Source organism: Paenibacillus oryzisoli (genome assembly GCF_001653565.1).
In the GTDB taxonomy this organism is placed as follows: Bacteria; Bacillota; Bacilli; order Paenibacillales; family NBRC-103111; genus Paenibacillus_E; species Paenibacillus_E oryzisoli.
In genome coordinates, this window is record NZ_LYPB01000044.1 from 57,672 (window position 1) to 105,033 (window position 47,362).

Sequence of the window (47,362 nt, forward strand, 5' to 3'; positions counted from 1 at the left end):
TTGCCGCAGGAAAGCAGCACTGCCCAGCGCCCGCGATCCATGGCTACCGTGCAACCCCAAGGATAACCTCCTGCTGCCTGTTCGCAGAGATCTGTCACAGACCGCAGATAACGGATCAACTCTTGTTCTTTGAGACGTGCTGTAAGCACATCATAGTGGGCAAGTTGTACGAGCATAAGGACCCATCGCGGTTTATCTATGCTCCATTTATGATCTGAGAAATACTGCACCAGTAGCCGCCTGTCGATTTCTACACCCATAAGATGGTCACGTAAGATAGATCGTGACAAAGCGATGTCCGCCTGCTCTTTGACTCTCAACTCTGCCTCTTGCTCCTGAAGTTGACTGCGTACCTTACCGACCACTGCACTTAACGTCTCAGAGGTAAGCCGATGCTTTAATAAATAATCTACCGCTCCATAGCTGAGGGATCCCCGAACATACTCAAAAGAGTCATAGCTGCTTAGCACGATAACCTTCAGACGAGGGTTTGCTGTAAGCAAATATCGAGTTAGCTCCAGTCCATTCATTCCCGGCATGCTCATATCCACAATCACCACATCTGGTTGCTGCATCTTGACTAACTCCACCGCTTGCAAGCCGTCTCCCGCTTCTCCGCAAATCATAAAGCCTTCTTTTTCCCATTCCACAAGAGATCGAAGGTGATTGCGCACAAGCGGTTCATCATCAATGAATGCGATCTTCCATTCCATCGTTCCGTCCACCTTTCTCTTTCCGTTGCGGAAGCCGCAGCTCCACCGTGGTCAATATCCCTGGTACACTGACAATCGATAAACCGTATTCTTCACCAAAGGACAATCTGATGCGGTCTTTTACATTGCTAATGCCAATACCCGTTCCACCCTGTACATTTCCCTCAGATTCGTGCTGATGTATGGCTTCCATTTGTTCTTTCGAAATCCCCACACCGTTATCTGTTACGTCAATGATGACATCATAATCTCCGCGACAATAGCTCTTAATCGTAATTCTTCCCTCTCGCTCTGGTGAGATGCCAAAACCATGCAGAAGCGCATTCTCCACGATAGGCTGAAGAACAAGCTTAGGGATTAAGCAATCCAGCGTGCTTTCCTCCGCATCAATACTTACGGTTACTCGATCCAGAAAGCGGTACTTCTGAATGCTCAAATACCGCTTCAACAGTTCCAACTCTTCACGAATTGGGATAAGGTCTCGCTTCTGATCTACTGCGAACCGCATAAGTTCGACCAAGGCAGCTGAAATTTCGCCAATATTAGGGACTTGTTGAATTTTGGACAAATAATTAATCGTGTTCAGTGTATTATAGAGAAAATGAGGATTAATTTGGGATTGCAGCGCCCGGTATTCAGCTTCCCTCTTCTGTCTTCCCCTCTCCTCAGTCTCCTCCATTAACTCCTGCACATGTGTCATCATGGAGGAGAACATATCGCTAAGCTGTCCGACCTCATCCTCTGTATGGATGTGCGGTCTAGCCTTCAGTTGACCTCCCCGAACACGTTTCATCGTATTATGCAACCGCTTAAGATTCTTGGTGATCTGTTTAGAAAGTACGATCGATACGATATGCACAGCAAGCAACACTAGAACTGTAACAAGGATCATATCTCTTCGAATCTGATGAACCTCTCGCAGCAATTCACTTGTCGGAACTATACCAATCGTTGTCCAGCCTATAAGGTCGGATACAATCTGAACAGTTAGGTACTTATCTCCATCTACGGTTTCTAGTCTCCCGCCTGATTCTGTTCTTGGCTCTCTGTAGATTTCCTCAATCACTGAAGTAAGATCCGATATACCGCCCCAATTCGAACCGCTATGATAAATGACCGTGCCTTGGTCATCAACAACTCCGATAAGATTTCCTCTCAATGGTTGAATTTCAAAGACATTTTTCATAAAATCAGTATTGAATTCGATCACGCAAAGCCCGATGCTTTTACCTCCTGCTAGCAATGGCCGGACAAGAAGAATAGAATTCTCCATTGAAGCATCTAAGCGCACATGCCTTCTATTTTCCTGCAAGTCCTCCTGCCCAAGCAGTCCTTGCAGCTTCGTCTGACTTATTCTCGCAAACCCGTTTTGGAATATCTTACCATTATAGCCAACGACAGAAATTCGTTGAATATAGGTTTTATAAGTTGCCATAGAAGCGATGTAATCCTCAACCAATTTCTTCTCCTGAAACCATTCATACGATGGGGCGGCTACAGCACTAAGTAAACTTTGCGCCACCATATCCCGTGTAACGATTAACTTGGCGATTTGGTCCGCTTCCTCCAACGTGGAACGGAGCTTCTCATCCGCCCTTCGGATACTGTCGGAAATGAAAGTCGTTGCATTATCTTCAATGACATGGGAGGCATTTCGATAGGTGCTGTAAGAAATCGGGATAATAGCCATGCAAATCATGATGCTGAAGGCCAGGAACATTTTCCCTTGAATTGTGCGCATTCATCCTTCCCCTCCACTTTCTTATTGGCATGAAAAGCCACCTAACCGATACATTATTCGGAAAGGTGGCTTTATGTATGATTTTACAAACACTCCAACTACATATAACTCACATTCTATTGTCATATTATCGTGCACATTGACGAATGTAAACGTAAGTACTTTGCCCTTATCAATCTGTAACGCGTTACGCCTAGTTCCAAATCGCAATTATGCTACAATAAAATAGTAGCATAATAGATTAGTAGACAACCGATTAAGAATTAGGCATTTTCGATTATCCTGACATAGATTATAGAGGAGGCTGGCGAGTGGCCATATTAAGTAGAATTAAATTTATCGAGGACCTCTTTATACGCATGGCCTGGGTAATCGAAAATATGGTGGACGTCGAAACGGAATTCGCTCGGACGAGTTACCCAAAAACGATTATATGGGTTGTAGTCGGGGGAAAAAGGACAATCGAGGTAAACGGCTCTCTTCATAACGTGCAGGCAGGGGAAATCGTCATCATTCCTCCTCAAACGCCTAGAGCCCTTATGCCAAGTGACCCGGCCTCTGGTCCGTTTCACTACTATTCCATCGGATGCGATATCAAAATCGGTTCCTTAAGCTTTGCTGAACGGTACAACCTTCCTCTCATAACGCAGATTGCCGATATAACAGCATTTAGGGAGATTTCACAGCTGACTGCAAAGCTTCTGGCGCAATCCCTCAAAGTCATCGAAGGACTACACGCATTGAATCAGCCACATCTGATTATCAGTAGTGTCAATACCGACGAAACGCTCGCATTGCTTGCGGTTAATGCTTCTTTCAACGACTGGCTTGTTCGTTTACTGGACATGATACGATGCTATTTACCAGCCGAACCGCAGGAAATTGACCCCCGCATCAGCAAGCTTTGCATGTATATGCAGATGAACCTAGAGAGACGGCTTAAGCTGCCCGATTTGGCCCACTATTTATATGTAAGCGAAAGTCACCTGCGTCTTCTGTTTCGCAAGGCAATGGGCATCTCGCCTTCCGCCTATTTGCGACAGCTCCGCCTGCAGTACGCGAAGGACTTGCTCGTTAATACCTCTTACTCGCTAAAGGAAATAGCTGAGCTGTCTGGCTTCGAAACGCTGAACCACTTCAGTCGGGTGTTCAGTTCGTACGAATCCATTCCTGCCATCCAATACCGGAAGCGTTATTATGGCAGCGTTCAGGTATAGCTGAGCTCCATGCATCCTGCAACAAGCAACAATTCATATTTGCATCCACGTGAAAAAAGAGGTGATCCTGCGGCGGCCACCTGGGCACTTTAAGGCCCGTTTCGGGCCTTAACTCTCTGCACGGCGGCGACGACTGCACGTTAACGCCCAAAATGGGCGTTAACTCAGCCCTTTCGCCCTGCGCGGCGGCCACCTGGGCACTTTAAGGCCCATTTCGGGCCTTAACTCTCTGCACGGCGGCGACGACTGCACGTTAACGCCCAAAATTGGCGTTAACTCAGCCCTTTCGCGCAGCGCGGCGGCCACCTGGGCACTTTAAGGCCCATTATGGGCCTTAACTCTCTTCGCGGCGGCGACGACTGCACGTTAACGCCCAAAATGGGCGTTAACTCAGCCCTTTCCCGCTACTCTACTCCCACGCCTACTGCATAGCCATACCATTCCGCGGGAAATTTCACGCATCCTTTTTTTCTAAATGTGCAATCCCCGTATTACTCTATCAACTATTCGAGGCTATATATAACCTCTAAATACCTCCATTTATCTCCGTTTATCTACTATTTCCTCGGTTGTCAACCTGGGAGGTGTCTGCTACTCTTTGGATAACAAGACCTATAAACGGGAAAAGGGGCAACCCCCATGCTGAATCGGAATTTCATGTTAACGGATACACAGCGATTTTTGCTTCGAAATGTGTCCATCATCGTGCTCGGCCTCTTCATTAACCAAATGCTCCAAACCGTCGGAAGCATCGTTCTAGCTCGTGTCCTGGACGATCCTACCAAATTCGGACAAGTGAATCTCTTGCTGCAAATTTTCGGTATGGCCTCCTTGTTTCTCAATGTTGGATTCAACTCTTCCTTAATCTATACCTTTTCTAGGAAGCCAGAACAGGCAGTACAGACCAATTTTCGCGTTGCTTTCTTCGGGAGCTCTCTCTTCGGGATAATCTTCGGAATTATACTTGCGCTGCTCGCACCCGTCCTAGCGAATTATTATCATCTTCCTGAGCTAAAAGGAGCCATGATCCTGAGCGCAATCATGTTCGTTTTCAACTCCATCATCAATATTGGCGTCGCTTCTTTCTCAGGAAACCGCGAATTCGGTGTTCAGGCTTTCTTCATGGTTATCACCACTACACTTGCCACTTCGGGAACGGTTGTCGGCGTTTTATTACCCGTTGGCTCGCTGAATCTCCTCGAAAATATCTCGCTATGGATGAGCGTGGGAGCGATTCTAACGGCTCTTTTTATTGGCTGGAAAGTTGAACGTGTGCATAGTCCGAAATGGTTCGGTGGCATCCCCTTGCAAGAGGTCAAGACCATGATGGCATATGGCCTACCTTCCTGGGCTGGCAATATCGCAAAAGCATTCCAACAGCCCTTTCTAGTCATGATGGTCGGTTCCAGTTCAGTCATCGCAGTCGGCTATTTATCGAATGGATTCCGTATAACAGGTTTCATCGGCATCATTACATGGGCGTTCATGATCGTAACTTTCCCATTCGTGGCCGAGAGCGCACAGGATCTGAAAGAAAGCAAGCACCGTGGGACGAGCTGTGTCCGGTATAATAACATTTTTTTATATCCGCTGACAGCGCTCATCTGTTTATATCCCAATCAAATCAACGGTTTTCTATTCGGGGAAAGCCTCACATCAGGTGATTCCGCAGCTTATATTCGCTTGATGGCTTTAGGCGTCTTATTCTCTTCCGTAGGCCGACTTGGCGGCAGTATTCTAGCTGGAATTGGCAAAACAAAATCTAACTTTTGGGTGATGATCGTAGCTGGTATCTTCGTCATTGCGATTGTCCCCTTCATTGCGGCTGAAAATCCCGTCCTAGCTGTAGGTATTTACACGGGGGGATGGGCAGTCTCCGCGATTGCCATGATTGGATTTTTCTACTTCGAAAAATTCCCGCTGGATTGGTGGAAGGCTTACGGACAGCCTCTCCTACCTACTCTAGGGATGATGGCGATTATGGAAGCCGGCTCGTTGGCAAAGGGATGGTATCCTATTTTCATCATAGCTGGTCTCGTAGGTCTGCTCGTGCTAACGATATTGATTGAGAAACGTCCTAATCACGAAGTACATACGCAAGAGGCCCTCTAAATCCGAGAGCTTCCCAAATACAAAAAAGCACTTCATAGGCAGTCATACTGCCTTAGAGTGCTTTTTACATACAAACGTTAGATCGAATACGCGTATTTATTATTTGTCGCAATCTCCTCTAGCGCAGGATTCTGCTCCTTCACCAAGATACGATCCAGAATCAACTGTTCAAAATAAGCGAACCCGCTGTCCCGCACGCGTGGGCGTGGGAGCGTGATTCTCACATCGAGGGCAATCTGGCCCTCTTCGATTAAAATAACGCGATCCGCCAGTTGAACGGCTTCGGAAACATCATGCGTAACGAGCAGCGCCGTAAACTTCTGTTGATACCACAGCCGCTCTATGAGCTGCTGCATCTCTATGCGAGTCAGCGCATCAAGCGCGCCGAGCGGTTCATCCAACAGCAGCAGGCGAGGCTGCCCTGCCAAAGCACGTGCCAGCGCAACGCGTTGGCGCTGCCCCCCGGACAGTACCCCCGGCCATTCGTTTGTTCTGTCCGCCAAGCCTACTTGCGCAAGTACTTCCTCGGCTCTCCCGCGCGAGCCGTCCCTCACGCCAACCTGCACATTCGCGAGCACGCGGTTCCACGGAAGCAAGCGAGCATCTTGGAACAACACGCGCGTTTCGCCATGAATGCCCTTCAGTGCCTGACCATCAACCTCGATCTGGCCGCTCGAAGGCTTATCCAGCCCGGCGATTAAGCGCAGCAGTGTGCTTTTGCCACAGCCGCTTCGTCCAACAATTGCGATAAACTCGCCAGGTGCTACGTCCAACTCGACACCTTGCAGTACTTGCTTTTGACCAAAAACCTTCGCAGCCTGCTTCACTTGTAATCGAATGCCATTGCCTTCCGCCATCGTGCCCACTCTCCTTTATGGTTTCAAGAAATTAGGATGCCATTGCAGCCATGCATGTTCCAGAAGCTTCGCCATATAGTCGGATATTTTGCCCAGTAAGGCATAGACGATAATGCTCAGAATCACGACATCCATTTGCAAAAATTCTCTCGCATTCATCGCCATATAGCCAATCCCAGAACTCGACGAAATCGTTTCAGCCACGATTAAAGTTATCCACATAATACCTAGAGAGAAACGAACGCCGACCAAGATCGAAGGCAACGCACCGGGAATAATGATTTTGCGGAACAAATGAAAATGGCGAAGCCCATACACACGCCCCATTTCAATTAATCCCGGATCTACGGAACGAATACCATGGAAGGTATTTAAATAAATGGGGAAGAAAACACCTAGTGCAACTAGGAAGATCTTGCCTTCTTCTCCAATACCGAACCAGAGGATGACCAAAGGAATCATCGCGAGATGAGGGATATTCCGCAGCATTTGGACGGATGTGTCCGTCACCTTTTCAAAAATAGGAAGAAGTCCATTAATTAAGCCTAGGGCAAATCCGATACCGCCGCCAATCGCAAAGCCGATAAATGCCCGTTTGGAACTGGCACCGATATACGTGAATAGAGTCCCTTTCTCTGCCAAATGAACACCAGCTGCGAATACAGCTGACGGTGTCGATAAAATGCGAGTGGAAATCACGCCAAATTGCCCTAATAACTGCCACAAAACAAGAAGTACGATCGGAAGCGCCCAAGGGAGCAACCCTTTAGCCAGAGACTTTGACAGGTTGGTTGTCAAGGGACCGAACCCCCTTTGCTGGCTTCGGCAACTCCGTATTAGCGATGAGTTCTCCAAACGGACTTACGTAATTCGCAGATTCAGAGGAGCGCTTCTTCTGGTTCTTCAATGGCAAATGCGGGAACAACAGCTCCGCTGTCCGATAAGCCTCTTCCAGATGTGGGTAGCCTGAGAAAATAAACGTCTCAATGCCTAGGTCCGCATACTCCTTCATTCGGGCAGTAACTGTCTCTGGATCTCCGACCAAAGCTGTCCCTGCACCTCCGCGCACAAGCCCGATGCCTGCCCACAGATTAGGACTAATCTCTAATTTGGTTCGATCTCCCTTATGCAGCTCTGCCATACGGCGTTGACCGACGGAGTCCATGGTTGCAAATATTTTCTGCGCTGATGCAATCGTCTCATCGTCCAGATGGGAAATGAGGCGATTGGCATCCGCCCAAGCTTCGTCTGAAGTTTCGCGCACGATGACATGCAATCGAATGCCGAACTTCACTGTACGGCCACGCTTCGCCGCAGCTTCGCGAACGGTCTTAATTTTCTCCGCTACGGCAGCTGGCGGCTCTCCCCATGTTAAGTACACATCGACGTGATCTGCTGCAACTTCAATTCCTGCTTCTGAGGAACCACCGAAATAGATTGGCGGGTACGGCGCTTGGATCGGTGGATACACAATCTTCCCGCCTACCACTTTCAAATGCTCACCTGTGAAATCGACTTGCTCTCCGGCAAGCTCCTTCCGCCAAATGTGCAGGAATTCGTCGGTCAATTCATAGCGCTCATCATGCTCCAGGAAGAGTCCCTCGGCTTCAAGCTCTTTCGCATCGCCGCCTGTGACGACGTTGATCAATAAGCGGCCATCCGATAACCGATCGAAGGTGGAAGCCATTCTGGCCGAAAGGGTCGGTGACATTAAGCCCGGTCTGACTGCGACTAGAAATTTTAGCCGCTCGGTCACGGGAATTAAGGAAGAGGCAACCACCCATGCATCCTCGCAAGATCTGCCCGTTGGCAACAGTACGCCACCATAACCCAGTTGATCAGCCGCTTGCGCAATTTGCTTCATATAACCATAATCAACTGCGCGCGCCCCTTTCGTTGTTCCAATGTATCTGCTGTCTCCGTGTGTCGGAATGAACCAGAATACTTCCATCTTCATCGTCTCCCTTATCCTTTATAAGTAGCTCGAACCTATTTCGTGGCTGGTAATACGGCATCTTTCACTTTAATCTCTTTTGGAATCAGTCCTAGTTTGAAAAAGGTATCCGCGATTTTCTGTTGCTCATTGATCAAAGCATCATCGATTGGTAAAATGCCGTATGCTCTGCGTTTTGCTGCGCGTTCCAAGGAAGGAACGTCAATACCTAACTGCGGAGACAACGTTTCGGCAAGCTCTTTGGGATGATCTTTGGACCACACATCTACTTTGGCCAATTGGTCTAGAATGACTTTGACCGTATCCCTATTGTTTTCAGCATAAGTGCGGGTAGCTAGATAAAATTCATGGTTAGCAACGGTGTCCTTGCCATCAGCCAATATTTTGGCTTTCGCAGAAGTTTCTGCCGCAGCGAAGAACGGATCCCAGATAACCCAAGCATCTACACTGCCTTTCTCAAAGGCTGCCCTAGCGTCCGCTGGTGGAAGGAAGGCTACTTGGATATCCTCGTATTTCAAGCCAGCTTTCTCAAGCTGCTTCACTAACAGATAGTGCACGTTCGAACCTTTATTCAACGCAACCTTCTTCCCTTTCAACTCGGCGACCGATTTAATCTCCGACTTCTCTGGGATGAGGATCGCTTCACTAGCGGGGCTTGCAGGTTCATGGCCTAAGTAAACGAGTGGCGTTCCTGCAGCTTGTGCAAAAATCGGCGGCGCTTCACCCGTATGACCCACATCAATACTGCCAACATTCATCGCTTCCAGCAGCTGCGGCCCCCCTGGGAACTCCGTCCATTGGATGGTGATGCCTTTTTCTTTTAACGCTTTATCCAGTTCACCGTTTGCTTTCAGGAAGTTCACGGTACCGTATTTCTGATAGCCGATGCGAAGCGTTGTGCTTTTCTCTGTTTTCGCTGTAGCCGCAGGCGCCGTCGTATCAGTAGCTCCCGTAGTCGACTTAGAAGCCGCTCCGCAACCGCTCAACACCGTAATTAACAACGTGGATAATACAAGACTTGTGAGCAGATTTTTTTTCATCGTAAAGCCCCCCTTATTTCTAATATAGTTTGTGTACAGCGTGCATCGATTGGATACAAAAAAAGAGACACAGCTCTTCCCCTTCATGGAAGTTTAGCATGTGTCTCCGGCGGTCCGGTCGATACATAATTATTCTGATAAGATTACTTGGTTTTAATTTATCAGCATTCTTTCTGTTCGTCAATAGTTTATTTGAAATATTTTCTTGGGGAGGTAATTGACCCATCCTATACCTTGGATAAGCCAGAATATCTCCGAATAAAGTTACGCCATCATTCTATTTTCTATGAAAATACGCTAGCAACCTCAACCCAAGAGTTCGTATCCATTTCGTCAATAACTCCTGTTAGAGCCTCGCAAACGTAATGTAATCGACTTGGCTAGGTGCGGCTGATTCCATCCGAAGGGCTCGGTTAATCTGTCCCCGGTGATATTGCCCATGTAAGAGAACCTGCAAGAGGATGTCCCTTACAGACGTTTGGAATGGAACCCCGCTCTGGTTCGTATAGTCGATCATCTTGTCCAACTCGGATTCCTCGAGCTCTTCGATATAGATGCGATATTGCTCGGTGTTCTCTTGGAACATCGTCCAGATCGCGCTCAGGTCGTCAGTTTCATCCCACAATGAATATTGCGCACTCCCTTTCCTCTGCAAGCGAGATAGCCAAACTCGTTCCGCGACCGCGACGTGCCGGACTAATTTCAGAAGGTCTTTATCCTTCGTTTTACTCTCCTCGAGCGCTTCCAAAACGTGTCCGTTCGCCCAGTACAGATGTTCCATCATGCTCTTGATCGTCTTCATTGCGGTTTCCCCCTCTTCGTTTTACCAATCTCATAGACCTAGTGTACCTAATAATAGCTTACATTTCAGTTGCCCAATTGCTTGATCATAATAATTTCTAACGGCTCATTTTCGAGTAACAAGCATCCTGCATCGCGATAACCCAATTTTCTATAAAAGTACTGAGCTCCTTCACTAGCCAAGGTTGAGGTCATGACTACATTAAAGCCAGTATTCCTCATTTCTTCCTCCCAATAAAGGACGGCTTCCTTACCAAATCCCTGACCTCGATGGGGTTCTTCAAGCCATAACATGTTCATGAACGGTGTGTTGTCCCAGAAATATCCGAACCTCAACCATCCGATATTATTCTTATTATCGTCCCGCAGCATATAAATTTCTTTTTCGTTAATTTTCTTGCAAATTAAGCTCTGTACAATATGATGGTCACGTACTTGTAGATAGGCATAATCAGCATTAGTTGCAGCTTCAATTTTCAGCAGTATCCCCTCCCCATTACACTCCATATTTTACCATGACTTATGAACGAAAACGGCATTACATTAATGAAAAAAGCTGCTCCCGACTGGGCAAACTGCTCTGGTGTGGTTACTACGATGTGGGGGAGGGAGGTGGACATCTGATCGATCGCGCGAGGCGCGCGGAACGACCCACGCAACATCTAATTGATGGCACGAGGCGCGCGGGCCGTGCTAGCTGGCAGCTTAACTGGAAAACATACAGTTATATTTGACCAATTCCCCCTAATTTCAGGAATAGATGGAAAAACTACAGTTAATTTAGCCTACAATGAGCGATTTACGATTATAAGATGAGATTAGCTGTAGGAAATACAGCTATTTCAATTATTAGCTCAATTTCAGCTAAAATAGATGGAAAAATCCAGTTAATTGGTTTTAGGCGAGGGCCGCCGCGTCACGTCACTCCTACCAAGTTGCAGGCACTGCGCGCTGGGAATAACATGTTCCGGAGTCCATGATCTAACCATTGGTTGGATTATCGTTCAAGAATTCTCAGGTGCCACAAAATGTTTGATACGCACAAGCCGATGGCTCCGGCAGCGAGGCATACGCCTCCTGCTCCAGTGCGTGTGCGAATGGATTCGCAAGCACAGCAAGAAGTCGCTCCATCACGCTGTAGTCGCCATGTTCGACCGCGGCTTCCAGCGCTTCCTCAACACGGTGATTGCGCGGGATGATTGCAGGATTGCTCCTGCACATCAACTCCTGCGAAGCGGATCGCTCTTCCTGTTGTCTACCTAATCTCGCCTGCCATTGTTCCTGCCAAGGAGCAAATTCCGGCGTGACGAATAGGGGTGATTCTTCTAATTTATCAAACGTCAGGGCTACAAATGTATTTGTATAATCTGCACTATGCTTCTCCATCAAGCTAAGCAGACCTTCAATTAGCGCAAGATCCCCTTCCTCTTCGCCCACAATCCCTAACTTCGCTCTCATTCCCTTGAGCCACGCGTTTTGATAGGTCGTGGAGAACTCGGAGAGAGCACCCTCGGCTAGTTTAATAGCTTGCTCCTCATCACCATGCAGCAGCGGCAGAAGAGTTTCGGCAAATCTAGCGAGATTCCAAACCGCGATACGCGGTTGATTACCATAGGCGTAGCGACCATGTGTGTCGATGGAGCTGAACACTGTGGCTGGGTCATAGGCATCCATGAAGGCACAAGGACCGTAATCGATGGTTTCTCCGCTAATCGCCATGTTATCCGTGTTCATCACACCGTGAATAAAACCAACGAGCTGCCATTTTGTAATGAGCCTGGCTTGACGCTTGATCACTTCCTGAAGGAAGCGAAGATACCGTTGATCTGTACGATCACTCCCTGCTTGAGTCGCTGCTTCTGGATAATGTCGCTCTATCGTATAATCCGCAAGCGCCTGAAGATCCTCAAGTGTGCCATATTGGGCAGCATATTGAAAAGTACCAACCCGAATATGACTTGCCGCTACGCGTGTCAGAACGGCGCCAGGCAACTCTGTTTCACGATAAATTACATCACCTGTTGTAACTACAGCTAGGCTCCGCGTCGTTGGAATGCCAAGTCCGACCATCGCTTCGCTGATGATGTATTCGCGCAGCATCGGTCCAAGCGCTGCTCGGCCATCGCCTCGACGAGAATACGGGGTTCTTCCTGAACCTTTCAGCTGTACATCCACCCGCTCCCCTCGAGGAGTTATCTGTTCCCCCAACAGAATAGCCCGACCATCGCCTAACATGTTAAAATGCCCGAACTGATGAGCTGCATAAGCTTGTGCAAGCGGTATCGAACCTTCTGCAATATGGTTTCCTGCCAGCGTTGCCACACCCTCCTCACCTCGCAACGCCGAAGCATTCAACCCGAGCGCCTCAGCCACAGCTTCATTTAGAACGATTAACTTCGGAGCGCGCCCAGGTGTTGGGTTAACTTGCGTAAAGAAGAATTGCGGAAGTCGTGCATAGCTGTTATCAAAGTTCCAGCCTGTATGTTGTTTTTCCATAGATTCTTCCATAGGTTCTTCCATATATTCTTCCATATGTTCTGTCATCGTATCTCCTCTTTCTTACTCTAACTTGCTACTTTCCCTAATTATATCATAGTAGACCAAAAAACCTCTCCACAAGCCTGAGCATGTACGAAGAGGTTCTCTTTTTGTTAACGTGTCGGACAGCCACCGTGTGGCAGACAACGCGCTGGGTGCTACGTGCGGTGCGGAGTGCTAGGATTGATGACGAATTGAAAATCGCTTTAGCAAAGATATCATATTAAAATGCATACCTTCATGATACAACGTGTAGTTTAGTAATTCCCCAATTGTCGTTAGGAGTAAACCGTTGCCAGTTGTGAATGGCTTAGCCACACTTTCATCTAAGCGGCCATGTAAGATGCTCTGAATCCGTTGGGGTTGCTCAACAAGCAAAGCAAGTAACGTTTCCAGTGAAGGGAGTTCCTCTTCAGCCCAATCTGCTGGTCGGGTGCCTTTTGCAAATAATCGCTCAAAGTTCTCAGGGATTTGTAAAGGCTCACCAATAAAATGAAAAGCAAATTTCTCTTGCACGAAAATAATGTGCCCCAAATTCCAGCGAATATTGTTATTAAATCCTTCGGGCATATCGTCTAATGTGTCTTCCGATAGTCCTTCAACTACTTTAATCGTAGACTTCCGAATAAATTCCAGTTGTTTGAGAGTAATTTGCTCCATAGAATACATCCTCGCTTTTTTACTCTACTGTAGCATGTTTCCAGCAAGCTTGCGCCACATTTTTCAAAATCAGTGCTTGCTCCCACCGACTCGATAGCTCCCGACCTTCTAGCCCCTTGATCGCATATGGTGCAGGCCCCAACTCGCAAACGAAAGGAAGCACATCGCCAGGCTTAGCACCCTGCAGCCAATACCGCATCGCTTGCGTCCACCATTGCTCATAACGTGTCAACATCGCATCCGAAAAACCAACATCGACTTGAATCTGCTCGCCTGATGATATCCGGCTATGAATCACTGACGTTCGTTGCAGCACTGTTTCAAGAAGACGCTCCGCTTTCTCTTGCTTCTCCGTCATTTCCCCTGCCAGCACATAGTGGGAAACATCAAGCGTAAACCGCAAATTCGGCAGCGCTTGCGTGTATTGCGCAGTGCGAATTAGGTCTTGTGTGATTTTGCCACGATGCGTCTCTACATAAAATGGCATGCTATGCGCAGCCGACACGGTGGCAAGTCCACCAAGCAGCTCAATCGCTTCTTCGTCTATCACGAAAGCGTCCGCCACCTGGCCGTTCACATACAGCATATCCATATCTGCGGCATTCTGGATATGTGTTGATAAGTCCGTCGGGCTAAACGGGAAACAATGTGAGCCAAAGCTTAGACTGTATTGATTCAGTAACCTTTTCCACTCATCTCTACCATCGATATCCGGCACTCTCGCTAGGATACCAGTAAAGCCTGCACCTGCAATGCGCTCCAACTTTGCCTCTAGCGGAAGCTCTGTCCCCTCTTCCCCTAGCTCCATCATGGCCCACATGGATTGATGAACTTCAAGCCTTGGAGGGCGATTAGAGCCATCATTAACCCTGGTTATATCAAATTGTCCGATCATTCGTATTAGTATCCTCCCAGACTGCCTGCTGGTTTATTTCTATTGGTATCACCATGCGCCTCCATGTACACGGCACGTTTCTTCACAGTTCGCTCAGCTTCCTCTTGTGCCGCACGCGCATCGCCCCCATGAACATCTTCAATCATCCAACGCTGTCCAAAGCCTGCATGTACAACCTCATCTGCCCAGTCAAAATCTTGAAACGTCGTCATTAGCGGATCCTTGGCGATATCGCGACAGAATTCCCACTCTTCACGCTTGCCTGGCGGATACTTCATCGCTGCCTTCTCAATCGCAATTGTCAAATGCGAATAAGCTTCCGTGCCCTCGAACAGCTGCGCTGTCATATCATACCACCCCGTCCAGTTCGGGAGTTGATACACATCGTACCCTTTCACGCGTAGCGCCGCCTCACCGAACCAACTATGACGAACCTCATCCCACATATGCCTAGCTGTATCCCGGTAGAAATGCCACGGTTTGCCCGCTGTTGTGAAATGAACATAAGCCACGCCTTCTGCTGGCGACATCTCGTAATACCTCGACAGCATCATCGTCATGAAACGTCCTTCCTCATTGTCCGGAAGGTACATCCCTTGCATTTTCACAACTTGAGGAGTAAATCGACTGTCCCGTGTACTGATTTGAGGCATCTCGAACGGTTCAGTCGTGATCCTAGCAGATGGATCTACGGGAACTCGTTCCTCCCATCCTGTTATACCGCCAGCTGCAACAAGCAGTTGTTCCACATACTTTCTCCAATTCTGTGCTTGTTCCTTCTCCGAGTCCGATGCGAATTGCAGCAGATCGTGAAGCGCCTCGCGTCCCCAGTCTATTTGCTCCTCACGGTCAATGAGTTGATGCTTCATAATATGAAGCGTAGGTTCATCAACGAGAGGCTGTGCTTTGGCATTGTAGGCATGAATGGCCGCAATTTGCGCAGGCTTCACCACATCAAAGAGTGCAGTCAACAAACACAAAGTTGTTGTTGAATTCAGTACCGTCTGCATAAGCTCGTTCAGCGATGCATCTGGACATTTGTCGAACGCCACCGTACTCATGCGCAACTGCTTAATGCGATTGCGAAATTGATCATGATGCTCCGCGTCTTGCGAGCTTAAACGTGCAAGCGCTCCTTTTATTTCATATTCAGGTCTAGCCGCCATATGACCGGCTTCAATTCGCATGAGTTGGCGATCAACATAAGCAATGCGTTGTAAGGTTTTAGCTGATTCCTCTACGGACATGCCGATTCGATCCCAATCCTTGATTCCCATGAATGGATGCAACATAAGTACCCCTCCAGTATCTTTTGCACTATATTATGAAGTTATGAACTAATCATAGTGTTATTTACTATAAGAATACATGCATTGAATCACATATAAATTTGCACTAAAATACATAGCATCCCGGTTTACAGGTCCTCATTGGGCCCAGTAAAACCTAGTCGAACGGTCATTGCCCATTTGGCAATTTTCAGCGTTTCAGGTATGGTCGAATACATTAACATCGATTGCTTATCGGTTCCTTGCAAACCCCATACCACGATACTCTCATCGTTCGGAGCTGTGACGTTCTGTTGTAATTTCATTTCACCTGTCAAGCCAATTTCTGCTGGTTTATCCACCCTGACTGCCGAGCTATAGGAACCATGCCGTTCAATAATGGCATATGTTAATTCGTTATAGAAAACACCGTTAGGATCTTGACGCTCCTTAAATGAATAGACAAAATCACCATTAAAATGATAATTCCCCATCTTGTCCCTGTCCTTCTCCATCATAATTACGCTCATGCCCGCTGACGTATTTTCTTTCACACCATCATGCCAATAATCAAAATTGACTGCAAGGTTCTGCTCTGGCCCATCATATCGAAGAGCAATGGAACCTGACATCAGTCCTAGCAATGGCTTCAGCTTTTCATTATTTTTATCAAAAAGCGGTTCAGGAGTAGCTGACCAGGTTGAGCTGTCTGTTTGTTCATTCGCCTGAAGCTCATGAGCACTCAGGACTTTACGACTTGAAGCGTCATTCACAACAGCCCCAGTGATCAGACCTCCCAGTACGATGATTGCGAGTATTTGCAGTATTTTATTTGCACTCATTGCTATACACCTCCACGTAGTAATAAATGCTTATATTTTATAATACTACCACAATTTGGTTGGATCAGCGTGTGAACAATTTCTCCTAAGTACCTATTTGTAAAATGTAAATGTAATGCTTGCCATGGCCAATTCCGCTTGCCAAGATTAACTGGATTTCCTACAGCTATTTTCAGGTAAAACTAGCCTTTGGGGAGTTTACATGTATTTTCTACAGCTAATTTGGCTCGAAATGTCCCGTTTGACCAAAATAGCTTGAAATAACGGGAGGAAATCCAGTTATTCTGCGAAATGCTGTGATTTCGCTTAATTTAACTACAGAAAATCCAGTTATTTGCTCGGCCGCCTGGATACCCTGTAGGTAGCGCCTGTGCCTGTGCCCGTGCCCGTGCCTGTGCTTGTGCTTCCCCTACACGAGGCGCTACTTCTGGTGCATGAGAAAACCTCTATCGAGGCCATTCAATGATGAGCGACCGCGTCTATAGGTAGGTTTTATCGCCAATAAGAAAGCGGTTTTCGGGAACCGAAAACTTATACTTTCTTATGTGGTAAGAAAAAGGACGATAATCCGCTCCATCAACTGATTTTGCGAGTATCGTCCTGTATTTAACCTCTTTTTATCGGTGCTGCAAGCACGATTTTCCCTCTTGGATTTGCGCCCACAGCGTCAGGTTCAAGGGTGATCGCCACTGTATCGTAATTTTGCGGATTGAACGAATAGTATAGCGCTCCATGACCATCTTGAGAAAGGAAGGTACCGGCATTAAACGTATTCTCGCCCTTGATCAGCCAAACTTGATACGCTTCCGTACCTTTGAGTTCTGGCAGATTCTCTGCTTGAACAACTAGATGTGTACCACTCTTATCCACGACAATGGTGGCTAAACCTTTGGCAACGATGTCCTTCGTTGCTGGATTAAGCGTGACGGCTTCATTTACTTTAAGCCCTTGTACGGGCCCGGTGTTACTAGCAATTTGCTGCTGCAGTTGGCTCACATCTTGCCGTAACTGCCCTGTATATAGAATCAGTCCGATCACTGCGGCAACCAACCCTAGACTCGCATAGCGCCAGGCGCGGCTTCCACGCATTGGAACTACCCCTTCTTGCGTACTTGGAGCAACCAAATCCCCCCGAACTACATCTGGACTTGCACTCTCGACTTGCTTCGCTATTTCCGATTCGATTTCTGACGCCAGCACCTTCGTCAAAATTCTTGATTTCATGCCTGAAGGTACTTCCATCCCCTCCGATGCAAGAGGAAGAAGCTCTATGACCTGGCGTGATGCTTCCACCACATCCTGACAATCCTTGCATGTCTTCAAGTGAGCTTCGAAGCTCATCTTTTCCTCATGCTGCAACGCCCCTAATGCATACAATTCCGCTAATTCACACGCTTGATTCTTAGTGTCCGTCATGAACCCGATCCCTCCTTCCCCAGTGACTTAAACGTTGCTGCAGTTGCTTCATGGCTAATCTGACCCTGCTTTTGACGGTTCCGAGCGGGATGGACGCGAGATCCGCGACTTCCTGCTGCGTCATCCCCTGATAGTAAATCATATCCACAACCTCTTGCTGATCGGGATTCAGCCCCTGCAAGGCTTCCTTCACATGCTCTCCGATTATGCGTAATTCGACGATTTCCTCCGTCGTATCCTTATCGCGAATGAGATTCAAATGATCCCTATCCACGGTCTGCTGCGCGGTTCTCGAACTTCGCCTGCGAAGATGGTCTATCGCGATATTCCGAGTAATCGCGAACATCCAAGAAGTAAGCCTCCCCTGTGCATGATCATAATTCTCTGATCCATTCCAAACCCGCATGAACAATTCCTGCATGACTTCTTCGGCCGCCATCGCATCCTTCACGATACGGAAAGCAAAATTATAGATCATTTGTTCATATCGATCGTACAGCGTTTCGAGGGCTTCCGAATCTTTTTGAGAGACCAAATGCATCAATTGCCTATCGTCCATTGTTTCGTTCAATCCATAGTCCCCTTTCCTCGGCATTCCCTCCATACATTCTTCGTATGAATTCCCATATTGGATTTATGAAGGTCCGCTAAAAAACTTTTTTGGAATCCGAGTGATCCAACTCTACATCTCTTCCGTTGCACTAAGTATAACCGCTTTACACAAGCGGACCAACTTTAAATGAGGGAGTGAAGAGAATGAAAAGTTTACGAAGCAAATTTGCGATCCTAATGTTATGTTTCAGTTTACTACTACCAACACTTGCAAGCGCACATGAGGTCAAAACAACAGGTCCAGCACCTGATCTCCAGATGGCTCTAGGGCAATTACTTGGGGAACACGCCTATCTCGCCATCATCGCCATGCAAAAGGGTTACGACGGTTCCCCCGATTTCGCAGATGCCGCTGTCGCACTTGGCAAGAACACCGATGACTTGTCTGCAGCAATTGCATCAGTATACGGTCAACCTGCCGGTGATGCCTTCAAGCCAATTTGGTCCTCACACATCGGTTACTTCGTAGAGTACGTGAAAGCAACGGTAGCCAAGGACGAAGCTGGACGTCTTAAAGCGATCGCTGAGCTTGAAGATTATCGGATGAAGCAAGCCGAGTTTTTTAACAAAGCGAACCCTGCGTATTTTGATAAAACAGCCATTGCTGATGGTTTGAAAATGCACATTACCCACCTACTCGACGCTTTCAACGCCTATGTGAACAAAGACTATGATATGGCCTACGCAGATGCACGTACCGCATATGCCCATATGTTCATGACAGCCTCCGCACTTGCTGGCGGCATCGAAGCTCAATACCCTGATAAATTTCCAGCAGCTACTGTAAAATCACCAGGTATTGACCTTCGTGCCGGCCTTGGCCAACTGCTTGGCGAACATGCAACCCTAGCCATTCTCGCTATGCAAAAAGGTATCAATGGGACACCAGATTTCGCTGCTGCTGCAGGTGCACTTGGTAAGAACACCGACGATTTAACTGCAGCAATTGCTTCTGTCTACGGTAAAGCAGCAGGTGATGCGTTCAAACCGATTTGGTCTTCCCACATTGGCTACTTCGTAGACTATGTGAAGGCAACAGGTGCGAAGGATGAAGCTGGCCGCACCAAAGCCGTTGCTGACCTTGAAGAATACCGCATGGAGCAAGCTCAATTCTTCAACATGGCGAATCCTGCCTATTTCAAAACGGCAGAAATTGCTGATGGCTTGAAAATGCATATTGACCATTTGCTCCAAGCTTTTAACGCTTATGTAAACAAAGACTACGCTTTGACGTATACAGATGCACGTACCGCCTATGCGCACATGTTCATGACAGCAACAGCACTAGCTGGTGGGATCGTCGCACAATTCCCTGAAACATTTCACGGACCTGCTGCTCCTATGTCACCAACAACTAGCATTTGGATGAAAATTGGAAGTGGTGCACTTACCATTAATGGCACGACAACTTGGATGGATGTAGCTCCATTCATGAAAGACGGCAACACATTTATCCCTCTACGTTACCTAGGTGAAGCCATTGGTGCGGAAGTTACTTGGGATGCTGCTTCGCAAACAGCTTGGGTTAAAACAGGTGGCAACACAGCCACGTTCTGGATCGGTAAACCTTACATGGAGTTGAATGGACAGCGTAAAGAAATCGGCACGCCGATTATCCTGCAAGGTGGACGTACGCAAGTTCCTTTACGTTTTATAACTGAACTTCTCGGTTGGGATGTCAAATGGAATGATACCGATTGGTCCATCACGCTGACGAAACAAATGGCTATGGAGATGGGACATTCTCATTAATTAGTGCCACCACGCCGTTATGAAGATTCTCAACGTCAACGTGTGGTTCGGATTAATCATTAATCACGTTTTCCTGGAGTGGTATTTATGCGAGCTAAAGAATAAGAAAAAGGGCCTTCCACCTAGTCTTGCGACTAAGGGAAGGCCCTTTTCTATAAGCATATCATCCTACTTCTCGCCATTGTCCAAAATGAGCATTTCCTCATAATTGATCGCCTGCAATAATCCTAAGACAGTTCCACTTGAGATTTGTTCAGCCTCTTCCAACTCTTGGATCCCATCCCGCTTCATCTGTACGCTTCGCAATTGAACAATTCTCAACTGTTGTAGAAACTCGACTTCCGAATGGTCGCTAAACAGCTTACTTTCGTTTCTCTGGCTGCGCGTATAGTGCTGGATAACGAGCAGCGCTTCTAACTGATGCTTCGGCGATTGCTGATTGCGAATCGCTTTAACGGCTGCTTCTTGCAGCTGTTTTTCAATCGTCTGCAGCTCCTCAAACATCTCGGTGACGGATTTGAATCTCTCTGGAACCCCTTCTCTCCGATGCTGCTGAATCTTGCGATTAAGTAGACTCAACTTCAATCTAACCCACATGTATTGCAGCCTTGCAAGAAAGAACGATTCCGACTGTGGCTGATGGAGTAGAGTAAATACAGGCTGCAACTGCGGCGAAATGACACCTTGCGCAATCAATTCTGCTAACTTAACGGCTTCGGCTGTTCGGCCAATTTGTTGAAGTTCTCGAATATAAGACCCAGATACCTTGACCGTCCCATAACAGTCCATTCGAATTTGCTCCTCCAGCTGTTGAACAACCGCGAGCGTAGCATCGTAGTTCTCCTCATTCTTCTCCGATTTGAGCGCTAGAATCGTTCTCTTCGCCAACTGAATACTTGCTTCTTTCAACGACAATGCCGCCTGATCGGATGTTGCCGCGGTGGCTGACTTGCCAATAAACGGCATGGCGAATGTTGCAGCTAACATACTGATCAAGATGACGCTGGCCGAAATAAACAAAATGGTATGGCGCAGAGGGAATGGGGTCCCATCTGATAATTGAAAAGGAATCGACAAAGCCGTTGCTAACGTGATCGTACCGTGGACACCGCAGAAACTAGCCGCAAGCGCAAAGCTTCTTCTGCTCGTACGCGTATTGGTCTCCGTCGTCTTTGAGCTAGAAGGAACGAACTCGTCATGAAAAAGATAGACCCAGATGTACCTAGCTGCAAATAGCGCCGCATAGATGGCAACCGCTAATCCAAGCTCTTTTATTATAGATGCCTCACCGCTATGCAGTAATCCTGTTATGACCTCTGGCAGCAATATACCGAGCAAGGCAAATACGAGACCATTTAAAATAAAACTTAGCACTGACCATGTATTCGTCGAGATGATGTGCAGTTTGGTCGTTGTTTGCTGTAACCGATCGCGTTCTAACCCATGCACAATCCCCGCAACTACTACCGCCAAGATACCCGAAACATGGATTTCCTCAGCAACTAAGAAGATCACGAATGGCGTTAGCAACTGAATGGTCACCAGCGAGTTGACTTCTTCCAGCCCTTTTCTCCGTAAAAATAATCTGAGATTCACCAAGAGCGCGCCTAGTACGAGGCCAACGATAATACCACCTATCGCGACAAGCAGGAATTCCCAAGCTGCTGATTTGGCCGAGAAAACGCCTGTCATCACAACACCTAATGCTACTTTGAAGGAAACTAATCCGGCGGCATCGTTTAACAACGATTCTCCTTCTAGGATTGGCATTAAACCTTTCGGAAAGATACGCCCCCTTGTCATCGACTTCACAGCAACGGCATCCGTTGGCGACATGACAGCCGCTAGAGCGAATGCGACGGGAAGTGGCATTGCAGGGATCAGATAGTGAATAAAATATCCGATACCAATGACGGTGAAGACGACTAGCCATAACGCCATTAGTAGGATGGGCTTACGGTACTCCAGCAATTCTTTGCGTGAGATAACACGTCCATCACCAAACAAAATAGGTGCAATGAGGCAGACCATAAAGGCTTCTGGTTCAAAATCGAAATCCGTAGGAACGAATGGCAGCCATGACACCAAGGCACCTAAACCAATTAAGTAGAAGGGCAACGGGATTCGGGGAAAACGCTTATTGAGCAGTGTAGCCGTTACAATTACTGCTGCCACAATGAATAAAGGCAACAAAAGTTCCATCAAAACTTGCCTCTCTTTCATTTCCTTGTAGAGGGAATTATTGGGTAGCATCCGCTATTCCGTCGGTGCATGCTGTTTGAGTTGTACTGGTTCACTGCCAGTTGTCGCTCACGAATAGTTGGAGAAAATGAGCTTTTGCAATTGGATAGAAATGCAATGGAAGAGTAAGTAATGATAAGACTACTATTCATGTATACGTTTTTTTGACGAAATTTGCATTTGATAGACTTCTATAAATCTATTAACATATGTCATATAATTTAACATTGGTCATTTAATCCAGTGGTTTTGAAAGGGTGTGTTAGGAAAACTACTTATTTTTTCGTCTTAAATCCTACAGCAGCAAACGTTTTTAGCTTATTATCCCTATTTTTCGTTCATTGAATCAAATTCAATGTCATATTTCATTACATTAGGAGGAAGCCATGAATACATTATTTAATAGAACCTTTTCAAAAATTTCACTTTTGTTGCTCTTCAGTATATTGATGAATGTATTGGTTTTGTTCAATCCGTTTGAAGCTTCAAGAGTTAGCGCGGCTACACCCCCTACTCCATCTAGCGCAACAGTTCAACTAACCGGTCCAGCTTCCGTTAGTGTAAATGATCAAGTATATGTGAATGTTTCCTTGATAGGAGCTCCTAGCAATACGACGGTGGGTAAGTTTGTATTTCTATACAATCAAACATCTTTTGAATACATAAGTACGACATCGGCCAAATCCAGCGTTAGCATCGTTGGGGAAAATAACGAGCCCGGTAAAGCTAGTGTTGTTATCACCGATTCAACAGGAGGACTGACACAAAACAGTACAATACTTACTTTGGCTTTTAAAGCCAAGGTGGCGACAGACCTTAGTGGAATCACTGGTTCCGTAGAGCTAGGGCTCTCCGACGGCAGCACGATAATGACACAGGCTGCCTCCATTCCATTCCAAATTTCTGGCATCATCCAAGGCGACCTTAACGGCAACAATGTTCTAGACGTCGGCGATCTTTCTTTATTAATTAATTACTTCGGCATCGATTCCTCGAATCTGAACTGGGGAGTGGTCTCACCCGCAGACTTTAACAATGACGGCATCATCAATATAGCTGATCTTGCATATCTCGGTAAGAAGATTGTTTTTGACAATGGACAGCCATTTGAATTAATGGAAGCAGATATTATGGGTATTCAGAATGCTATGGCTGCCGGTAAGTTGACCTCAGTCCAACTTGTTCAGATGTACTTGGATCGGATTGCCGCCTATGACAAACAAGGACCGACAATTAAATCCCTTATTACAATTAATCCTAACGCCGCAGCAATTGCAGCTAGTCTGGATCAGGAACGCAAGGATAATGGTCCTCGTGGCCTGCTGCATGGAATCCCCATTATTGTTAAAGATAATTATGACACCGTCGACATGCCTACAAGTGCGGGTTGCACATGTTTGGCAGATAATCAGCCGGTGAGCGATTCTTTTATGATCAAGAAATTAAAGGATGCAGGAGCCATCATTTTGGCTAAAGCCAACTTGAGTGAATTTGCCATCAATACTGATACGAATAGTTCATTAGGTGGACAAACGAAGAACCCTTACGTATTGACTCAAAACCCAGGTGGTTCCAGCGGTGGAACCGGGGCATCCATTGCTGCTAATTTTGGGGTCGCAGGTCTTGGTACAGATACTGGCGGTTCCATTCGAATTCCATCCTCCTACAACAGTATCGTTGGTATCAGACCAACAATTGGATTGACTAGCCGAGATGGCATCATTCCATTGGCGCTTTCCCAAGATGTCGGTGGTCCTATGGCTAGGACAGTGGCAGATGCTGCTATCTTGCTCGACACAGTTAGCGGTTACGATCCTAATGATATCGTAACAGCAAGCAGCATAGGTAAAAAGCCGACTAGCTATACGAATTATTTACTTAAAGATGGGCTAAAAGGTGCTCGTGTCGGACTCGTCACCAATAGCTCCGTGATAGGAACCAACAAAGACGTACTCGCACTACTGAACAAAGCAGCAGAGAGTATGCGCGAACAAGGCGCGGTTGTCACAAATGTATATATCCCTAATGCAGACACAATTGTGAGTTATTCGAGTTTAAGCGCCTATGAATTCAAATACAACCTGAATGATTATTTATCGAACAAGCGCTTGGTCGACCCTAGTTCGCTTCGCTATCATTCTCTTACGGATATCGTCAATTCTCAAACGGATTTCTTGTCCTCGTTGAAAAGTACGTTAACAACAAGAGACACCGTGGCGCCTCTTGACACAAATCAGGCTTACAAAGATATCTTGTTATTCAGAACCCGTATGACGCAGCAATCACTACTTGGTCTGATGGCCAACAATAATCTCGATGTCTTACTGTACCCAGCTACCACGACACCTACTAGTGGTGGTAATGCCAATCGTTTGAGTCCATTCTCCGGTTTCCCAGCGATCAGCGTGCCTGCGGGATACGCAACAAATGGAACACCAATTGCTATCGAATTACTTGCTCGACCTTACGAGGAAGGTGAGTTAATTAAAATTGGCTATTCTTATGAGCAAGCAACGCATAACCGAGTAGCTCCGAAGAGCGTCCCAGCACTCCCGTAACAGTAATCCAGTTCGACAACATTATGCGATTCAAAATAAATGGAGCATAGGGACGGAAGCGGTTGAACTTCAACCCTTCTGTTTCTCCTAATTAGGATGGATACCATCATCCGATTCATTACATGAGAAGGGACGATCTGGATATGGCACGTAAAAAACAGGCACTATTTATCACGCTAATTTCGTTAACCCTGCTGCTGCCGCAGCAAATTATGGCCGCAACATATTCACCATCGATTTTCATGGAAGCTTCCAAGACTGCCCTCAATAGGGGAGAAGAAGTGACAATTACGGTTAAGGGCAACAATGTAGAAGATTTGTACGCTTATCAGTTAAATCTTTACTTCGACCCTAATTTATTGAAGTTTAAGCTAGGAAGCGAATCGACATCGAAGGTCGGCTTTAGTACGCCAGTTACTTTTTCTGAGATAGGCGGCACGCATCTTGTGTTCGGCCAAACTAAGACAGGGAAAGTAACCGGAGATAACGGATTGCAGGATTTGGCGACATTTACCTTTACAACGACTGGTTACGGTACGGCCAACATCACTTTGAAAGATACCCTGCTTATCGACTCCAAAGAACCTCAATCTACAACAACTGTAGCCATGGCCACCTATTCCGTTGTTACTAGAGATGATAATGAATATAGTGGAGTCGTATCACCTTCAACACCATCCAACGAGGGAACTATTGTTACTGAGGGTGGAACATTAACTTTAAATGGCGCTAAAATCGATGTACCTGCTGGAGCAAAGGACAGCAGTATAAAGGTGACCGTAGATAAAGTAAGTGATACTTCCATTCTGCCAATTGACTCATCTCTTACATTAGTTAGCGATGTTTACGAAATCAAAAAAGATAAAGAAGGCGATTTTAATAAGCCTGTTACCATTACATTACCTTTCGACAAGACTTCCGTGGACTTTACGAAATCGCTGGTAGGTGTATATTGGCTGAACGAACAAACGCATACGTGGGTACAATTGGACGACTTGCAAGTGGACCAAACCAATGGAACAGCATCAGGGTCTGTAAAGCATTTCACGAAATTTGCAGTGCTAGTCTCTGATAAAAAGGCTGCTAATCCAGATGAAACTAGTTTTACCGATGTCAAAGGACATTGGGCTGAGGCTAGCATTCGTGAATTAATTAAACAAGGTGCAATTAACGGATATTCGGACAACACCTTTAAGCCAGACAACCAAATCACGAGAGCTGAATTCGTTACCGTTATCGTCAAAGCTTTGAAACTCAAAGCGCAGGATGGGAATAGTTTTGAAGACACGTCAACTCATTGGGCGAGTAATGCGATCTCGACTGCCACAGCACTTGGTATTGTTAACGGATATACGGAACAGTCATTTGGCCCAGATGATTTAATCACAAGGGAGCAGATGGCAGCCATCATAATTCGTGCCGCTCAGATAGAACCGATTAACAAGAATATCGACTTCTCGGATCGTTCAACTGTATCTGATTGGGCTTACTCGGCTCTTGCGACTGCGATTGCTCAAGGATTGATCAACGGATATGAAGGCAATACAGTGAAGCCGCAAGCGAACGCTACGCGTGCCGAAGCCATAACCGTGATTCTAAGAGCATTGGAATTGAAGAAGTAAATGTTTGTTGAAAGCTAGTTTAGCGCGCCTCGATATTCTATCGAGGCGCGCTTTTTAAGTTTGGTTTAAAGTGATATGATGAGCATCCTTGAGTAAGCGGCCAGTCCCTGTAGTAATTGAAAGGCATTATTGGCTTAAAGATTACGAAGTCAGGGTGGTAAGCGGCGAATCACCCATTCTTTGGTAATTTGTACCTAGTATACCAAAAGTATAGCTAACGAGAAATATGATAACCAGATTTGGTTAAAACTACACTTTTTAGGTTGATAAAAATTCATTTAAACTTCGAAATATAGCCGAATGTGGTTGTGGCATAGCGCTATGTAGAGGGTATTAGTTCTATTCCATGAGGAAAGGAGCAGCCAGAACATCCTGACTCCCCCTTAGTCCACTAGCATAGAAACGAATTAATACCAGCTTGTAAACACCGAAGAAGTTCCATAAGTTAGCGGCACGGTTGCGCCCATCATAACAACCGGTCCCCACCAAGTATGCAGCGAGATGCCCGTCACTAAGCTAATGACCATCATCGCTGGCAGCACTAAGATCGGAATGGCTGTCTGAATTGCTTGGTGTTTCATCGGATCTTTAATCGGGAATAGGGATAGAAATGGTGCCGTCAGTTCATCTTTGCAGAATGATTTGCGCCAGAAGACCAGCAAGATAGCCGCAACAATCCAAACGAGAATTTTGATCGCACCTGGCAGAAGAAACAGAGCTCCACTGATGACGACTACAAATTGTATGGATTGCCGCCATTGCAGACCATTTCGGAAATACGATTTCACTAACAACTCTGCAATCCCTGTACCGGCTCCCTTCCCTTTGAGCAACCGCTGAGACCGGCTGAACAGAAGCGGATATCTGCGGGTTGGTTTTCTTTTGCGTTCCATCACACGAATGAGCATGAGGGAAACGATCCGCATCCGTGCATCGCGCTCGCGTGCGACATCCGCGAAGAAGGTACCTTTTTCACGCAGCCGCGTCCGAGTTAGAAGTAAGAATGTTCCGATCAGTATGAGGATAACAAGCCAGCTGTACACAAGTTGATCTCTAATTTCTACCACTAACCATTGGAATACGAATACGCCGATTGCAAAAATCACAATACGCAGTATCCACAGCAAGAACCGCTGGAAGCGAAGGGCTAGCAATTGTCGAATGAGGCCAATGTTCAACTTGACGACATAGGTCACCAACCAAAAGCACACGACCTGAGCAATGCTAAACGAGTACACAGGCACAAGTAGTGGTAGGAAAAGTAGCGTGGCAAGCAACGATGTAACTCCTTGCAGCACCACCGAATACCGATAACCGAGATGACTGAGATGTCGAAACCACCTTTCATTTTGCCGGAGAAATAACTGATCGCCTTCTTCAACAAAGTAACGCAACGTGCCTAGCCATGTCAAAATGTAGAAAAGTGTAGCCACCGTATGTATGGATATCCCGCTTAACCAAGCAGGAGGCGTCATGTACCACGCATAATAATGATAACCCGCCACGATCAGCAGTGGAATGACGAAATAAATGGCGATGACCCAATCGACGGCCATGCGCAAGGCTCGGTATTGAAATTTCAAATCCGAGCGAACTCTGCGTGTAAAAACCTGAAAGCTGCTGTTCAAACCGCTCTCGCCCCCTCTCATAATAAGGAATGGAAGCAGTCGAATAACGTAGCATCCGGCATGTCGCATTGTTGCTGAATGTCCTGCAAGGTTCCGTTGGCAACCAATCTCCCCCCCGATAGCAGTACAAATGAACTGCAGATCCGCTCCGCCGTATCTAGGACATGGGTGCTCATCAGAATGCCTGCTCCGCGCTGCCGCTCCTCTTCCAGCATTCCCAAGAAATCCTTGATTGCCTTCGGATCCAGCCCAATGAAGGGCTCGTCCACGATGTATACATCGGGTTTATTCAGAAAACCAAGAATGAGCATGATCTTCTGCTGCATCCCTTTGGAAAATTTCCCAGGCAATTGATGCTTCTCATCTAACAGGCGAAACCGATGCAGGAGATCGTCAGCACGCTCTAAGAACACGGCGCGATCCAACTCATAGACCGATGCCGCGAACTCCATGTGCTCCCACAGCGTCAATTCATCATACAGGATAGGATGCTCGGGAATATAGGCATAGCTTTTGTTTTCACCCATGAAGGAGATTTTGCCTTTAAAATCTTTCAGCAAGCCGAGAAGACTCTTGATTGTCGTGCTTTTGCCTGCCCCGTTCGGACCCAACAATCCCACAAGCTCCCCTTGCCTTACTGTAAAATGAATCCCCTTAATAATATCCGGCACCTCATCATAGCCGGCCTGTTCAATATACACATCCAATACCGCTAATTGTTCTTCTGACATTCCGCGACTTCCCTTCCATCGTGAGCGTACTGCCCTCATTCACATTGCTTTGCCAACATCGTATCATAAAAGCGTGCCCAAAGTATGAAGGATAGATAAAAATGAAAAAAACCTTTAAGCACAATCCCCTTTAGAAGAGCGACCGTGTTAAAAGTTGTCTATACCATATGGAGCTTACTCGTATTAAAACCTAACATCAAACAACTAGTACCATCTCAAAGCAACAGGAAGACATTGGATAAACAAAACTACGTTCCTCATATGTTTCATCATCGTATTCACCCTTTCAAAGAAGACAGAAAACGCCTATCCTGTGGTAGGATAGGCGCCATTGCCTCGAATATAAGTTGCACATCGTCGTGCGGTTAATTCGAGTATACTTGTTGAATTTATTTGTGTCAAGTATTATGACACATAAACAAATGAATCTATATAATAATGTCCACCACAATTTTTGTGTCATGTAATATGACGCAAAATTTCATTCTACATCATACCACCTTATTGAGTAACCACTCGCAAGTTCTGCTCTGCTTCTCTAATTCGCCCCAAGTTCTTCCGGTTGTTGATGAGCAGAGATTGCAAGGTTGCTGACAATTCTTCGAGTGTTGCAGATGCTTCCTCAGAGATTGCCGCCAAGTTGTTCGTGGAATCGCTAATCGTCACGGATGAGTTGCTGATCCGATCCATAAGCTCGCCATAACTCATGGAAAGCTCCTTCAGCATCGTGACAGAATCCGTAATGGATTCGAACGCTTGCTTCGTTTGGCCTGTAATCTCCGTGCTCTGCCCCATGCGAAGTGAAACTTGATCCATCCGGACACGGGTCTGGCTAGACAATTCTGTGAATTCCTTCAATTGCTCAGAAATGCGAATGGCAGATTTGGCTGTCATATCGGCCAGCTTACGGATTTCGTTCGCGACGACTGCAAATCCTTTACCGTGTTCACCGGCTCTTGCCGCCTCAATGCTGGCATTGAGGGAGAGAAGGTTCGTTTGATTCGCGATATCCTGAATCGTCTCGCTGAATTGGCTTGTTTCATCTAAACGCATGATTAGTGAAGTCGTGTCGTGCGAAACCGCCTCAATATCTTTGGTAAAAGCTAAGAACGTATCCGACAGCTGTTCCATACGGCCGAGACCTTGGTCCGAGAGTGTCGCCGCTTCAGATGTTCGCCCGAGCAAGTGATTGATCGAGTCGGACATTTCTTTAATCAGCCCGTTCATGTGATTCACGGACTCATTAATGGATATTGTGGAGTCGACTTGATCGCCTGCACCAGTAGCAATATCCTGGAAAGCATTGTTCATTTCATCAAAGGAAGAGCTGTCTTCCTCGGCGGATTGTGTGATGGAATGCAAATGCTCAGTGACCAACGTAATTTGCTTAGTGGCGATTTCGCGCTGCTCCTGCTGTAGGGCAAGGAACTTCTCCGCCTGCGTACGAGCTTCTTCCATGCTTTTGTTCATATACCCCGTAACCTTCAAGGCGCCGAACATCAGAACGCTAATTAAAATAAAATATATAATATAAGTAGGCACCGTCTGTGGATCGATTTGTAGCATATCTTTTTGGCCGACGAATTGATAGAGAACTAAAGCAAGCCCCCATACCGCAGAGATGAGCCAAGGCAGCATTTTCATGAAAATAAGCGCCATAATCATCATGTAATAAATAGAAAAGATATTGGTGACATCCGACTTTCCAACCATCTGCACAGTAGTCGAAATGCCGCTGGTAATGACCGCGAAATAACATAAATAATGAATAAATTTTTTAGTATAATGCAGGTAGCCAAACGTCAACCAGATGATTGTTTCAAAAATAAGGGTAAACTTCAGACTAAAGTCCATCCCTCCCGCACCTAGGGTAAGCACACTCATATAGATGAGTAGAGCTGTTGCAGAAATCGCAAGAAAAACAATGAAATTGCGTCGCATTACGTCTTGATCACGAAGTGAGACTTGTGATTGTTCTTTAGCATTGTGCCTGTTGAAAACGTTTGAATAGCTCATTTTCATCCCCCATTGTTTACGCCGATCAATGTCGGTCTGTCTAGGAGGGTAATTCTGTACTGTTTGGAGTAACTCCTTTTAAATAAGTGCTTAGCAAGCACTTACAAATATGTTTCCACTTTCGCTTAGTGCGAAACTTTCAGCTAAGGAACCTGAACGCTTGCCAACCACTGATTTTCCCGAATTTCAGGAGCGGTTTGGGCCCTTTCGCGGGCTGTAAGTCGATTTTTTCGACTTACGGGAGCGCTTTGGGCTCTTTCGAGGGCTGTAAGTCGACTTTTTCGACTTACGGGAGCGCTTTGGGCTCTTTCGAGGGCTGTAAGTCGACTTTTTCGACTTACGGGAGCGCTTTGGGCCCTTTCGCGGGCTGTAAGTCGACTTTTTCGACTTACGGGAGCGGCTTGGGCCCTTTCGCGGGCTGTAAGTCGACTTTTTCGACTTACGGGAGCGCTTTGGGCTCTTTCGCGGGCTGTAAGTCGATTTTTTCGACTTACGGGAGCGCTTTGGGCCCTTTCGCGGGCTGTAAGTCGATTTTTTCGACTTACGGGAGCGCTTTGGGCTCTTTCGCGGGCTGTAAGTCGACTTTTTCGACTTACGGAGCCGGCTTGGGCTCTTTCGCGGGCTGTAAGTCGACTTTTTCGACTTACGGGAGCGCTTTGGGCTCTTCATGGGGAGATAGGCGATTTTATCGGCTATCTCGGGTGTCCTGTGATTGGCGCTCTTCATGGGACGTTAGTCGACATCAAAACCCTCACCCAGCCAACGCTAGGTAAGGGTATTTGTTCATCCATCTACTGCTGTTTCCCCTCAACACTGTAGCTATTAATGACTGCCGCCGCAAAGGTTACACGATTATTTCGGAAATAGTGATATAACAGACGAGCCTCTGCAGATTCTTCATCGTAGCGCGAAAAGTTAAAAAAATCGTCGTCAGCCCAACCTTGCTTCCGCAGGCTCTCCATGGATTCCGCAATTTTGCTAGGAATGACTGGTTTAAAGACGTTCGATGCTTCCGTTGTCATCGTTCCAACTCCACCTTTCACTAGAATCTACTATTCTAGTAAAAGAATGCCCATATCTAGCAACGGATAAACATGCCTGATCTTTTAGTATTCCACATAGCTCGTCACAGATTTACCTGGCAGCGTAACGGTAATCGCACCGCCAGTCACAGCCATATCCGTCAATTTGGTCAGACCCTCCGTGGCGCTGGTGCGTCTTCCTGACACATTAGCCAATGTCAGACCGCTAATCGTCGTCGTGATCGCGGACGTGCTATTATTGATCAGCACAACAGATGCGCGCCCCGTCCCATTCTTCCCACCGATTGTAACAAGATTGCTGTCGCTCGAAGATGCCAGAATACGGGTATCGTCTGGACGCAGGTAACGGCTGAATTGCCCCAGGACATAGAGTCTTTTGTTCACCGTAAACGCATTATTGGCCCCTAAGTTGATGAGCCCTTCTCCTGAGGTGCTTCCAGCTGGATTCACCGCCCACCAGTACAGCCAACCACGCTCGCCTCGCTTCAAATCAGCGGCAATCATATTCGCCCACTTCAACCCATCCGTGATGCTCGGGTCGTTGGCGGTTTGGAAATTGCTAACCTCCGTGGCGATCAACGGTTTACCGTAATGGTTTACATCGACATACGTACTGTAATCGTGAACCGAGACGAAATCCAGCTTCGCTCGCGTCGCCGCACTGAAACCATTCATGTAGTTGTTCGAAGCGGTTCGATTAGAGCCCTCTGGGGCACCAACCAACACGCCTTGATTCAAGCTGTGAACCGCATCGGCAACCTTCGCAGATACTTGATCCAACTCACTGGTTGTATACTGCGCCGAAGCATAAGGCGTGGCTAAATCAGGTTCATTTTGCACACTGACCCACTTGATATTGAACCCGAATACATTCCGATATTGATTTACATACGTCTTCATATAATTGGCGAAATTATCGTATTGCGAGGTACTCAAATGCCCGCCGTTGTTGGGCGAACCGTTCGTTTTCATCCAGCCTGGAGGGCTCCAAGGCACCGCATAGAACTGGTTCATCCCGCGATTCTTCGCCTCTTGGGCGAACCATCTCTGATGCAGATCCGTGTTCCAATCCGTCACACCTGAAGAAGGCATGAACGTTGTTTGTACAGCATCCTGCGCAGCCGTATAGGGGTTGATCTCCATCCTCACGATGGATAATACAGCATTAGAAGCATCCGTCCGGAACAGTTTATCCAGAATTTGTCCTTGCGTGGTTGCATTGTAATTCGTTTTCAACTCATTCACCGGGTGATTGGCTGCCGCACCGAATCCCCATATCGTTTGGTACGTCGTATCTTTGTACAACGTCACCGTACTTGCTGCCAAAGCTGGGGGAGCCACGCTCACCAACATTGAAATCGCTAACCCAATTACACCATAAACCTTCTTTCTGTGTGAAATCATTCTGCATGCACCTTCTTTTCTCAAATTTGGCCCACGTTCAACCTCCCTTAACTTACACTGAAATCGCTCTCAAAACACTGAGGCAAAAAAATTATTTACTGCACGAATACGACGAAATCGGGGGAAGTGCCCGCTCCGCCCCCAAACCTCACCTCATTCACCACCAAATCTCTCCTTATACTCCATGGGATTCAGACCATGATACTGTTTGAAAATACGCGAGAAGTGGATGCTGTTCTCATAGCCCACTTGCAGGGCAATTTCATAGCTCTTCAACGAGGAAGTCAGCAGCAAATCCCGTGCTTTACGCATTCTAACGTTGACGCAATACGTCCAGATCGTCATTCCCGCCTGCTCTTTAAAAAGCTTCGCTAAATACGAACGGCTCATCGCCACATGATCCGCCAACTCCTGAAGCCCCCAGTTCTCTGCGTAATGCTCTTCGATATACCGCTTGACTTGGTCGACGACGCTCTCCTTCTGCAGGTTCTTCGCCTTGCGGGCACGATCCATCAGAATGTTCGCTGCTTGCTCCAGCCTTCTCACCGCACACAAACGAAAATACTGCCGCACCTCCGAGTGCTTCAGGTTATGCTCCCCAAGCTCAACGTCTTCGCCTTCCTCATACTTCACGTGGATATCCTGCTTCTTCAGCTCTTCGATGACAAGTGAGGTCCATGCCATGGACAGCTCATTCAGAATCTCATATCGTCCGTCCACCCAGGACTCCAACATCGCCAGCGTGTCTACGATAATCAATGGCTGCCCGTGTAAATAGACGGACAATACCATCTCCAGCCAGCTATCCAGCATCGGCTTATAAACAGGCAGCTTATGCAGCAGTAGCTGATTCGCCTCATTACGCCGACCGGTGCGGATGCGGGCGCTCGCCTTGTGCACAGCCTCTTGCAATAGGGTGCTATCCGTAGGCTTCAGCACATAATCAACGGCACCAAGCTCGATACTCTTTTTGGCATATTGGAAATCATCATAGCTTGAAATCACGATGCAGATCATCCAAGGATACAGCTGATTAATCTCTTTCATCAATTGCAATCCATCAACGAGCGGCATCCGCACATCCGTCATGCAAATATCTGCGTAGTGCTCTTTGAGCCAGTCCAGCGCTTTACGGCCGTTAGGGAGCGAGCCAGATACCGTGACTCCTTCCATTTCTGACACTTGTATCGACAGGCTTTCACGAATAAGATCTTCATCGTCTACAATAATAAGTCTGTTCATCTGATCGCGGTCTCCCTTCTACGTATCCAAGCTATCTTGTAATGGCAACATGACTTCAACAACCGCTCCCCCAGTAACGGGATCATTAAAGAACGTAATTTTAGCTTCTCCTCCATAAAACATATGCAAACGGTAAACTAGATTCGAAAGTCCGACTTGATTATGCCTATACTGGTGCGCGTGTGAATCCCCTTGCTCCTGCTTTAATCTAACTAAAGTCTCCGATGAGAAACCAGGACCGTTATCAGCAACCGTGAGTAGCAGCTTGTCCCCTTTGTCCCCTTGAACGACCTCCCCGCGAATATGAATATGTACGGATTCCCCCGTCGTTTCTCGCCCATGTTTAATACTGTTTTCCACGAGTGGCTGCAGAAGAGCCTTAGTACATATCGCCTGCAGATGCGCCTCAGGCACCTCAATACTGTAAGTAACCTCATCTTTGAATCTGACTTTCATGATCATCAAATAATTCTCCAAATGCTTGATCTCTTCCTTGAGAATGACTTTCATATTCTTGAAATCCGACGTGTAGCGCAGCATATTCGAGAGATTGACCGCAACATGACCAATATGCGACTGCTTCGCAATGACAGTCATCGAATTGATCGTTTCGAGCGTGTTATATAAAAAATGCGAATTGATTTGCGACTGAAGCGCCGAAATCACGGCCCGATGCTGCAAAACACGCGTTTCCGCATGATCATGAATCGATTGCTCCAGGTGACCGAGCAGATTATTAAAAGAGATGCTCAAATCAGCCACCTCATCCACGCCCTCCACCTCAGCCCGCAAATGGAAGGAGCTCGTCAGCTGCATCGCTTTCATCATTTTACGCAGGGCTAGAATCCGCCTTGTAATGGAAGAAGCTGCGAAATAGGTAAGCAAAACCGAAATAATCAAAGCCGAGATCGCAATGACAATCGTGACGTTTCTCGTATAATTGATGCTCTGGGCAATTTCTTGATAGGGCAGGATCGCAATAATTTTCCAGCCTGTCATCTGAATGGTTTGGAAAATAATGAGCTCTTTCCCCGACTTATCGAACACAGAGCCCTCTTGCTGCCCCTTCACCGCTTGCACAATATGGTCATCCATCTGCCCCATCACCTCTGCGGAATGAGAATGGTGAATAATCGTACCCTCTTGGTCCATAACGAGGGCCGAGCCCGTGTTCGCAATATTGATTTGAGACATGACACTCTGCGACGGCTTCAGGGAGATATCGATTTTCAAATACCCGTTGCTCAGCTGCTTAAAAAGGGTCAAGACTGGGATCTTCATTTTCTGATTTGCTGCATCAATATAATTCTCAGATATGCCGGTTATGAATTTAACCTTCTCATAATTGCCGCTTTGCGCAAAGTAAGGTTCATTTTTAATCGTATATTTCAAGGGAAGGGCGTACGTATTGACGAAATGCTGCTCGAATCCGCTTGGGTTATACAAAGAAACAGATAATACCTCTGGATATTGCAAAAATAACCGATTCAGATAGTTATCTTTGATTCTCTCGTACGTACGGATAAGCTCAGATGATACATTCGGGGAAGAGACACGCATCCAATCCCGGACTTCAAGGCTGTTGCTCAGCATCAGAAAGGCTAACTCATACTCCGAGTAATATCGATTTAAATTCATGTTGGCTTGCTTGAGAATTTGCATGCTGAGATGGTCAATATCTTTACGAACCGAGCTTCTCGTCTGCATGTAGCTGGAAATACCGATCGTTGAAACGGTAAAAATCAGAATAGTGACGATGATGGAGATGAGCCGCCATTTGAGGGAACGTTTCAAGCTCTTGACCATATAGTTAATCAAATTGATCTCCCCTTGTGAACAGACAGTGGTGTGCTTAGCGTCGCGTATTTAAATAATATGCCCATTTCCGGCCCTGAGCAATGAGGTAAGCGTTTTATTTACTGTAGGAATCGTACTTTTTCGTTTAAAATACGACAAAAACCGCGCCTACGAATAGGTACGGTTTGAGCCTTGCAACTTATTGGTAAATAAATTGGAATAATCGGTGCAACATGACGGCAGTTTCTGCTCTGGTTGTATGGCCAAGAGGATTCACTTTGCCAGCACTGCCTTCGACTAAACCTTGCTGAACGAGGGCGTTTACGGCCTGCACCGCATAGGAAGCGATATCGGCTCCGTCCATGAAGTTACTTGCATTATTCGCCGTTGGCAAGGATTTGTTCACTTGCTTCAAGGCTCTCGTGATCATAACAAACATATCTTGCCGCGTGATATTCGCTTGCGGGTTAAAATGTTGATCGTCTACGCCATTGAAAATCCCAAGTTTACTTGCAATGCCAACTGCCCTCTCGTAGTAGGCACCGTTCTGAACATCCGTGAACCGCGTCTCAACTGTCGCTTGCAGCCCAAAAGTTTCGACTAGCAATTTCGTGAAGTCAGCTCGTGTAATAGCAGCTGTCGGATTGAACGCTTGAGCTGTCACTCCTTGAATAATCCCTTTCGCAGCGAGCATTTCAATAGCTTTCTGCGCCCACGTTGTGGAAGCGAGATCTTGGAAAGCCGGCTTGTTGTAGGAAACAGCGTACATACTGAAATGATTGGCGCTGAATTCCATGCTGCCCGTAGCAGTGTTATATCTGCCTGTCGGTACGAGTTGAGCTGCTCCCTGTGCGTTCACATACCAGACATTTACCAATTCTGGATGAGCTTTCTCTTCTGGAGAAAGCACGTATGGAATGCTGACTGATACAGAAGCATCCTTGTTCTCGAATTGCAACGGTTGACCCGATGCTGTGAATTGTAGATCAATGACGACTCCCGCTCGGCCCTTCAGATCGGTTTGGGCAGGGAGTTCACCTCTCGAAATGTTGATCGTAAGCGTGGGCTGCCCAGCCGCTGCTGCATTATTAGCAAACATATGGCTAGGTAGAACAACCGTACCAAGTTCCGTCGAAATCACAAGCTCGTGCGTTGAAGCTTGCTGTGTCAGATACGCTGTTGGCAGTTCAAGTGCGTAGCTGTTAGCTCCTGCGACTTGCGGAACTTGCAGAGTTACTTTCGAACTCGTGCCCCCCGCTTGAGCAGCCATCTGCTTAAAAGCTTCTTCCAATGTTGTTTTATCAATGCTTGCTGTCGCTTTCCCATCTTTTGTCGTTACGCTAGTTGCCGGGAAAGTAATCTTAGCCTCCCCATTGTTCAGTGTAATCGTCGGTTTCCCAATCTCAGCTTGTGTCCCTGTCCCTGTAGATGGCCCAGTTGGAGCAAGAACAGTTTGCGTTCTAACCAAAAGCGTTGGACCATTGCTTGACCAGTTGTTCGCCGCATCTGCCGCTTCAACCTTGAAGTCATAAGCCCTATCCGCTGTTAATCCGGTTACTTGCCATGTCGTGTTTGGCGTAGTTGTCACTACATTGCCATTCATCAGCAGTTTGTATTGGGTTACACCTATGCGGTCAATCGCTTGGCTCCATGAAAGCTGAATGGTATTCGATGTCACGTTTCCTTGTGTCAAAGCGCTTCCCGCAGGCCAACCAGGCGCTGTTGTGTCACTTGGGATTGGAATTTCCGGATCATCCGTGCTCGGTCCGAATACGGTCGCGTTGCCGACATAATCCTTCGCTTCAACTTTATACACGGCTGCACCGTCTGGTGTACCCATGATGGAATAACTTGTATACGTAGCGTCTACTTGTGCAATTTGAACGCCATTACGGTACACCACATACCATTCAATGCCAGCGTTATCTGTAGCGCGATCCCATTCCAAGTTCTCACGATCGGACAACTTCGCGGAATGGATTCTCGAACCTGTCGGCCATTGCGGCGTAATGGTATCTAGCTTATAGACACTAGTCGTCAATTGCAGCGGTAGCGAAGCATTTCCTGCTTGATCCATAGCAATAACGGAGAAAGGATACTGTGTATTGGCATCCAGGCCATTCACGTAATAACTTCTTACATCATTAGCAACATGCGCAATTTCCACACCATTCTGCTCTACTCGGTAAGCATACGTTTCCGTGTCATCTGAAGCTGTAGGCCAATTCAGGTGTAACCCCGAAGAAGTTATACCCGATACGGTTAGTGCGCTATTCGGGCTCCATGTGGGTGGAGCCGTATCCGGCGCAAGCGTCGTTACTTGAATCCCAAGTCCCGCCGCACGATTGCCGGCTGCATCTCGCGCACTTACATGGAAGTCATACGCGGTCCCTGCTGTAAGTCCTGTTGCCTTGTAGGTCTGCACATCACCATAGACAGTGCCTACAACCGAATTGCCGTTATAAATATCATAGGCTGCTATGCCATACTGATCCGAAGCTGCAGGCCACTGTAAGGTAACGCCGAAACGTGATACATTTTGCGTCGATAAGACAGCCGCTCCTGACCATGTCGGCGCTTGGATATCTGCGCTTGGGGTTGTTAGGCTCGTTGCAGGACCTGTCGTTGAAACTAAGCTTGCATCGCGGGCTTCAACCTTGAATGTATAAGCTGTCGCAGGTGTTAACCCCGTTACCCCATAGCTGTAGACATCAGAGCCAACCGTGGCAATCGCAGTACCATTCCGATAGATGGTATAACCATTGATGCCCCTCTGATCCTGTGCATTTGACCACGTCAGCGTTGCTCCAAGAGGTTGTACTTGTGTGGCACTTAATGTACCGCTGCTCCAAGTAGGCGCCGTTGTATCCACGGGCATTTGTTCTGTGCCAACAGATAAGTACGGCTTATAGATAACATTTGCCCCTGTAGCTTCTTTGGAATGAATATCAACATTCTGATCTAGCCAAGCATCGTCCTGAAGCTTGAAGGAGATCGTTCCATCTCCACGGAGTTCTGTTGCGACCTGACTCGTTACTGAGAACGTTTTCCAATAATTAGCGTTCCGTACAAAGGTAGAAGTTATCTTAGACCCGTCAACAGGTTTGTTCAACCAGTTTACCGGTGTTGCGCCTGCTTCCGACCAGTTATCCCCTGTCTGATAAAGATCCATAGGAATATCCATATTCGGTGTTTGAACAGCAAACACATAGAGATTCAGTGTGGCATCATACACATTTCCAGTAACCGATGCTAAAGGGAATTTGAGATAAGCACGTCTGTTATTTCCTGTATTTTTGTTCGTATCACTCGGCGTAACACCCGCCGCATTCTTATAACGAAGATAGGCAATATTATTGTTCGTACCTGCTCCTCCAAATGTTGCTGGCGCTTGGATGAAGGTATCATCGCTCGGGAACAGAATTTGCTGCGTTCTAGTCACTCCTGGAAAGGTTGTTACCGTGACCGAAGGTCCGCCCGCGCTCCAATTCCCCGTTGCATCACGAGCTTCAATGCGGAATACATAGTTCCCACCTGCAGTCAGATTGGTTGCAGCATAAGTCTGTTCAGACCCATAGACATCCGCAATGACGCTGTTGTTCTGATATACCCGGTAACCGGATACATCCATGTTATCAACGGCTGGCGTCCAGTTTAACGTTACCGTGTGATCAGTTAAGGCACTGTACGTCAACATACGGTTATTCGGCCACTGCGGTGCTGAGTTATCCGCTCCTATAAGCGTTTTAACCGTACTTACCGGCCCCGTTACAGACCAGTTATTACTGCTATCTCCAGCTTCTACTTTGAAGGAATAGCTAGTGTTAGGAGCTAACCCGTTCACTAGGAATTGTTGCGCTGTGCCTGGCAATGTCACCAGCTCTTGATTCCCTTGATATACACGATATGCTGTCACTCCGCGTGCGTCCTGTGCGGTGTTCCAGTTTAATTGCACACTAGTTGCTGTGGTTTGTGAGGCATTAAGTTGAGCTGACGATGCCCACGCGGGAGCGGTAACATCCTTCACACCGAGCGTTTGGAATGTAACGATCGGGCCACCCGCGGACAAATTCCCCTCAGCGTCCTTCGCTTCAATACGAACGGTATAGAGACTGTTCTCAGTTAGATGACTCAACGTATAAGCAGGTGCAACCGAGTCTCCTAGGATTTGACCGTTAACGTAAATGCGATAGCCTGCAACACCATCATTATCAACGGCTGCCGGCCAAGCTAACGTAGCCCCTGTCTCCGTTATATTGGCATTGTCTATGGCGATAAATGAGCCCTTGTTCCAGCCAGGTCGCGTTGCATCCGCTGCCGATCCTGTTGCAGTTTGAATATCTGGGCTAGGAAGCGAAAGATTGCCATTCGCATCTACTGCTTGGACACGCAGCACATAAGTTTGCCCCGGTGTTAGTCCTGTCACATCATAGCTCGTCACATTCGCTGTCGTTTGTGTCAGGAGGATGCCGTCTTTATAGATGTGATACCCCGCCACATTCAGATTGTCATGAGCAGCTGGCCAACGGAATGTCACCGAAGTCGGCGTTGTCTCCGATACGGCAAAGGTGCTGCCATACGGCCAAACTGGTGCTGTGATTTCTGCCTGTTGAGCAGGTACAGCTAGAGGCACGAAAATTTCCGTCGTTCCACCTTGCAAGGGTACTCCCCATACAACGGAAACTTTGTTATCCTGCCCTTGCAATAATGATGCTTTAACCGTCTGACTTACCCCGTCCTTCGTGACGATAATGTCATAATCCCCATAGAATCCACGCGTTCGGTACTGGCCAATGGCATCCGTTGTGCCCGTCACGTCCGTCCACCATGCTCCGTAGATCAGATTGCGCCACTGCTCGCCTGAAGGCTTCAACGTCCAATTGCTGCGGAATAACGGAGCGTTATTCTGCCAATGGGCGCCATCCCAGAATCCCCACATCGTGAACGATGTCACATTCGGATGACTGAACGAAGCAAGCAAGATATCCCGTGTAAATTTCCCTTGAATATCTTCCTTCGGCGAATTCACGTCAAATTCCGTAATGGCAATTTCAGGCGCATACTGCGTAAAATGCGTAAGCTGATTGTAGAACGCCATCGGACTAACCGGCGTACTGCCGAAATGCGCTTGAATGCCTACCCCATCTATAGGAGCGCCGTTATCTTTCATCGCTTGCAGAATGTTTGAGAAATTCTGGATCACAGGCGCATCTACGCCAAGAATTTGCGTTTCATTCACATACAGCTTAGCCGCTGGATCCGCTTCTTTGGCCATTTTGAACCAATTCGCCATCAGCGCGCCCTGGTCTGTATACGTACTTCGGATCATGCTGTTCAGCACAGGTTCATTCAGCACGTCCCAGTTGTATAATCTTCCTCTGAAGAGGCCTGCCAGCTCATGGAAATGATCTTGAATACGTCTCTCAAGCGCTGTCTTATTGCCCACCATACCTGGGATATCTGCGGGTACGCGCGTAGAACCATCCCACAACAGAGCATGTCCGCGAATATCAAATCCGTTGTAACCCAACCAATTATAGAGATTTACGGTGCGGCTTCGATCTTGTTCCCACCATTGCCACTTCATTTCATTTTCCATAACGACCGAATTAAAATTCTCTTTAAGCTTAGTTCGATACGTTTCTGCATTAGCATCCGTACCATTAATCATCGTACTATTGACAGCTGTACCAAACTTAAAGTCATGCTTCGTCATCTTCACATGGACATCTGCACCCTGGATGGGAAGACCGCTGGCATCCTTCACCTCAACCTGCATATCCCCTTTACGGATCTGCTCAATACGCTGATTGGCTTTTGCGCGCCAAGGAGCGTCTTCTTCCATGCCATCGTAAATAACTGGCGTGCTCGGCAAGTTCTCAAATGTAACCGCTTTCTTATAGTTCACGACTTTCAGATTGCCGATTTCGATCTCCTGTGGCTTATAGCCAAGACGGAACGCAATCTGCGGAGTGTTCGCTTCCATCAACAAAGCAGCTTTAATCGGCACAATGAATTTCTTCCATTGTGTAGGAACCGTTATCGTCTCGGTAATCGACTTCTCAAAATTCCCTCTTTTCTCCATCACCAAAGCGACTGTACCTTCGGCCGTTTCAACCGTGGATCGCAGCGTTCTCGCGTAGAATGTTGCCAGAATCACATCGTCTTTCTCAATACTCGCTTCAATTGGAAGCACATATTGCAAAAGATACGTACTAGCTGGCTGCACGTTCGTCGCAAAGCGTAATGCCTCTGTAAACGCTTGCCCTTCTACAGTTGAGTTTGCAACCGTTCCATACAATGCAGCCTCCGGGTTGAGCGCCGCTCCCTGCATGCGAATATCAGAAATAAGAATCTCACTGCCAGGCAGTTGACCCAATTCCTCTTCCGTCAGCACCTGTGCTAAGGAAACCTTGGGTTGGAACGGTACAACCAGCATCGCGCTGATTAACAGGAGAGGGAGTAGTCTCCCCATTATCCCCATTCTCATCATCACCTATCTCATCCTTCCTTCATTTACATCCATCATTCATAAAAGAGGACCCACCTGAGCAAGTATTCTACCAGCTTCAGATGGGTAAATTCCAAACGACTATCTTACTTCTTACGGTTAGCGTTATACCAGTCCGTCAATTCCTTAATCGCTTTGTCTCCACCTTGTTTCTTCCAGTTCGCTACGTACTCATCGAAGTAGTCCAGCGGCTTCTCGCCGAGAATAATTTTGGCTGCAGCTTCTTGGAAGGAACCTTTATAGCCAAGATCTGCGTTCTTCGTCAACGTTTCCGAAGGCGGCATGCCTGCCGTTGGATTCGGGATACCTTCTTTACGGGACGTTTCGATCGTTTGAATCAGCTTGTTGTACGCTTCATCATTATTGATTAATACTTTCTGAGCTTGCTCATGGAAACCATGCATTTGGAACACCGCAGAACGCCATTTCAAATCAGGATCCTTGTCTGCATTGTACTTCAGTGTTGTACCTTCTTTGGTATAGGATTGCCCTTCAATGCCAAGCTCCGTGAACAATTGCCCTTCTTCCGAAACGAGCCAATCGAACATTTTCACAACAGCCTCAGGATTTTTCGTATCTTTGTGTACGACAAACGTTTTCAATACTGGCTTCTCCACGCGTCCCAATTTCCCATCATAGCCTTCACCTCTTGGCGTAGAAATGCCAAGTACGTTAGGCTTCTTATCAGGAAGCAATTTGCTAAGCTCTTTTTGCCAAGGATCCCATGCACCGAACACGACGTGATTCCACGAACCTACGAGGTCCGACTTGATTTTTTGATCCCAAATCGCCCGTGTGTTTGTCAGGAATTCAGTATCGATTAACTTTTCTTTATACATTGTGTTTAGCATGCCCAACGCTTTTTTCATATTCGGATTCACATAACCAGGCATAACTTCATTATTGTAGAGACTGTTGGAGTCTAGATTCACACCGTACATGCCGAATATGTTATCTGCCCACTCAAACTTCTCACGGGAAGCAAAAGGAATCTCATCCTTCTTGCCGTTGCCATTCGGGTCTTTATCACGGAAAGCACGCAGCATATCCAGGAACTCAGCAGATGTCTTCGGTTCTTTAATGCCTAGCTTATCCATCCAATCCTTACGTACATAGATGACACGTTCCGCTGGTGCATTCCCTTGTGCCAATTGTGGGATCGCGAGAATTTTGCCATTCAGCGTAACCGCGTCCCAAGCGGATTGCGGGATGTTCTTCTTCAAATTCGGTCCGTATTTATCGATTAATGGCTTCAAATCCATCGCTAATCCATTGATAACAAGATCAGAAGTCTCAATGCCCCAAACCATGTGAACGTTAGGAATATCACCGGAAGCGAACTTCAATTTCAGCTGATCCATATAATTTTCATGCGGGAGGAAGGTGATGTTTAGCTCTGTATTTGTTTTTTGAGCGAGATACTTGACGGTAGCTAGGTCCATCGACTTCCCTGCCGGAATCTGTTGGGCGTTATTGGAGACGAATAGGCTAATTTTCTCTGGTGCAGCCGGCGTCGTGCTTTGACTTGCAGCAGGTGTCACCGGTGTCTGTGTCGTTGCTGTCGTGGAGTTCTTATCCGAGGAACAGGCAACTGTTGCACCTGCCAGACATACCATACATACAAGCGTAACCATTTGTTTCATCTTTACTTTCATCGAATAGACCCTCCCTAGTTTCTTCATTATAGTGTAGTTCGTTTCTCATATACATCTGGGTATTACTGGATTACGCTGCATCACCTCTCTCATGGAATCAGGCTGACGCTCATTTCCGCATAACCTTATTCCTTGACTGAACCTAACAGTGCACCTTTAATGAAATGCTTTTGTAAAAATGGATACACAATGATAATCGGAAGGGTAGCGATGACAATGGTTGCCATCTGCAACCCCTGTGGGGTTACTGCTGTTGAAAGCTCCAAAATGGATTGGCCTCCAGCAGAATCCATATCAAATTGTGAAATAAGCTTATATAGATACAATTGCAGGGGCTGCAGCTCGCGGTCAGTGATATACAATAATGGCCCTAGATAGTTGTTCCAATGCCCTACCGCGTAGAATAAAATCAGCGTCACATTAATCGGCATGGATAATGGCGCTACGATTCGCCACACGATGTTATACTCGGACATGCCATCCACGCGTGCTGCTTCAAAAAGCTCCTCCGGAATCGACCTCATGAAGGTGATGCACAGCATCATATTAAACGCGCTCAGCGCACCTGGGATAATGAGAGACCAGATACTGTTGAGCAGGCCTAGGCTTTTGATCAAAATGTACATCGGCACCATCGGCGCCTGGAAAATCATCGTGAAGATGATGAAAAGCAGAATCGCCTTGCGGCCGCCTAGCCACCCTTTGGATAGCGGATAGGAAGTAAGAATCGTGAGCGCCATGTTGATGGCCGTTCCAATCAATACGATCTGAATCGTGACCCCGAACGACCTCCAGAACACCGCGTTGCGGATGACAAAGTCATAGTTGTGGAGATTGAAGCCAACTGGCCAAAGTGACACTTCAGAATGGATAATCGCTTCATTGGAGCTAAATGAGCCAGCGATGACATTCATTAATGGAATGGCAACTGCCGCACAAAAGAGTAATAAGAGAAGTGCATTCGCTGAGTCAAAAGCGATTTCACCTGGTGTTCGTTTAATTTTCATCGTTGTATCGCCCCTTTAATATAACCCTTCACCGGTTGTCCATTTACTCACACGGTTCGCAATGACGAGTAGGATAAAACCAATAACCGATTTGAACAATCCGATGGCTGTCGTAATACTGTACTGACCTTGCAGAATACCTGCCCGATAGGTATATGTATCCAATACATCCCCTGTTTCAAATGTTGCCGGATTAAGAAACTGATAAATTTGCTCGAAGCCTGAGTCCATGATATGTCCCATTTTCAGCATAAGGAGAATCATGATGGCCGGCAGCAAGCCAGGTATCGAGATATGCAAGAACTGCTTCCACCGATTCGCGCCATCCATCCTCGCCGCTTCATATAAGGAAGGATTAATGCCCGCAAGCGCAGCGATGAAAATGATGGCGTTCCAGCCCATCTCCTTCCAGATGCCCGAGAAAATAATGATAGAACGGAAGTATTCCGGCTTCTGGAGATAGGCAACGGTTTCACCGCCGAAGGAGGAAATAACGTGATTGATAAGCCCTTGTGTAGGTGACAGCAACATGTATGTCAGTCCGAACACGATCGTCCATGATAAAAAGTGCGGTAAATACAGCACGGTTTGGGTGATTCGCTTGAAGGCCATCGATCGCACTTCATTAAGCATGATTGCCAGTAGGATCGGCAACGGAAAAGCGAACACAATCTGATATAAGCTAATTAACAGCGTATTTCGGAGCAACCGTCCGAACTTGTCGTACGTGAATAGTTGATGGAACCATTTGAAGCCCACCCATTCACTACCTGTGAAGCCTTTGAAAATGTTGTAGTCCTGAAAGGCGATGAAACTCGCCAGAAGTGGGACATACTTGAACACGAGGAAATACAGAAGTCCAGGAATCAGCATGATATAGAATGCTCGATGCTGCAGGACGTATTTCCACCAACCTTTCTTCTTCGTTGCACTGGTTGACCGCTGGACAACCTCATTGACAGTAGCGGATTTCATCTGCTCTCACCTACACTATCTATTTGTCTTATGTGTTAATTATAGGTTTCAAGACACGGGACCAACAATGAGGGCGGATGTCGATTTACTGTAGTAAAAGTCTTTTTATGGGGGGATATCCTTTAAACTAGCTAGCTCATGATACCTGAATCTCCCCCTGTCTCCTGTACCTAAATACCGCCACTCTAATCTCCCTATCCCTTAACTAGCTAGCTTTTCTGCTTGAATCTCTTCTGCGGAGTCGTCCAATCATAGAAATAAATGGAAATTATACAGCTAATTCTCGCTGATTCGTCCGTTTATACGATATAGATGGAAATTATGTAGTTAATTTGGCCAAATTAGATTGTTTCGGTAGATATGGCGTGATTTAACTGGAGAAAGTCCAGTTATTTGCATCAAAGGTGTCTTTTGGGGGAATTTAGATGGAAGAAAGAGTCGATTTCACAATTCAAATTGAAAAATTGGTTAGAGTTCTTACGTGGCCTAAGCATTCATTTTTTAAAATTATGCA

The 47,362-nt window shown here is 46.8% G+C and carries 32 protein-coding genes (1 of these 32 running past the window's edge); 5 read left to right on the plus strand and 27 right to left on the minus strand.

Annotation, left to right across the window (positions count from 1 at the left end):
• Together A8708_RS03095 and A8708_RS03100 are read right to left on the minus strand one after the other, a co-directional pair.
• Positions 1-713, minus strand: partial view of a response regulator transcription factor gene (locus A8708_RS03095; protein WP_068662055.1) — the 5' portion only. 877 nt of this gene lie to the left of the window's left edge; 713 of the gene's 1,590 nt are visible here — the first part of the coding sequence; it begins with the start codon at positions 711-713; the stop codon falls past the left edge of the window.
• A complete protein-coding gene (locus A8708_RS03100; RefSeq protein ID WP_068662056.1) occupies positions 688-2,454 on the minus strand; it encodes a cache domain-containing sensor histidine kinase in 1,767 nt (588 codons plus the stop codon). The genes A8708_RS03095 and A8708_RS03100 overlap by 26 nt, the downstream gene beginning before the upstream one ends.
• Positions 2,455-2,765: 311 nt before the next feature.
• Here A8708_RS03100 and A8708_RS03105 point away from each other — a divergent pair, with 311 nt between their 5' ends.
• Both A8708_RS03105 and A8708_RS03110 read left to right on the plus strand, forming a co-directional pair.
• Positions 2,766-3,671 (plus strand): helix-turn-helix domain-containing protein, encoded by a 906-nt coding sequence (locus A8708_RS03105; RefSeq protein ID WP_068662057.1) that lies wholly within the window; start codon positions 2,766-2,768, stop codon positions 3,669-3,671.
• Positions 3,672-4,310: 639 nt separating this feature from the next.
• On the plus strand, positions 4,311-5,783 hold the full coding sequence (locus A8708_RS03110; RefSeq protein ID WP_068662058.1) for an oligosaccharide flippase family protein: 1,473 nt from the start codon (positions 4,311-4,313) through the stop codon (positions 5,781-5,783).
• Between the two features lie 77 nt (positions 5,784-5,860).
• Here A8708_RS03110 and A8708_RS03115 read toward each other — a convergent pair whose 3' ends face one another.
• The 13 genes from A8708_RS03115 to A8708_RS03175 all read right to left on the minus strand — a co-directional run bounded on the left by A8708_RS03115 (position 5,861) and on the right by A8708_RS03175 (position 18,625).
• Complete coding sequence (locus tag A8708_RS03115) at positions 5,861-6,640, minus strand: ATP-binding cassette domain-containing protein (RefSeq protein WP_068662059.1); 780 nt, start codon at positions 6,638-6,640, stop codon at positions 5,861-5,863.
• A 15-nt stretch (positions 6,641-6,655) separates the two neighbouring features.
• On the minus strand, positions 6,656-7,438 hold the full coding sequence (locus tag A8708_RS03120; RefSeq protein ID WP_068662060.1) for an ABC transporter permease subunit: 783 nt from the start codon (positions 7,436-7,438) through the stop codon (positions 6,656-6,658).
• Positions 7,407-8,591 (minus strand): FMNH2-dependent alkanesulfonate monooxygenase, encoded by a 1,185-nt coding sequence (gene ssuD / locus A8708_RS03125; RefSeq protein ID WP_068662061.1) that lies wholly within the window; start codon positions 8,589-8,591, stop codon positions 7,407-7,409. Before ssuD ends, A8708_RS03120 begins: the two co-directional genes overlap by 32 nt.
• A gap of 38 nt (positions 8,592-8,629) precedes the next feature.
• Positions 8,630-9,634 (minus strand): sulfonate ABC transporter substrate-binding protein, encoded by a 1,005-nt coding sequence (locus A8708_RS03130; protein WP_157264521.1) that lies wholly within the window; start codon positions 9,632-9,634, stop codon positions 8,630-8,632.
• Between the two features lie 346 nt (positions 9,635-9,980).
• Complete coding sequence (locus tag A8708_RS03135; protein WP_068662062.1) at positions 9,981-10,436, minus strand: DinB family protein; 456 nt, start codon at positions 10,434-10,436, stop codon at positions 9,981-9,983.
• Between the two features lie 65 nt (positions 10,437-10,501).
• Complete coding sequence (locus A8708_RS03140; RefSeq protein ID WP_420848523.1) at positions 10,502-10,942, minus strand: GNAT family N-acetyltransferase; 441 nt, start codon at positions 10,940-10,942, stop codon at positions 10,502-10,504.
• Between the two features lie 507 nt (positions 10,943-11,449).
• Positions 11,450-12,943, minus strand: coding sequence for a protein adenylyltransferase SelO (locus A8708_RS03145; protein WP_068662083.1), 1,494 nt, complete (start codon positions 12,941-12,943; stop codon positions 11,450-11,452).
• 207 nt (positions 12,944-13,150) lie between these two features.
• Positions 13,151-13,633 (minus strand): DinB family protein, encoded by a 483-nt coding sequence (locus tag A8708_RS03150; protein WP_068662063.1) that lies wholly within the window; start codon positions 13,631-13,633, stop codon positions 13,151-13,153.
• A 19-nt stretch (positions 13,634-13,652) separates the two neighbouring features.
• The gene (locus A8708_RS03155; protein WP_068662064.1) at positions 13,653-14,528 is read right to left on the minus strand and encodes a sugar phosphate isomerase/epimerase family protein; all 876 of its coding nucleotides are present in this window, start codon (positions 14,526-14,528) and stop codon (positions 13,653-13,655) included.
• Positions 14,529-14,533: 5 nt separating this feature from the next.
• A complete protein-coding gene (locus tag A8708_RS03160; RefSeq protein ID WP_068662065.1) occupies positions 14,534-15,820 on the minus strand; it encodes a hypothetical protein in 1,287 nt (428 codons plus the stop codon).
• Positions 15,821-15,945: 125 nt separating this feature from the next.
• On the minus strand, positions 15,946-16,638 hold the full coding sequence (locus A8708_RS03165; protein WP_068662066.1) for a hypothetical protein: 693 nt from the start codon (positions 16,636-16,638) through the stop codon (positions 15,946-15,948).
• A gap of 606 nt (positions 16,639-17,244) precedes the next feature.
• Positions 17,245-18,054: an anti-sigma factor gene (locus A8708_RS03170; protein WP_068662067.1), complete on the minus strand. Its 810-nt coding sequence runs from the start codon at positions 18,052-18,054 to the stop codon at positions 17,245-17,247.
• Positions 18,041-18,625 carry an RNA polymerase sigma factor gene (locus A8708_RS03175; RefSeq protein WP_068662084.1) on the minus strand — a complete coding sequence of 195 codons (585 nt, stop codon included), beginning with the start codon at positions 18,623-18,625 and terminating at the stop codon, positions 18,041-18,043. Before A8708_RS03175 ends, A8708_RS03170 begins: the two co-directional genes overlap by 14 nt.
• A 185-nt stretch (positions 18,626-18,810) precedes the next feature.
• Between A8708_RS03175 and A8708_RS03180 the strand changes: the two genes are divergently transcribed.
• Positions 18,811-20,418, plus strand: a complete 1,608-nt coding sequence (locus A8708_RS03180) for a copper amine oxidase N-terminal domain-containing protein (RefSeq protein ID WP_068662068.1) — start codon at positions 18,811-18,813, stop codon at positions 20,416-20,418.
• A gap of 168 nt (positions 20,419-20,586) precedes the next feature.
• Here the strand turns inward: A8708_RS03180 and A8708_RS03185 are convergent, their stop codons facing one another.
• Positions 20,587-22,620, minus strand: coding sequence for a Na+/H+ antiporter (locus tag A8708_RS03185; RefSeq protein ID WP_068662069.1), 2,034 nt, complete (start codon positions 22,618-22,620; stop codon positions 20,587-20,589).
• A gap of 425 nt (positions 22,621-23,045) precedes the next feature.
• Here A8708_RS03185 and A8708_RS03190 point away from each other — a divergent pair, with 425 nt between their 5' ends.
• Together A8708_RS03190 and A8708_RS03195 are read left to right on the plus strand one after the other, a co-directional pair.
• Entirely contained in the window at positions 23,046-25,217 is a 2,172-nt protein-coding gene (locus A8708_RS03190) for an amidase family protein (RefSeq protein ID WP_239696513.1), read from the plus strand.
• Between the two features lie 143 nt (positions 25,218-25,360).
• The gene (locus A8708_RS03195) at positions 25,361-26,839 is read left to right on the plus strand and encodes an S-layer homology domain-containing protein (protein WP_068662070.1); all 1,479 of its coding nucleotides are present in this window, start codon (positions 25,361-25,363) and stop codon (positions 26,837-26,839) included.
• 407 nt (positions 26,840-27,246) lie between these two features.
• Here A8708_RS03195 and A8708_RS03200 read toward each other — a convergent pair whose 3' ends face one another.
• The 11 genes from A8708_RS03200 to A8708_RS03250 form a co-directional block, all read right to left on the minus strand.
• Entirely contained in the window at positions 27,247-28,467 is a 1,221-nt protein-coding gene (locus A8708_RS03200) for an ABC transporter permease (RefSeq protein ID WP_068662071.1), read from the minus strand.
• A gap of 17 nt (positions 28,468-28,484) precedes the next feature.
• A complete protein-coding gene (locus A8708_RS03205) occupies positions 28,485-29,198 on the minus strand; it encodes an ABC transporter ATP-binding protein (protein ID WP_068662072.1) in 714 nt (237 codons plus the stop codon).
• A 501-nt stretch (positions 29,199-29,699) separates the two neighbouring features.
• Positions 29,700-31,214 (minus strand): methyl-accepting chemotaxis protein, encoded by a 1,515-nt coding sequence (locus A8708_RS03210; protein WP_068662073.1) that lies wholly within the window; start codon positions 31,212-31,214, stop codon positions 29,700-29,702.
• Positions 31,215-32,005: 791 nt separating this feature from the next.
• On the minus strand, positions 32,006-32,236 hold the full coding sequence (locus A8708_RS03215; RefSeq protein ID WP_068662074.1) for a hypothetical protein: 231 nt from the start codon (positions 32,234-32,236) through the stop codon (positions 32,006-32,008).
• 84 nt (positions 32,237-32,320) lie between these two features.
• Complete coding sequence (locus tag A8708_RS03220; RefSeq protein ID WP_068662075.1) at positions 32,321-33,661, minus strand: glycoside hydrolase; 1,341 nt, start codon at positions 33,659-33,661, stop codon at positions 32,321-32,323.
• Between the two features lie 153 nt (positions 33,662-33,814).
• The gene (locus tag A8708_RS03225; protein ID WP_068662076.1) at positions 33,815-34,903 is read right to left on the minus strand and encodes a response regulator; all 1,089 of its coding nucleotides are present in this window, start codon (positions 34,901-34,903) and stop codon (positions 33,815-33,817) included.
• Between the two features lie 18 nt (positions 34,904-34,921).
• Positions 34,922-36,721 carry a cache domain-containing sensor histidine kinase gene (locus A8708_RS03230; RefSeq protein ID WP_068662077.1) on the minus strand — a complete coding sequence of 600 codons (1,800 nt, stop codon included), beginning with the start codon at positions 36,719-36,721 and terminating at the stop codon, positions 34,922-34,924.
• Between the two features lie 178 nt (positions 36,722-36,899).
• Positions 36,900-43,175: a fibronectin type III domain-containing protein gene (locus tag A8708_RS03235; RefSeq protein WP_204787458.1), complete on the minus strand. Its 6,276-nt coding sequence runs from the start codon at positions 43,173-43,175 to the stop codon at positions 36,900-36,902.
• A gap of 122 nt (positions 43,176-43,297) precedes the next feature.
• Complete coding sequence (locus A8708_RS03240; protein ID WP_068662079.1) at positions 43,298-44,866, minus strand: extracellular solute-binding protein; 1,569 nt, start codon at positions 44,864-44,866, stop codon at positions 43,298-43,300.
• Between the two features lie 125 nt (positions 44,867-44,991).
• Positions 44,992-45,873: a carbohydrate ABC transporter permease gene (locus A8708_RS03245; protein WP_068662080.1), complete on the minus strand. Its 882-nt coding sequence runs from the start codon at positions 45,871-45,873 to the stop codon at positions 44,992-44,994.
• A 15-nt stretch (positions 45,874-45,888) separates the two neighbouring features.
• The gene (locus A8708_RS03250) at positions 45,889-46,848 is read right to left on the minus strand and encodes an ABC transporter permease (RefSeq protein WP_057308859.1); all 960 of its coding nucleotides are present in this window, start codon (positions 46,846-46,848) and stop codon (positions 45,889-45,891) included.
• Between the last annotated feature and the right edge of the window lie 514 nt (positions 46,849-47,362).

Excerpts from the sequence above, each read along its gene's own strand:
- A8708_RS03235 (WP_204787458.1), bottom strand. The coding sequence starts at position 43,175 with ATGGGGAGACTACTCCCTCTCCTGTTAATCAGCGCGATGCTGGTTGTA.
- A8708_RS03250 (WP_057308859.1), bottom strand. The coding sequence starts at position 46,848 with ATGAAATCCGCTACTGTCAATGAGGTTGTCCAGCGGTCAACCAGTGCA.
- A8708_RS03225 (WP_068662076.1), bottom strand. The coding sequence starts at position 34,903 with ATGAACAGACTTATTATTGTAGACGATGAAGATCTTATTCGTGAAAGC.
- A8708_RS03140 (WP_420848523.1), bottom strand. The coding sequence starts at position 10,942 with ATGGAGTGTAATGGGGAGGGGATACTGCTGAAAATTGAAGCTGCAACT.
- A8708_RS03185 (WP_068662069.1), bottom strand. The coding sequence starts at position 22,620 with ATGGAACTTTTGTTGCCTTTATTCATTGTGGCAGCAGTAATTGTAACG.
- A8708_RS03100 (WP_068662056.1), bottom strand. The coding sequence starts at position 2,454 with ATGCGCACAATTCAAGGGAAAATGTTCCTGGCCTTCAGCATCATGATT.
- A8708_RS03160 (WP_068662065.1), bottom strand. The coding sequence starts at position 15,820 with ATGTTGCATCCATTCATGGGAATCAAGGATTGGGATCGAATCGGCATG.
- A8708_RS03165 (WP_068662066.1), bottom strand. The coding sequence starts at position 16,638 with ATGAGTGCAAATAAAATACTGCAAATACTCGCAATCATCGTACTGGGA.
- A8708_RS03135 (WP_068662062.1), bottom strand. The coding sequence starts at position 10,436 with ATGAAGACGATCAAGAGCATGATGGAACATCTGTACTGGGCGAACGGA.
- A8708_RS03220 (WP_068662075.1), bottom strand. The coding sequence starts at position 33,661 with ATGATTTCACACAGAAAGAAGGTTTATGGTGTAATTGGGTTAGCGATT.
- A8708_RS03130 (WP_157264521.1), bottom strand. The coding sequence starts at position 9,634 with ATGAAAAAAAATCTGCTCACAAGTCTTGTATTATCCACGTTGTTAATT.
- A8708_RS03210 (WP_068662073.1), bottom strand. The coding sequence starts at position 31,214 with ATGAGCTATTCAAACGTTTTCAACAGGCACAATGCTAAAGAACAATCA.
- A8708_RS03170 (WP_068662067.1), bottom strand. The coding sequence starts at position 18,054 with ATGACGGACACTAAGAATCAAGCGTGTGAATTAGCGGAATTGTATGCA.
- A8708_RS03215 (WP_068662074.1), bottom strand. The coding sequence starts at position 32,236 with ATGACAACGGAAGCATCGAACGTCTTTAAACCAGTCATTCCTAGCAAA.
- A8708_RS03195 (WP_068662070.1), top strand. The coding sequence starts at position 25,361 with ATGGCACGTAAAAAACAGGCACTATTTATCACGCTAATTTCGTTAACC.
- A8708_RS03245 (WP_068662080.1), bottom strand. The coding sequence starts at position 45,873 with ATGAAAATTAAACGAACACCAGGTGAAATCGCTTTTGACTCAGCGAAT.
- A8708_RS03155 (WP_068662064.1), bottom strand. The coding sequence starts at position 14,528 with ATGATCGGACAATTTGATATAACCAGGGTTAATGATGGCTCTAATCGC.
- A8708_RS03145 (WP_068662083.1), bottom strand. The coding sequence starts at position 12,943 with ATGGAAGAATCTATGGAAAAACAACATACAGGCTGGAACTTTGATAAC.
- ssuD (WP_068662061.1), bottom strand. The coding sequence starts at position 8,591 with ATGGAAGTATTCTGGTTCATTCCGACACACGGAGACAGCAGATACATT.
- A8708_RS03150 (WP_068662063.1), bottom strand. The coding sequence starts at position 13,633 with ATGGAGCAAATTACTCTCAAACAACTGGAATTTATTCGGAAGTCTACG.
- A8708_RS03205 (WP_068662072.1), bottom strand. The coding sequence starts at position 29,198 with ATGTCAGAAGAACAATTAGCGGTATTGGATGTGTATATTGAACAGGCC.
- A8708_RS03240 (WP_068662079.1), bottom strand. The coding sequence starts at position 44,866 with ATGAAAGTAAAGATGAAACAAATGGTTACGCTTGTATGTATGGTATGT.
- A8708_RS03190 (WP_239696513.1), top strand. The coding sequence starts at position 23,046 with ATGAATACATTATTTAATAGAACCTTTTCAAAAATTTCACTTTTGTTG.
- A8708_RS03115 (WP_068662059.1), bottom strand. The coding sequence starts at position 6,640 with ATGGCGGAAGGCAATGGCATTCGATTACAAGTGAAGCAGGCTGCGAAG.
- A8708_RS03180 (WP_068662068.1), top strand. The coding sequence starts at position 18,811 with ATGAAAAGTTTACGAAGCAAATTTGCGATCCTAATGTTATGTTTCAGT.
- A8708_RS03110 (WP_068662058.1), top strand. The coding sequence starts at position 4,311 with ATGCTGAATCGGAATTTCATGTTAACGGATACACAGCGATTTTTGCTT.